Source organism: Candidatus Saccharibacteria bacterium oral taxon 488, from assembly GCA_013099195.1.
Taxonomy (GTDB): domain Bacteria; phylum Patescibacteriota; class Saccharimonadia; order Saccharimonadales; family Saccharimonadaceae; genus Nanosynbacter.
Genome location: CP039999.1, coordinates 634,388 through 689,449, shown reverse-complemented (window position 1 = coordinate 689,449; position 55,062 = coordinate 634,388). Strand labels below are relative to the sequence as shown.

General features: G+C 51.1%; 61 protein-coding genes, 8 tRNA genes and 1 pseudogene (2 of these 70 only partly in view). 50 read left to right on the top strand and 20 right to left on the bottom strand.

The window, feature by feature from the left end; all coding sequences use genetic code 11:
- Positions 1-506, bottom strand: the 5' portion of a protein-coding gene (locus FBF28_03690; GenBank protein ID QJU08637.1) for a hypothetical protein. The gene continues 34 nt to the left of window position 1, outside the view; only the first 506 of its 540 coding nucleotides appear in the window; it begins with the start codon at positions 504-506; its stop codon lies beyond the left edge, outside the window.
- Positions 507-542: 36 nt separating this feature from the next.
- Positions 543-1,484 carry a hypothetical protein gene (locus FBF28_03685; GenBank protein QJU08636.1) on the bottom strand — a complete coding sequence of 314 codons (942 nt, stop codon included), beginning with the start codon at positions 1,482-1,484 and terminating at the stop codon, positions 543-545.
- A gap of 172 nt (positions 1,485-1,656) precedes the next feature.
- Here FBF28_03685 and FBF28_03680 point away from each other — a divergent pair, with 172 nt between their 5' ends.
- From FBF28_03680 to FBF28_03660, 5 genes are all read left to right on the top strand, one after another.
- Positions 1,657-2,433: an A/G-specific adenine glycosylase gene (locus FBF28_03680; GenBank protein QJU08635.1), complete on the top strand. Its 777-nt coding sequence runs from the start codon at positions 1,657-1,659 to the stop codon at positions 2,431-2,433.
- Between the two features lie 94 nt (positions 2,434-2,527).
- On the top strand, positions 2,528-2,749 hold the full coding sequence (locus FBF28_03675; GenBank protein ID QJU08634.1) for a hypothetical protein: 222 nt from the start codon (positions 2,528-2,530) through the stop codon (positions 2,747-2,749).
- A gap of 48 nt (positions 2,750-2,797) precedes the next feature.
- Entirely contained in the window at positions 2,798-3,073 is a 276-nt protein-coding gene (locus FBF28_03670) for a hypothetical protein (protein QJU08633.1), read from the top strand.
- 43 nt (positions 3,074-3,116) lie between these two features.
- On the top strand, positions 3,117-3,659 hold the full coding sequence (locus FBF28_03665) for a hypothetical protein (GenBank protein ID QJU08632.1): 543 nt from the start codon (positions 3,117-3,119) through the stop codon (positions 3,657-3,659).
- Positions 3,652-4,068 carry a hypothetical protein gene (locus FBF28_03660; GenBank protein ID QJU08631.1) on the top strand — a complete coding sequence of 139 codons (417 nt, stop codon included), beginning with the start codon at positions 3,652-3,654 and terminating at the stop codon, positions 4,066-4,068. The genes FBF28_03665 and FBF28_03660 overlap by 8 nt, the downstream gene beginning before the upstream one ends.
- A gap of 74 nt (positions 4,069-4,142) precedes the next feature.
- Here FBF28_03660 and FBF28_03655 read toward each other — a convergent pair whose 3' ends face one another.
- Positions 4,143-5,045, bottom strand: coding sequence for a mechanosensitive ion channel family protein (locus FBF28_03655; GenBank protein QJU08630.1), 903 nt, complete (start codon positions 5,043-5,045; stop codon positions 4,143-4,145).
- 12 nt (positions 5,046-5,057) lie between these two features.
- On the opposite strand from FBF28_03655, the gene trmB reads away from it, so the two are divergent.
- Entirely contained in the window at positions 5,058-5,723 is a 666-nt protein-coding gene (gene trmB, locus FBF28_03650) for a tRNA (guanosine(46)-N7)-methyltransferase TrmB (GenBank protein ID QJU08629.1), read from the top strand.
- A gap of 27 nt (positions 5,724-5,750) precedes the next feature.
- Here trmB and FBF28_03645 read toward each other — a convergent pair whose 3' ends face one another.
- The gene (locus FBF28_03645; GenBank protein QJU08628.1) at positions 5,751-6,902 is read right to left on the bottom strand and encodes a hypothetical protein; all 1,152 of its coding nucleotides are present in this window, start codon (positions 6,900-6,902) and stop codon (positions 5,751-5,753) included.
- A 90-nt stretch (positions 6,903-6,992) separates the two neighbouring features.
- Between FBF28_03645 and FBF28_03640 the strand changes: the two genes are divergently transcribed.
- The 14 genes from FBF28_03640 (at position 6,993) to FBF28_03575 (ending at position 17,950) form a co-directional block, all read left to right on the top strand.
- Entirely contained in the window at positions 6,993-7,697 is a 705-nt protein-coding gene (locus tag FBF28_03640; GenBank protein ID QJU08627.1) for an NUDIX hydrolase, read from the top strand.
- Positions 7,687-8,028 carry a hypothetical protein gene (locus FBF28_03635; protein ID QJU08626.1) on the top strand — a complete coding sequence of 114 codons (342 nt, stop codon included), beginning with the start codon at positions 7,687-7,689 and terminating at the stop codon, positions 8,026-8,028. The genes FBF28_03640 and FBF28_03635 overlap by 11 nt, the downstream gene beginning before the upstream one ends.
- 55 nt (positions 8,029-8,083) lie before the next feature.
- Positions 8,084-9,865 (top strand): type II/IV secretion system protein, encoded by a 1,782-nt coding sequence (locus tag FBF28_03630; protein ID QJU08625.1) that lies wholly within the window; start codon positions 8,084-8,086, stop codon positions 9,863-9,865.
- Positions 9,866-11,092 (top strand): type II secretion system F family protein, encoded by a 1,227-nt coding sequence (locus FBF28_03625; GenBank protein QJU08624.1) that lies wholly within the window; start codon positions 9,866-9,868, stop codon positions 11,090-11,092.
- Between the two features lie 60 nt (positions 11,093-11,152).
- Positions 11,153-12,202 (top strand): pilus assembly protein PilM, encoded by a 1,050-nt coding sequence (locus FBF28_03620; GenBank protein ID QJU08623.1) that lies wholly within the window; start codon positions 11,153-11,155, stop codon positions 12,200-12,202.
- Entirely contained in the window at positions 12,195-12,755 is a 561-nt protein-coding gene (locus tag FBF28_03615) for a hypothetical protein (GenBank protein ID QJU08622.1), read from the top strand. Before FBF28_03620 ends, FBF28_03615 begins: the two co-directional genes overlap by 8 nt.
- Positions 12,752-13,381 carry a hypothetical protein gene (locus FBF28_03610; protein ID QJU08621.1) on the top strand — a complete coding sequence of 210 codons (630 nt, stop codon included), beginning with the start codon at positions 12,752-12,754 and terminating at the stop codon, positions 13,379-13,381. Before FBF28_03615 ends, FBF28_03610 begins: the two co-directional genes overlap by 4 nt.
- Positions 13,378-13,665, top strand: a complete 288-nt coding sequence (locus FBF28_03605) for a hypothetical protein (protein ID QJU08620.1) — start codon at positions 13,378-13,380, stop codon at positions 13,663-13,665. Before FBF28_03610 ends, FBF28_03605 begins: the two co-directional genes overlap by 4 nt.
- A 27-nt stretch (positions 13,666-13,692) precedes the next feature.
- Positions 13,693-14,277 carry a hypothetical protein gene (locus FBF28_03600; protein ID QJU08619.1) on the top strand — a complete coding sequence of 195 codons (585 nt, stop codon included), beginning with the start codon at positions 13,693-13,695 and terminating at the stop codon, positions 14,275-14,277.
- Entirely contained in the window at positions 14,274-14,750 is a 477-nt protein-coding gene (gene tsaE / locus FBF28_03595; protein QJU08618.1) for a tRNA (adenosine(37)-N6)-threonylcarbamoyltransferase complex ATPase subunit type 1 TsaE, read from the top strand. The genes FBF28_03600 and tsaE overlap by 4 nt, the downstream gene beginning before the upstream one ends.
- Positions 14,747-15,121 (top strand): hypothetical protein, encoded by a 375-nt coding sequence (locus FBF28_03590; protein QJU08617.1) that lies wholly within the window; start codon positions 14,747-14,749, stop codon positions 15,119-15,121. The genes tsaE and FBF28_03590 overlap by 4 nt, the downstream gene beginning before the upstream one ends.
- 155 nt (positions 15,122-15,276) lie before the next feature.
- Positions 15,277-16,767: a ribonuclease Y gene (rny, locus tag FBF28_03585; GenBank protein ID QJU08616.1), complete on the top strand. Its 1,491-nt coding sequence runs from the start codon at positions 15,277-15,279 to the stop codon at positions 16,765-16,767.
- Entirely contained in the window at positions 16,767-17,291 is a 525-nt protein-coding gene (locus FBF28_03580; protein QJU08615.1) for an NUDIX hydrolase, read from the top strand. Before rny ends, FBF28_03580 begins: the two co-directional genes overlap by 1 nt.
- 20 nt (positions 17,292-17,311) lie before the next feature.
- Entirely contained in the window at positions 17,312-17,950 is a 639-nt protein-coding gene (locus FBF28_03575; GenBank protein ID QJU08614.1) for a 2,3-diphosphoglycerate-dependent phosphoglycerate mutase, read from the top strand.
- Between the two features lie 73 nt (positions 17,951-18,023).
- Here the strand turns inward: FBF28_03575 and FBF28_03570 are convergent, their stop codons facing one another.
- The gene (locus FBF28_03570) at positions 18,024-18,245 is read right to left on the bottom strand and encodes a hypothetical protein (protein ID QJU08613.1); all 222 of its coding nucleotides are present in this window, start codon (positions 18,243-18,245) and stop codon (positions 18,024-18,026) included.
- Positions 18,246-18,442: 197 nt separating this feature from the next.
- Between FBF28_03570 and FBF28_03565 the strand changes: the two genes are divergently transcribed.
- Complete coding sequence (locus FBF28_03565; GenBank protein ID QJU08612.1) at positions 18,443-18,913, top strand: hypothetical protein; 471 nt, start codon at positions 18,443-18,445, stop codon at positions 18,911-18,913.
- Positions 18,914-19,044: 131 nt separating this feature from the next.
- Here FBF28_03565 and FBF28_03560 read toward each other — a convergent pair whose 3' ends face one another.
- Positions 19,045-19,311, bottom strand: a complete 267-nt coding sequence (locus FBF28_03560; protein ID QJU08611.1) for a CPBP family intramembrane metalloprotease — start codon at positions 19,309-19,311, stop codon at positions 19,045-19,047.
- A gap of 465 nt (positions 19,312-19,776) precedes the next feature.
- Between FBF28_03560 and FBF28_03555 the strand changes: the two genes are divergently transcribed.
- The 3 genes from FBF28_03555 to FBF28_03545 all read left to right on the top strand — a co-directional run bounded on the left by FBF28_03555 (position 19,777) and on the right by FBF28_03545 (position 21,848).
- Positions 19,777-19,853 (top strand) — tRNA-Pro (locus tag FBF28_03555).
- An 830-nt stretch (positions 19,854-20,683) separates the two neighbouring features.
- Positions 20,684-21,103 (top strand): hypothetical protein, encoded by a 420-nt coding sequence (locus FBF28_03550; GenBank protein ID QJU08610.1) that lies wholly within the window; start codon positions 20,684-20,686, stop codon positions 21,101-21,103.
- 292 nt (positions 21,104-21,395) lie between these two features.
- Complete coding sequence (locus FBF28_03545; GenBank protein ID QJU08609.1) at positions 21,396-21,848, top strand: hypothetical protein; 453 nt, start codon at positions 21,396-21,398, stop codon at positions 21,846-21,848.
- Positions 21,849-21,861: 13 nt separating this feature from the next.
- Here the strand turns inward: FBF28_03545 and FBF28_03540 are convergent, their stop codons facing one another.
- On the bottom strand, positions 21,862-22,581 hold the full coding sequence (locus FBF28_03540) for a glutamine amidotransferase (GenBank protein ID QJU08608.1): 720 nt from the start codon (positions 22,579-22,581) through the stop codon (positions 21,862-21,864).
- Complete coding sequence (locus FBF28_03535) at positions 22,578-23,843, bottom strand: DUF1727 domain-containing protein (GenBank protein QJU08607.1); 1,266 nt, start codon at positions 23,841-23,843, stop codon at positions 22,578-22,580. The genes FBF28_03540 and FBF28_03535 overlap by 4 nt, the downstream gene beginning before the upstream one ends.
- A gap of 44 nt (positions 23,844-23,887) precedes the next feature.
- Between FBF28_03535 and FBF28_03530 the strand changes: the two genes are divergently transcribed.
- From FBF28_03530 to FBF28_03520, 3 genes are read left to right on the top strand one after another with little or no spacing between them, the layout of a single operon-like run.
- Positions 23,888-24,268 carry a hypothetical protein gene (locus tag FBF28_03530; GenBank protein QJU08606.1) on the top strand — a complete coding sequence of 127 codons (381 nt, stop codon included), beginning with the start codon at positions 23,888-23,890 and terminating at the stop codon, positions 24,266-24,268.
- Entirely contained in the window at positions 24,244-26,733 is a 2,490-nt protein-coding gene (locus FBF28_03525) for an ATP-dependent Clp protease ATP-binding subunit (GenBank protein QJU08605.1), read from the top strand. Before FBF28_03530 ends, FBF28_03525 begins: the two co-directional genes overlap by 25 nt.
- 38 nt (positions 26,734-26,771) lie before the next feature.
- Positions 26,772-28,166 (top strand): mitochondrial large ribosomal subunit protein uL15m, encoded by a 1,395-nt coding sequence (locus FBF28_03520; protein QJU08604.1) that lies wholly within the window; start codon positions 26,772-26,774, stop codon positions 28,164-28,166.
- 5 nt (positions 28,167-28,171) lie between these two features.
- Here FBF28_03520 and FBF28_03515 read toward each other — a convergent pair.
- Positions 28,172-28,248: transfer RNA gene (locus tag FBF28_03515), tRNA-Arg, on the bottom strand.
- 50 nt (positions 28,249-28,298) lie between these two features.
- A tRNA-Arg gene (locus FBF28_03510) sits at positions 28,299-28,375 on the bottom strand.
- Between the two features lie 56 nt (positions 28,376-28,431).
- On the opposite strand from FBF28_03510, the gene murB reads away from it, so the two are divergent.
- From murB to FBF28_03485, 5 genes are all read left to right on the top strand, one after another.
- Positions 28,432-29,451 (top strand): UDP-N-acetylmuramate dehydrogenase, encoded by a 1,020-nt coding sequence (gene murB, locus FBF28_03505; GenBank protein ID QJU08603.1) that lies wholly within the window; start codon positions 28,432-28,434, stop codon positions 29,449-29,451.
- A 20-nt stretch (positions 29,452-29,471) separates the two neighbouring features.
- Positions 29,472-30,086: a prepilin-type N-terminal cleavage/methylation domain-containing protein gene (locus FBF28_03500; GenBank protein ID QJU08602.1), complete on the top strand. Its 615-nt coding sequence runs from the start codon at positions 29,472-29,474 to the stop codon at positions 30,084-30,086.
- Positions 30,056-30,469, top strand: coding sequence for a prepilin-type N-terminal cleavage/methylation domain-containing protein (locus tag FBF28_03495; protein QJU08601.1), 414 nt, complete (start codon positions 30,056-30,058; stop codon positions 30,467-30,469). The genes FBF28_03500 and FBF28_03495 overlap by 31 nt, the downstream gene beginning before the upstream one ends.
- On the top strand, positions 30,447-31,112 hold the full coding sequence (locus tag FBF28_03490; protein ID QJU08600.1) for a hypothetical protein: 666 nt from the start codon (positions 30,447-30,449) through the stop codon (positions 31,110-31,112). The genes FBF28_03495 and FBF28_03490 overlap by 23 nt, the downstream gene beginning before the upstream one ends.
- Before the next feature lie 187 nt (positions 31,113-31,299).
- The gene (locus FBF28_03485) at positions 31,300-31,737 is read left to right on the top strand and encodes a type II secretion system protein (protein ID QJU08599.1); all 438 of its coding nucleotides are present in this window, start codon (positions 31,300-31,302) and stop codon (positions 31,735-31,737) included.
- A gap of 79 nt (positions 31,738-31,816) precedes the next feature.
- Here the strand turns inward: FBF28_03485 and FBF28_03480 are convergent, their stop codons facing one another.
- Together FBF28_03480 and FBF28_03475 are read right to left on the bottom strand one after the other, a co-directional pair.
- Complete coding sequence (locus FBF28_03480) at positions 31,817-32,239, bottom strand: type II secretion system protein (protein QJU08598.1); 423 nt, start codon at positions 32,237-32,239, stop codon at positions 31,817-31,819.
- A 29-nt stretch (positions 32,240-32,268) separates the two neighbouring features.
- The gene (locus tag FBF28_03475; protein QJU08597.1) at positions 32,269-33,540 is read right to left on the bottom strand and encodes a serine hydroxymethyltransferase; all 1,272 of its coding nucleotides are present in this window, start codon (positions 33,538-33,540) and stop codon (positions 32,269-32,271) included.
- A gap of 67 nt (positions 33,541-33,607) precedes the next feature.
- Between FBF28_03475 and FBF28_03470 the strand changes: the two genes are divergently transcribed.
- Positions 33,608-35,131 (top strand): UDP-N-acetylglucosamine 1-carboxyvinyltransferase, encoded by a 1,524-nt coding sequence (locus FBF28_03470; GenBank protein QJU08596.1) that lies wholly within the window; start codon positions 33,608-33,610, stop codon positions 35,129-35,131.
- A gap of 24 nt (positions 35,132-35,155) precedes the next feature.
- Here the strand turns inward: FBF28_03470 and glgP are convergent, their stop codons facing one another.
- A complete protein-coding gene (glgP, locus tag FBF28_03465) occupies positions 35,156-36,925 on the bottom strand; it encodes an alpha-glucan family phosphorylase (GenBank protein ID QJU08595.1) in 1,770 nt (589 codons plus the stop codon).
- A gap of 34 nt (positions 36,926-36,959) precedes the next feature.
- Positions 36,960-37,034: transfer RNA gene (locus FBF28_03460), tRNA-Gly, on the bottom strand.
- A gap of 43 nt (positions 37,035-37,077) precedes the next feature.
- On the opposite strand from FBF28_03460, the gene FBF28_03455 reads away from it, so the two are divergent.
- Both FBF28_03455 and FBF28_03450 read left to right on the top strand, forming a co-directional pair.
- Positions 37,078-37,154, top strand: a tRNA-Arg gene (locus FBF28_03455).
- A gap of 22 nt (positions 37,155-37,176) precedes the next feature.
- The gene (locus tag FBF28_03450; GenBank protein QJU08594.1) at positions 37,177-37,593 is read left to right on the top strand and encodes a hypothetical protein; all 417 of its coding nucleotides are present in this window, start codon (positions 37,177-37,179) and stop codon (positions 37,591-37,593) included.
- Between the two features lie 57 nt (positions 37,594-37,650).
- On the opposite strand, the gene FBF28_03445 is transcribed toward FBF28_03450, so the two are convergent.
- Both FBF28_03445 and FBF28_03440 read right to left on the bottom strand, forming a co-directional pair.
- Positions 37,651-37,727, bottom strand: a tRNA-Lys gene (locus FBF28_03445).
- A gap of 74 nt (positions 37,728-37,801) precedes the next feature.
- Positions 37,802-37,878 (bottom strand) — tRNA-His (locus tag FBF28_03440).
- An 80-nt stretch (positions 37,879-37,958) separates the two neighbouring features.
- Here FBF28_03440 and FBF28_03435 point away from each other — a divergent pair.
- A complete protein-coding gene (locus FBF28_03435; GenBank protein QJU08593.1) occupies positions 37,959-38,768 on the top strand; it encodes a bifunctional 5,10-methylenetetrahydrofolate dehydrogenase/5,10-methenyltetrahydrofolate cyclohydrolase in 810 nt (269 codons plus the stop codon).
- Positions 38,769-38,772: 4 nt separating this feature from the next.
- Here FBF28_03435 and FBF28_03430 read toward each other — a convergent pair whose 3' ends face one another.
- A complete protein-coding gene (locus FBF28_03430; GenBank protein QJU08592.1) occupies positions 38,773-39,228 on the bottom strand; it encodes a response regulator in 456 nt (151 codons plus the stop codon).
- Between FBF28_03430 and FBF28_03425 the strand changes: the two genes are divergently transcribed.
- Positions 39,203-40,357: a class I SAM-dependent methyltransferase gene (locus FBF28_03425; GenBank protein ID QJU08591.1), complete on the top strand. Its 1,155-nt coding sequence runs from the start codon at positions 39,203-39,205 to the stop codon at positions 40,355-40,357. The two genes, FBF28_03430 and FBF28_03425, sit on opposite strands and share 26 nt — an antisense overlap.
- A 13-nt stretch (positions 40,358-40,370) precedes the next feature.
- Positions 40,371-42,542, top strand: a complete 2,172-nt coding sequence (locus FBF28_03420; protein ID QJU08590.1) for a hypothetical protein — start codon at positions 40,371-40,373, stop codon at positions 42,540-42,542.
- Positions 42,543-42,552: 10 nt separating this feature from the next.
- Here the strand turns inward: FBF28_03420 and FBF28_03415 are convergent, their stop codons facing one another.
- Together FBF28_03415 and FBF28_03410 are read right to left on the bottom strand one after the other, a co-directional pair.
- A complete protein-coding gene (locus tag FBF28_03415) occupies positions 42,553-42,768 on the bottom strand; it encodes a hypothetical protein (protein ID QJU08589.1) in 216 nt (71 codons plus the stop codon).
- 65 nt (positions 42,769-42,833) lie between these two features.
- Positions 42,834-44,168, bottom strand: coding sequence for a DUF11 domain-containing protein (locus FBF28_03410; GenBank protein QJU08588.1), 1,335 nt, complete (start codon positions 44,166-44,168; stop codon positions 42,834-42,836).
- Positions 44,169-44,204: 36 nt separating this feature from the next.
- Between FBF28_03410 and FBF28_03405 the strand changes: the two genes are divergently transcribed.
- The 11 genes and pseudogenes from FBF28_03405 (at position 44,205) to FBF28_03355 (ending at position 53,724) form a co-directional block, all read left to right on the top strand.
- Positions 44,205-44,279, top strand: a tRNA-Glu gene (locus FBF28_03405).
- A 144-nt stretch (positions 44,280-44,423) separates the two neighbouring features.
- Entirely contained in the window at positions 44,424-44,837 is a 414-nt protein-coding gene (locus tag FBF28_03400; protein ID QJU08587.1) for a hypothetical protein, read from the top strand.
- Positions 44,838-44,869: 32 nt separating this feature from the next.
- A complete protein-coding gene (locus FBF28_03395) occupies positions 44,870-45,226 on the top strand; it encodes a hypothetical protein (GenBank protein ID QJU08586.1) in 357 nt (118 codons plus the stop codon).
- Positions 45,227-45,628: 402 nt separating this feature from the next.
- Entirely contained in the window at positions 45,629-46,582 is a 954-nt protein-coding gene (locus FBF28_03390) for a LysM peptidoglycan-binding domain-containing protein (GenBank protein QJU08585.1), read from the top strand.
- Between the two features lie 64 nt (positions 46,583-46,646).
- Positions 46,647-47,963, top strand: a complete 1,317-nt coding sequence (gene obgE, locus FBF28_03385; GenBank protein ID QJU08584.1) for a GTPase ObgE — start codon at positions 46,647-46,649, stop codon at positions 47,961-47,963.
- 41 nt (positions 47,964-48,004) lie between these two features.
- A complete protein-coding gene (gene sbcB, locus FBF28_03380) occupies positions 48,005-49,420 on the top strand; it encodes an exodeoxyribonuclease I (GenBank protein ID QJU08583.1) in 1,416 nt (471 codons plus the stop codon).
- Between the two features lies 1 nt (position 49,421).
- Positions 49,422-50,366, top strand: a complete 945-nt coding sequence (locus tag FBF28_03375; GenBank protein ID QJU08582.1) for a ketopantoate reductase family protein — start codon at positions 49,422-49,424, stop codon at positions 50,364-50,366.
- 49 nt (positions 50,367-50,415) lie between these two features.
- Positions 50,416-50,888 (top strand): annotated as a pseudogene (locus tag FBF28_03370) (PadR family transcriptional regulator).
- Positions 50,869-51,585 (top strand): ABC transporter ATP-binding protein, encoded by a 717-nt coding sequence (locus FBF28_03365; protein ID QJU08581.1) that lies wholly within the window; start codon positions 50,869-50,871, stop codon positions 51,583-51,585. Before FBF28_03370 ends, FBF28_03365 begins: the two are co-directional and overlap by 20 nt.
- Positions 51,585-52,166 carry a hypothetical protein gene (locus FBF28_03360; protein QJU08580.1) on the top strand — a complete coding sequence of 194 codons (582 nt, stop codon included), beginning with the start codon at positions 51,585-51,587 and terminating at the stop codon, positions 52,164-52,166. The genes FBF28_03365 and FBF28_03360 overlap by 1 nt, the downstream gene beginning before the upstream one ends.
- Before the next feature lie 4 nt (positions 52,167-52,170).
- Entirely contained in the window at positions 52,171-53,724 is a 1,554-nt protein-coding gene (locus FBF28_03355; GenBank protein QJU08579.1) for an FtsX-like permease family protein, read from the top strand.
- A gap of 17 nt (positions 53,725-53,741) precedes the next feature.
- Here FBF28_03355 and FBF28_03350 read toward each other — a convergent pair whose 3' ends face one another.
- Positions 53,742-54,161 (bottom strand): hypothetical protein, encoded by a 420-nt coding sequence (locus tag FBF28_03350; GenBank protein ID QJU08578.1) that lies wholly within the window; start codon positions 54,159-54,161, stop codon positions 53,742-53,744.
- A gap of 145 nt (positions 54,162-54,306) precedes the next feature.
- On the opposite strand from FBF28_03350, the gene uvrA reads away from it, so the two are divergent.
- Positions 54,307-55,062, top strand: the beginning of a protein-coding gene (uvrA, locus tag FBF28_03345; GenBank protein QJU08577.1) for an excinuclease ABC subunit UvrA. Its footprint extends 2,079 nt past the window's final position; the window shows 756 of its 2,835 coding nt (coding positions 1-756); its start codon is at positions 54,307-54,309; its stop codon lies off the right edge, out of view.

Sequence of the window (55,062 nt, the reverse complement as noted above, 5' to 3'; positions counted from 1 at the left end):
TCGCCGGCAAAGTACGCCAGTCCAGCGGCGACTGCTCCAAGGAGCAGAGTGATGATTGCTTCTCGCCATGGTGACTGCTTGCCGACTTTACCCTTTGTGAAGCCAATTGCTAGGAACGTCACTGCCGTCAGTGCGGAGCTGACGTAAAACAGGGTGGTGCCTGGTACTTTTGAGCCTGCAACGACATCGACTAGGTACGGCAATACCGGTACGCCACCGACTACGACAAAAGCCAGGAAAGTGACCACACCGATGATTTTAGGGGAGGCTCGTTTTTGAGTATCGCGGGCTGACTCTTCATGTTCGGCACTGGCTGCGAGGTAGGCGCTGGAACCCATTGAAAATCCGTCAGCAATTAAATTTGCAATGCCCAAGATGAGGATAACCGCGCTGGAAATTCCTGCTCCAGCCGATGCTGCCACGACGGCAAAGGTTGTGACTGTGCCGTCAACTGCACCGTACACAAATTCTGAAATGTATCGTCTAAAAAATATTTTCATAGCCATACCAGTGTACCATACATGGTGCGATAAACAGAATAATTATTCAATATTGCGTACCTGGACATCCTGCCAGTCGCTATTATGGCGCAGTTCGGCATCGGCACCAGCAAAGACCGTCTTTGCCTTAGTATCATCTGCCAGCGTCCATAGGAACCAGGCAGTCATATATGCATCACCGTATTCCAGCACATCTTTATGACCAACTGACTTACGCCGGGCAATGACTCCTGGCTTACTCCCTTGTAATGCATCAAAATTATGCTTCAAGTCGTCGAGCGGACTGATGGCAATACTATCACTAGCGCCAGTTCCTGCCATCATGAACACTGCTGTGTTGAGGCGTGAGACGTCATAGGTCCATTGATTATTATTAGCAGTGCCACGACCCACGGCGCTAGCGGTGTAGAGCGAAGAATACTTATTGCTATTACTATACTTAGTAGCGGCATTGATTGCTCCTGCGCCGCCCTGTGAATGTCCAGCGATCCCAATTTTATTAGTGTTGATTAGACCATGTACTGGACTATCTTGGGTAGTGTTGTACTGCAGAGCGACATCAAGCATGGTCGCGGTTGATGCACCAGTACCAGCCCAGCCATCCTCATTACCGATTACGACGAAGCCCCAGCTGGCGAGGTGCTCGAGAATTGGCGTGTAGGTACTAGCTGGTGTTGCCGTGCCATTTACCATTACAACCAGTGGAAAAGTTTGGTTAGCCTTCTGGCGCTCAGGGTAGTAGAGGCGGTAGGTCTTAGAACTATCTGTATTATTTTGAATATAGTGCGCTACTTTGTAGGGTCCGGTCTTGGTGTAATGTTGTTCGAGGTTGCCACTAGGGCTAAGTTTATCAGCATAGCCAGTCGCTACACCGTCATCTCCGGTAATACTTTGGTTGAGATATTGCATGACTAACAGCATGATCACAAAGCAGATGATAAGAATGATAATGATAATTCCGAAAACCTTGAATAATTTTTTCATAAGTGCCCTTTCGCTAGGTGAATTACTTATAACAAGATTTATTATACACCAAGTGTATAGCTATAGCAAACTGACTGTACACTTAGTGTATATAAGGATAGTGATTGAGTCAGTTCGCCGCTCGGACTGATTATGTAATGATAACCGCTCAAGATCAGGTATACTGGAGAGAATGAATGATAATGATAAATGCGTCCACTTTCAAGCATTAATTCATCAAAAGAGTCGTGAGCTATATCGGCCGATGCCGTGGCGTGATCAGCCAACCTTGTACTATGTGCTGGTGAGTGAGCTAATGCTGCAGCAAACCCAGGTCGCTCGCGTTCTGGCGAAGTTTACAGAGTTTACCACAGGGTTTCCGGATATTGAGTCGCTGGCAGCGGCCGAGCTGACCGAGGTGCTCCGCGCGTGGCAGGGGCTGGGCTATAACCGCCGCGCTCAGTATCTTCACCGGGTGTCACAAGCCATTGTCGCTGGTGCCCCGGTGGCCACGCTAGATGACCTCGTTGAGTTACCAGGCATCGGCATCAATACCGCTGGCGCCATCATGAACTATGCTTATCAAGTGCCAACACCGTTCATTGAGACCAATATTCGTACCGTCTATCTCAATCATTTCTTTGCGGGCCAGACGGTAGTTGCGGATCGCGACATATTGACTGTTGTTGAGCAGACGATGGACCAGGCAAATCCGCGTCAGTGGTTTTGGGCGCTGATGGACTATGGTAGTGAGCTCAAATCTCAGGGAAAGGGCAAATTATCCGCCAGTCGCCACTACACCAAACAATCACAATTCACCGGTAGCCTCCGCCAGATGCGGGGCGAGATTTTGCGTCGATATATTGGCGGGCAGCCGCTCGCTGAAATTACCGCTGAGTTGCAGGACGATCCGCGATTTGCGGCGGCACTGGATGGGCTACGGCGAGATGGTCTCATCACCGCAGAGTGACAGGACAGAGCGCTAAGCTATTGACATTTCAAACTGCCTATGCTATCATAGCCACAGTCAATACGACAAACATAAACAGTAACAAAGGAAGGGTATGGAAGACATGCAAACAGTTATTATACTGATGACCGTAGTGATCATTATTCACTCGGTGACGATTATTGTCTTGTTCGGTGTAATAATTTCACTACTGACGAAGCTCAAGCGCCTCGTCAACCAGGCTGAAGCGGCGGTGTCTAACATCGCGCAAGCAACTGAGTGGCTGTCTCCAGTAAAGTTATTTACTGAAGTCGTGCAACTCTTTCGCAAAAAATAATTATCTGTTCCATATATCAATTTAATAAAAACAAACAAGGAGATATATATGAAAAAAGTATTAACAGTTCTCGGCGCCGCAGCGGCTGGTTTCGCGGCTGGTATTTTGACCGCACCAAAAAGCGGCAAGGAAACTCGCGCTGACATCAAGAAAAAAGCTGGTGAGCTAAAAACTGCCACTGTCAAAACTGCCAAAAAAGCCCAGGCTGCCGCCAAGGATGGTGCTGAGGCAGTCAAGGCTGGTGCCCAAAAAGTCGGCGATGTCGTTACTGGAACCGCTCGTACGGTCAAGGCCGACACCGAGAAGCATTTCAAGAAGTCGTAGCAGCAGTTTGACCTAAACGCAAAAACGCGAGATAATAAGAAAGATGAAACATCTTCGCAGTCTCGCGTTTTTTGTGTGCGGTATTAGCCTGGCCGGCGTAATGATACGGTCGGGTATTGCCGTGGCACAGACTGCACCAAGTTCGCCGCCACTCCATCTGATCCGCAGCCAGTGTCAGTCTATTCGTTCGACATTACAGCGGATTCAGCATAACGACGCCTTGCTGCGGGTTAACGCCGGCCAAGCATACAACACAATCTCGACTAATCTCATCGCCAAACTAAATAGCCGTTTGGCATTGGCGCAGGTTGACAGCTCGCGAATGGTGATGATCGCTCGCGACTACGAAGAGGCGCGCAAGGCGTTTGCTCAGCAATACAATGAGTATGAGTCCAATTTGACGGCGCTGGTCAGGACAGATTGTACCGACAAACCGGGCGAGTTTTATGCACAGCTGATCAAGACGCGCGACGCACGTCGACAGGTTAGTGAATCGGTGACGACGATGAGCAAACTGGCGGCGGATTACCGCGTGGCGGTGGAGCAGCTCAAGGTGAAGCTTTCGGGCGGAGGTGGTCGTGGATAAGCTCAAGCAACTTAGTTGCCGGTTGACCAAGCTGGCTATGCAACACAAATTACTGACGATGGTAATTAGCGTAATTGTGGTGTCGATTGTGCTCGTTGGTATCTCGATGCACTTATACTATTCGTCAGATGCCTTCCGAGTGGATTTAAGCCGACCGGATTATGTGCCGTATCGGGCGCAGATTGATAACTCCAACGATCATAATCGGGATATGTTTGAAGCACAGGGCGAAGTTACGGGCAAGGTATTGAATGATTTCCTGCAAAAATACAAGCAAGAAGAAAAAAAGGCCGACGGTGCGCGGGCATTTGCGAGTAATGTGTTGAGTGATGATCAGCTGGGTGTCAATGGTGGCGGCAATGGTGCCGGCGGCGCGACAACACAAGGTCAGGACGGCTCGTTGGAGTAATTCTTATTGCTAGTGGAAGGTTGATCACACCACCTTATCATAATTTTGTGGTTCGTTAATGGCTCGGTTCGCGATTAATTTTTATGCGTTATCGCCGTTGGGATGACAGCTAGCTCGATCTCTTGTTTTTCAAATTCTTTGAGGAGCCGGCGGCGCATCTCTGAGGTAACTGCCCATTGATCTGATGGCTGGACCTTACCAGCAACGATCAATTCGACCGAGCGGCCGGTGATATCGCCGACGGAGACAAATTTTGGCGGTTCAATAATTTTCTTGTCCCAAGATTTTTCCTTGCTCAATTGCTGGCCGGTCTCGTTGATGATATCAGCGGCGCGGCTGATGTCGGTACTTGGATCAAGCTGCAAGGTAAAGCGCGACATGCTGTACCCCATCGTTTTGTTGATGACATGCTGGATGGTGCCATTTGGTAAGTAGTGCACATTACCATCAGCATCGCGGAGCACGGTTGACCTGGTGCCGACGCGCTCGACAGTGCCGCTCGCACCCATGACATCAACGATATCGCCGACGCGATATTGATTTTCAGCGATGATAAAGATGCCGGCCAGAAAATCTTTGACAAGTGATTGTGCACCAAATCCGAGCGCTACGCCAATGATGCCGGCGCTGGCAAACAGTGGTGACAAGTCGAAGTAGAATAACTTACTGGCGACCATGGCGGCGATGTAGGCAATGATAGTGATGCGCCAAAAACTACGGATCAGCTGCGTCAGCGTATTTTCGCGCTTTTCGATATCTTTGCGGTGCCATGAGCGGTGCTTGGCGGTGGAGTGGATCGCGTAGCGAATTGCCCAAGTAATGAAGATGCGGCCAAGATAATAAACGATAACCGCGCCAATGACGATACTGACCGTTTCAACCATCCGCTCGCTTACCAGCCAGCCTAGTCCATGCTCGGTCATCCATTCATCAAAGCGCGACGAATTTAACAGTTGTTTGATAAGCGTATCCGTCATGAGTTTAGTATAATGAAAAGTATGAGTTTTGTCGATCCAAATCAATTCGTTATCACTCGGCGGCGCAAGAAGTATAAATTTGCGTTATTTAACAATTCGCCGCTTTGTTTTGAGTATGATGAGTGGATGCCGCGGCCGATTGACGTACTGGAGGTCGGTGCTGGAACGGGGCTGTTTAGCGTCGAACTAGCGGCGCGCCATCCGGAGCAGCGGTTTCTGGCGGTTGACGTCAAGGCCGATCGATTGCAAAAAGGGGCACGCGCGGCCGAGCAGCGTGGCCTCACGAACATCTGGTTTGTGCGGGCGCGGGCGGATCAGCTGGGTGAGTTATGTGAGGCTGGATCACTCAGTCAGTTGTGGGTCACTTTCCCCGATCCGTTTCCACGCCAGCGCTCCAGCGGTCGACGCTTGACGCATCAACATTTTCTAACACAGTACGCAAAGTTGCTTGATGAGAGGAGTGAGCTACTGCTCAAGCATGATGATCACAGCTTTTTCTGCTGGAGCTTGGAGCAGCTGGTGGTGGCTGGCTGGCAGCTTCGGGAGCTAACGTTTGATCTGCACGAATCGGAGCGACTTGATGAGGAGAGCGATGCCCGGATCATGACAACCTACGAGCAGCGGTGGGTTGGCGAGGGGAAGGCGATTGGGTTTGTGCGAGCAGTCCCATCGGGTTAATGAAAGCCAAAGTGAGTCCTCATCCCCTCAGGCATTGGTTGGTTGCTGTTGAGCACGATATGCTGGCTCGGCCTCACTCAATAAATAGAGTAGATTTTCCGAGGGGTCGCAAAATTGCGGGCGTTCGTTAAGGTCGCGCAGAATACGCCGACCAATACAGGTGGCGATTGGGGTTGGTATTTCGTAGACGAGGCTATTATCGGTGATAATATCAGGTGATTTGGCGTAGATCCCCTCAATGATGATTACTTCTGCTGGGCTAAGCGTACCCGCTATATAGGGCTCTGCAGTTTGCCAATTCATGTGGCGGTGGTATATCTCCTTATCATTAATAAGGTTTTGTAGGTCGATGGCCATCGTTTCGGTGTCGTATACAAACGGGTCATCCCAGTGCTGCCATTCCTGACGGTTGTTATAATAATAGAGGTAGGTCGCACCGCGGTGGTAGTCATCAGTCGACATGGTAATTGAATTAATGTTGAGCTCATCCAGCCGTTCGCGGAGCTGTCTAACGATGGTTGATTTACCGGAGCCACTACGGCCGGCGATATGGATGACGTGCGGAGAGTCTACGGTAGAGGTGAGAATATCAGAAACGATATCATTGATATCAAGCTCCGGCTGAACCGACAGCGCTTCTCGGCCTTCATGTTCCCGCCGGAAGTTGTAGTGCGCCTGCCACTCGCCGGTAGCCGTTGCTCCACCGGTTACTTCCATGAAGGTATTACCAAACTGGTCGATGAATTCTTGTAATGATCCATCATCTTCTAATTCAGCTTGCACTAGGCCGTCGTTTTCGAAAAAATCAATGACAACACCCGGCAGCGGTTCAGCACGTAGTTTGCGGATAATCGGCGTTTCGCCGCTGCAGTAGTATTCGTATAACTCGGGGCTAATCTCAGTCGTCACCTCTAGTTGACGCAAGCCATCATTGCTCTGGATACCGTTGTCTTTGAGAGTTGCTTCGTACTGTAGCTCGCCGGTATCACGATTTAAGGTTGAGCGGAGGCGTAGGCTGAATGGTTCGTCTGGGTGTGACAGATAAAACTGCTCAATCGGCTCAGCTTCTTCGCGAAGTTCGGTAAGTTTTTCTGGGAAGATAGCTATGAATTTGCGCTCAGTTTCCACGGGTAATCTCCCTTCAAATTCAGATGTGTGGATAAGTGATTCGATTGACATAGATGCCGCTCCTTATTGTATGAGTTGATGACACCAGTGATTGTAGTGTAGAATTACTTGTATGAATAGCAAGTATAATTTGACTCAACTATGATTGACCAATTTATTCCCGAACATTACATTCAAAAGCATATTCTTGGCGTATTGATGCATATGAAATATGCACGGTTTCGGGATATGCGGCCGCCAAAAGTGGATACCAATCTCTATACCTACCACTTAAATATATTGAAGAAGCGAGGATTCGTCATCAAAACGGATGATGGATATTGCCTTGGGCGGGAAGGGCTATCGTATGTCGATAGAGTGAGTATTAAATCACTCAAAATTCGTACTCAACCAAAAATTATTACTATGATTGTCATCCAAAATACCAATGGCGATGTGCTGCTCCAGCGGCGCACTAAGCAGCCGCATGTCGACACCTGGACACTGCCCTATGGCAAGCTACACATTGATGACGAGTCGGTATCGGCTGCTGCTCAGCGGGAGGCGCGCGAGAAATTGGCGGTGGATAAGCTGCTGCTAACCCATGCAGGTGATTGTTATATTCGCGTCCTGATTGAGGGGGAGATATTATCGTCGACACTGGCGCACGTATTTTATGGTGAGACCGATGAAGTCGTGGCGAGCGAAGAACTCGTGTGGGCTCGTCCGCATCGCTTGGCGGAGTATGACCTGGCGCCAGCGGTTGAGCAAATCGTAGCGCGGACATTCTTTCGGGACCCGTTCTTTTTTGAGGAATTTGTGGCAGAATTAAATGAGGTAATTGAAAGGAGAAACTATGACAATTGATGAGTATGCCAAGAAGGCTATCGCGACACTAATTGGTACGCATGAATATGGGGATGTTGATGCGCGACTGATGGCACAAGTGCTTGGACTGGTTGGTGAGTCGGGCGAAGTGGCTGAAAAGTTCAAAAAGCTGGTTCGCGATAAGCAGGGTGTGTTGACAGACGATGACCGCACAGAAATTCTCAAAGAATTAGGCGACGTGCTGTGGTATGTTAATGCGGTGGCGCACCTACTCGGTTCTAGCCTCGAGGAAGTTGCCCAGATGAATAACCAAAAGCTCGCCAGCCGCCAAGCCCGCCAACGGCTGCATGGGCAGGGTGATAATCGCTAATATTTCTCATTGAACTCCCATGCGATATGCGCTATACTCAAGCATAAGGGTAATTATGCGCATTTCTGACAGTAGTATTGAGAAGATTTTGCGCCAGGGTGAGGTAATTTCTGAGTCACGGCTGGCTGAATTGAAGATGGAGGCGGAACGCACGCACCATTCATTGCAGACGATTATCTTGGAGCGCAAGGTCTTGAGCGAGGTACAGCTCGGGCAAAAGATTGGTGAATATATCAATGTGCCATTTGTGACCATCGAGCCAAAGGATATCCCTGACGATGTCCTCAAGCGCATCCCCGAGCACATCGCTCGCCAGTATAATGTTGTGTTGTTTGCGGTTGATGATAACGGCGTCTTGAGCCTGGCGATGGAAGATCCCGACGATGTGCAGGCGCTGAACTTCATCCAGAAAGAGATTGGCTACAACATCAAGGTATTCCTGGCGACAAAAAATAACATTCTTGATTGCCTGGAAAATTATCGCGGTAATATTACCGATGAGTTAGACGAGGTGGTGTCAATTCAGAGCGGTGCTGAGTCAGATTCACAAAACGTCTCTGAGGAGGAGATTTCCGAGAATTCGCCGATCGCCCAGACGGTTAACTTGCTGCTGGAATATGCTATCAAATCGGGCGCCTCGGACATCCACATTGAGCCCCGTGAGGATTTCGTCCAGGTGCGTTACCGAATTGATGGTGTGCTCAAGGAAGTGAATAAATTGCCGCGCAATGTTCAGGGTGCGCTGGTTAGTCGTATCAAGATTTTGTCAAATTTGAAAATTGACGAACGCCGCGTGCCGCAAGACGGTCGCTTCAAGATCAAGGTTTCGGGTAAGCAGTACGCGCTGCGTGTGTCGACGCTGCCAATCGCTGATGGCGAGAAGATCGTCATGCGTATTTTGGACGAGTCCAATCAGGCGGTTGCCCTGGATAGCCTCGGCTACTGGGGGTTGTCGCTGAGTACGCTCAAGGACGCCATGGCACAACCAAATGGTATGATCTTGGTGACCGGGCCAACTGGTTCGGGAAAGTCGACTAGCTTGTTTAGTGTGCTATCAGAACTTAATACGCCAGATGTGAATATCTCAACCATTGAAGATCCGGTTGAATACAAGATCCCCGGGGTCAACCAAACCCAGACTAATTCGAAAGCCGGCATGACCTTCGCTTCAGGACTGCGCGCACTGCTCCGCCAAGACCCGAACATCATCATGGTTGGTGAGATTCGTGACGGTGAGACCGCCAACCTCGGTGTGCAGGCAGCGCTGACTGGGCACTTGGTGTTCTCAACGCTCCACACCAATAACGCCGCGACTTGTTTGCCGCGTCTATTGGACATGGGAATTGAACCGTTCTTGATCGCTTCGACGGTCAAGGCGGTGATCGGCCAGCGCTTGGTGCGGCGGCTGTGTATGCATTGTCGTCAGCAGTATGTGCCGGACGCTGGGGAGCTCGCCTACATCGTTCAGATGTTTAATCTCAAGCAGGGCTCGATGCAGCGACTGCACGCACTGGAGCAGCAGGCAGCAGCTGATAAGATCGGCGGCAATACACCGCTCGGCTCAACTGACGTGACGATTCAATATTTATGGCGACCAAGTCCCGAGGGCTGTGACGAGTGCGGCCATAATGGCTTCAAGGGGCGCGTCGGTATCTACGAGGTTCTCGGTATTTCGATTCCAATCCAAAAGATGATCACCGCCAATGCCACCAGTAATGAGATTCAGCAGCAGGCGATTACTGAAGGAATGGTAACGATGCAGACAGATGGTTTCGTTAAGTCGCTGCGTGGCGTGACAACGCTAGAGGAAGTTTTGAGAGCAACAAGGGAGCAATAAATGACAAAATTTAAATATATCGCAACCAAAAATAACAATCAGCCGATCAACGGCGAGTTAGAAGCCAGTAGCCGCGCCAGTGCTATCCAGCTCATTCAAGCTCAGGGTATGAAGTTGGTCGACCTCAAGGAGGCTGGTGACGAGAAGAAAGGGTTTCGTTTTGGGGGTGGCAAGAAGTCAGTGCCGACCGAGGAGCTGGTTAGCTTTACCAGGCAGCTTAGCACCATGGTGTCTGCCGGTGTACCAATCCTCAGGTCGCTCAACTCGATGGCGCAGCATGCCGAGAGTCTGCATTTTCGTGAGATTTTGAATGCAGTATCTAAGGAGATTGAAGGCGGTACCTCGTTCGCTGATGCGCTGAGTAAGCATCCTGAGGCGTTTAGTGATGTGTACGTGAACATGGTGCGTGCTGGTGAAACAGGTGGTATTTTGGACGATATTTTGAAGCGCCTGGCCCTGCAGCAGGAAAAGAACTCATCAATGAAAAAGAAGATCAAGAGCGCCATGACCTATCCAATGGTGCTGATCGTCATCACTATCGGGGCGTTCTTTGGTTTGATGATTTTCGTACTGCCGATGATCGGCAAGACGATTAAGGATCTGGCGGGCGAGGACGCAGAGCTGCCGGCGCTGACGCAGATACTGATGAGTATCAGCCAGTTTATGGTAAGTTTTTGGTATATTATTTTCCCGTTATTATTTGGCGGTGTGTATGCGCTGCTTCGCTACATCAAGTCGCCAAAAGGTAAAGTCAAGTTCCATCATTTCGTCCTGAAAGCGCCGATCATCAGCAAGATTATTCGCAAGGTGGCGGTGGCGCGGTTTACGCGTACCTTTTCAGCGCTGATCGGTGCGGGCGTGTCGGTACTCGAGGCACTGGAGGTGACGGCCCGGGCAGTCGGTAACACGGTGTATCAAGATTCATTGCTTGATGCCGCCAAGCGCATTAAGAATGGCGAGGTTTTGTCGCGGATTATCAATGAGCGCGAAGACCTCTATCCGCCAATCGTTGGCCAGATGCTGGCGGTCGGTGAGGAAACGGGGCAGACGGATAAGGTGCTGGTCAAGGTGGCGGATTTTTATGAAGAAGAGGTTGATGCGGCGATTAGCGGTTTGAGCTCGACGATTGAGCCGGTAATGATCGTCTTTATGGGCGGTATGGTCGGCTTGATCGCGGCGGCGGTGATGATGCCGATTACTGGATTAGCAAATCAAATTAAAGGATAGTTGGTTTTTCAAAATGCTTATGCTATACTTAACAAAAAGAAAAGATGTGGGCAAACGATAGTGGCAAATATTTTCTACAAGTCAAAGCCAATCATCGGGCTTGATATTAACAAGGCCGGCGTTCGGGTAATGTCAGTCGATATGGCGCGGATGACGGTGCACGGATACGGCGCAATTGAGCTGGATCCGGCGAAGGACGAGAGCGATGACCGGGCAGAGTATCTCTGCGGCAAGATTAATCAAATGTTTGAAAAGAATATTGTCGGGCGGCTCGGCAGTAACCGCGTGGTGCTGGGACTACCGACGACCAAGACGTATGCGCGCACCTTTGCGCTGCCGATCAAGCAGGAGAATAAGATTGAAGAGGCGGTGAATCTCGAGGTCGAGCAGTACGTGCCAATGCCGCTCGACTCGCTTTATGTTGATCATCAGATTATCAAGCGCGGCAAAGAAAATTTATCAGTCTTGATGTGCGCGGTGCCGCAAAAGATCGTTGACGAGCAGCTGGCAATTGTTGAATCGTGCGGTATTGAGGTGGCGATGATTGAGCCGAGTATCAATGCGGTGGCGCGACTGCTTGAGCGAACCAAAGAGGGGTCGCTGCCGACAGTCATCGTTGACATCGGCCCAGCGACGACTGATATCGCTATTCTTGATGCGGCAATTCGCGTGACCGGTGGTCTAAACATTGGTGGTAATACATTGACGCTTGATATCGCGAAAAAATTGAACGTACCGCTCGAGACGGCGCACCAATTCAAGGTGCTTAACGGCCTCAACACTGGCCCTCGTCAGGAAAAGATTACCGAGGCACTAAAGCCGAGCCTACAGCGGATCATCGGTGAAATCCAGAAAGTTATTCGTTACTACACCGATCGCTTCCCGGATGAATCGCGCCTTGAACAGGTGCTAATCGTTGGTAGCGGCAGTAGCGTGCCGGGGCTTGGTGAGTACTTTACGGGCGAGCTGACCTTGCCAGCGCGAGTGGCGAGTCCGTGGCAGTCGCTGAACTTTAATAATTTAGCACCGCCGGCCAAACAGCTACGACCGCGGTTTATGACAGCAGCTGGCTTATCACTGGTGCGAGCGGAGGAGATTTGGCATGATTAATCTATTACCGCCGAAAGTTAAACGTGAGATTGTCGCCGGCCGGTCAAATGTAATATTGTGGCGCTACTGCGTGGTGTCGTTAATCCTCGGCTTCTTACTCATCGTGGCGACAGTAGGTATTTATTTGATCATGGAGCATGCAAAAACGACTGCTCAACAGACGATTGAGACGGGTAACCGTCGGGCGCTGCAGTATCAAAAAGTCCAGCAGGATTATGACTCGTTTAGTGCAAACCTCAAGATTGCTAAAGCAATCCTTGATAAAGACGTGCGGTACTCAAAGGTAGCACTCAAGATCGCTCAGGCGATGCCATCGGGAACAATTTTGCAAACGTTAACACTGGATAGCAAGAAGCTCGGCACGCCGATGACTATCAACGCACGCGGTAAAACGTATGGCGATGCACTGCGGCTCAAGGACAGTTTTCAGCAGTCAAACCTCTTTAAGGATGTTAATCTCGCCTCGGCGGTGGCCGAAAAAGAAAACAAGGACGGTTACCCGATCAATATTACAATTAATGTGACGATGGTGCCGGAGGTCGCGAAGCAATGAGTGAGAGAAAACGAGAAAAAATGACACCGGCGGTGACCATGCGGATCGTCTTTGCGCTGTCGCTGGTACTGATCTTGGTCGGCATGGGAGGGATCGTTTATTTCGGCTACACCATGCTGCAGGGTACCGCTGGGGAAGTCTCTAAGATTCAGACTGAGGCAAAAGCGGTTGACGCTAAGGTGCAGAATCTAGCGCGGCTGGAAAAGGAGATGGAGAAATATAAGGATAGTGTTGCCAAGGCTCGGCAGCTAGTAGCAGAAACTCAGCAATATCAATATCAGAATCAGATCATCAATGACCTCACTACTTACGCCAATCAATCAGGCGTTGGCATTGCTGGGTTCACCTTCACATCAGGCTCGGCTGGAGCCAAGTCAAACTCGGGTTCATCAGGAACCTCGGGTACGAATAATAGCTCCGGTTCAAACAGCGCTGCCGGGCCAAAAAGCATGAAAGTGTCGGTCCGCCTCAACGAAAAAACAGATTATATGGCGCTGCTTCGATTTATGCATTTGATTGAGCAGAACTTGACGCGGATGCAGATCGCTAGTGTCAGTATGTCCAAGGCTGAGGGGGTAGGCCAAGTGAGTACGCAAACTCTGGATGTGGAGGTATATGTTCGATGAAAAATTCACCTGATATTTCACAAATTGGTACACTGGTGTCGCGGTTTTTCCATCGCTACCACGTTATCCTCTATACATTGACGGTGGTGGTTGGTGTGTCGGTGGCAATTTTCCTGCTCTACAGTCTACTCGCCTCGTCGAATCCAAAAGAAGATACCATCCAACAACAGACGACGCGATTTGACCAGAAGACGATTGACCAGATCAACAGTTTCCGCACGCGCGATACCGCCAACGCCAATTTTAGTCTGCCGGCGGGGCGGACGAACCTGTTTGCCGAATAGCGTGGATATCGCTATAATGTGAGAAGTATGCTAATTTCTGCTGAACGATTTGATAACGCACCGGTGATGAGCCTACAGACTGGCTCGGAGCTGGCACGGACATCGCGGGCGGTGATCGACCCGCGCAATTTATCGATCGTGGCGTATGAGCTAGAAGGGCCGACGCTTGATCAATCGCCGAGTTTACTGCGGATCGCCGATGTGCGGGAAATTGGGCCGCTGGGTCTGATCATTGATTCGGCGGACGAGCTGATTATGCCGAGCGACGTCCTGAAGATCAAGGAAGTATATGAGTTTCAGTTCGCACTAGTTGGTAAGCGGGTCATTGATGAAAAAAAGCATAAGGTTGGCAAGGTCATCGGCTACACGTTGGAGGCCGGTAATTTTGTCATTCAGCAGCTCCGAGTGCGGCGACCGCTACTCAAGAGTTTTGGCGATACTGAACTGCTGATTCATCGTTCGCAGATCGTTCGTGTGACTGACGAACATATCGTTGTCAAGACGCCAGAGATCCGCCACAAGGAGCCGGTTGTGCAGCCACAGGCAACGTTCGAAAATCCATTCCGAAAGGCGCATCCTGCGGCCGAAGCTGACGGCAGCGACAGCAAATGAGCCAGATTATTACCAGTATCACAGCGATGCAGCAGCTAGGTCAGGTGATTGGGCACAGCCTGAAGGGTGGTGAGGTGATTGAGCTGGTCGGGGACATCGGCGCTGGCAAGACAACGCTAACGAAAGGTGTTGCCGAGGGCCTCGACATTACCGAGCCAGTGCAGAGCCCAACATTTACTATTTCCCGCGTGTACCAGTCGCCGGGCGGCTTGACGCTGGCTCACTATGATTTTTATCGATTGGGTGAGGCGGGTATCATGGCGGAGGAAATTCGGGAGGTAACCATGCAACCACAGACCGTAACAGTGGTTGAGTGGGCGGATGCCGTCGAGCAGGCGCTGCCGGCCGATCGACTGACAGTGAGGATTCTAGCAATTGACGAACAGTCGCGGCGTGTCACGTTGAGTGCTGGCGGGCCGACGAGCCAGGCACTCCTCGCGGCAATTAGTGCGGCGGACGAGGAGTTGGCGTGATTATTCTGCTTGATACATCGACGATGACGTGCCGTTTAACGATTGTTCAGGGCGATACCCGGCGAGAGGTGACTTGGGAAGCGGGTCGTGGTTTAGCCCGAGGGTTGCTACGATTTTTGGACGAGCAGGTCGGCGGCATTCACCACATCAGTGGTATCGGTATCATGCGTGGGCCGGGCAGCTTTACGGGACTGAGGATTGGTTGTGCGGTGGCAAACACGCTGGCGGAGGGACTCGGTGTTCCGATCGTTGGCAGTAGTGGCGATCACTGGCGAGATGACTGCCTGGAGCGGCTGAAGCGCGGCGAAAACGACACGATTATTCTCCCCGAATATGGCGGCGAGGCTCACATCACGGCTCCGCGCAAATAGTGGTATTTTCATCCGCGATATCGTACAATAAAAGTAAGGCGGCTTTAGATTAGTGGCTCGGGCCGTTTTATTGCATCAGTTGAATATGGCTAGTCGTTGATACATTTCTCGGGGTGTATACCCGGGGCGACTGGTCAGAAAAGAAAGGAAATCATATGGTAGGAATAGTTATTGGCGGCTTGGTTGGCGCGGCACTTGGCGTGGGCGGTTTTTACGCCTATCAGCGAACACGGCAAGCTAATGGCAAGTCGCAAATTGAGCGTGACATTGCCGAGGCAAAAAGTAAGGCGAGTGACATTGTCCTGAAAGCTAAGGACGAAGCCTTAAAAATCGAAAATGAGCGCCGGCGCGAATGGCAAAAGACCGAGAACCGGTTGGCGGATCGCGAGCAGACGCTGGATCGGAAATTGGACGAACTAGACAAGCGGGCGGAGAAGCTGCGCACGCACGAAGATGAGGTCGACAATCTCAAGGAAGAGATTCGCACTATTCGCACGCGTCAGCAGGAGAAGCTCGAAAAGATTGCGGGCCTAAGGAAAAAGGATGCTGCCGACAAGCTCATGCAAATGACCGAGCGCGATATCAAGAACGACCTGGTTGGATTGGTGTCGAAATTACAACATGAGGCTATAGATGACGCCGAAGAGCGGGCGCAGATGATCTTGCTCACCGCGATGGAGCGGATGAGCAGCGAGGTGACGGCTGAGCGAACAGTCACGGCCGTCAAGCTGACTGATGATGAGATGAAAGGTCGAATCATCGGCAAAGAAGGCCGCAACATTCAGGCATTGCAGCGCGAGACGGGCGTCGATATTTTGGTGGATGACACGCCGGGTATGATTGTGCTCTCAAGCTTTGATCCAATTCGCCGGCAGGTGGCTCGCTTGAGCCTCGAGATGTTGATGAAAGATGGTCGTATCCATCCAGCGCGCATCGAAGAAGTCGTCGCCAAGGCAAAAAAGCAGATTGATAAAGAAGTCAAACAGGCTGGCGAGGACGCTATGCGTGAGACCGGTGTCGTCGGCATCCCGAAGGAAATGCAGCGACTGCTCGGTGAGCTGAAATTCCGAACGAGTTACGGACAGAACGTATTGAAGCATTCCACCGAGATGGCCCAGATGGCGGGGATGATCGCTGAGGAAATTGGCGCTGATGTGCGCATCACGAAAATTGCGACACTGCTGCATGACGTTGGCAAGGCGGTGACTCACAAGATCGAGGGCAAGCATCACCACATCGGTGCCGAGCTAGCGCGCAAATACGGCATGGACGAGCGGATCGTTCACGCCATCGAAGCGCATCACGATGATATTGAGGCGACGACGCCGGAGGCATTGATCGTACGAGTGTGCGACGCCGCCAGTGCTGCTCGGCCAGGAGCACGTAACATTTCGGCTGAGAACTTTGCCGAGCGGATGCGCGATCTAGAAAATGTGGCGACCAGCTTTAATGGTGTTGATAAAGCCTATGCAATTTCTGCGGGGCGCGAAGTGCGGGTGATTGTCCGGTCAGAGGATATTGATGATCTGAGCGCATTCAAACTGTCGCGCGATATCGCTACTAAAATTGAATCAACCATGCAGTACCCAGGCACTATCAAGGTTAACGTCATCCGTGAAACACGGGCGATCGAGTACGCAAAATAATGAGAAGTGGTTGGTTGCCGCATGAGGAGTGGCTAAAGACGCAGGACACTCGGATCGCCAGTGCTGCGCTGCTGATTGAAAATCCGGCGGGCGAGCTGCTCACAGTCAAGGCGTATTACAAGACGCACTGGAGTCTGCCCGGTGGTATGGTTGACGCTGGCGAAACGCCGCTACAGGCAGCACTTCGCGAAACCCAGGAAGAGGTCGGGTTAGTCGTCACCGAGGATGAAGTCTCGTTTTTTGCGGTAGCCTCACGCTCCAGCGACAAAGGACTGGCGCATCAATATATCTTTCGGGCGGTGCTGGATGATGCGCGACTTAGGCAGATCGTCTTGCAACAGTCGGAAATTGACGCCTATCAGTTCCTGAGCCGCGACGCAGTGCTGGCAAGCAATGAAGGATTCGCGTGGTCAATACCACATTGGGCTCATCATCGGCCAGGCGGCTATGTCGAAACGCTAATCGTTGACGGCAATGACGAACGTCAAGAGGCGGTTACGCAATTCGTGGGATTTGGTTCGTAGGAAAAATAAACGGAGGAGGAATGATGGGAATATTAGTTATCAGTCGACACGGCGAGAGCGAATGGAATCTGCTCGGCAAGTGGACGGGCTGGACGGACGTGGGGCTTACGGAAAAAGGGCGGGCCGACACAGTGCGGCTGGGTGCGCTACTCAAAGACATCAGGTTTGATGAGGCGTATACGTCGGCGCTCAAGCGGACGCACCAAACGCTGGACGCATTGCTTGAGGGGCGCGGTAAGGGCAGTTTACCGACGACACAGGCGGCCGAGCTGAACGAGCGTGACTATGGCGATCTGACCGGTAAAAATAAGTGGGAAGTCAAGGCTGAGATTGGCGAGGAAGCGTTCAATGGCATCCGACGCGGTTGGGATTATCCGGTGCCGGGCGGTGAAACGCTCAAGGATGTTTATGCGCGGGTCGTGCCATATTTTGAGCAGGAGATACTACCGAAATTACAGGCGGGTGAGAACATTCTATTAGTGGCGCATGGTAATTCTATCCGCGCGCTGATGAAACATCTCGACCACGTGCCAGAAGCAGACATGACCCATGTGGAAATGCCGTTTGGTCAGCTACTGGTTTACACCTTTGAGCCGACGTCTGATCTACCGACGAATAAAGACGTATTGTCGGTAGAGATTGAGGCGGTGAACGCGTAGCTCTCTAGGACTCAATGATGTGCACTTAACTGAGCCAGCGATTGGCTTCTGGTGCGGTATCGGCTTCATCGAGTCACATGTCACCGAGCCATTCTGGTTCGGTATGAAAACAGGTATAGTCAGCGTGCGCGATCGTTGAGCGAGCGATATCTTTTTCGATCATTGTCACGAGCTTGCTGTCAGTGGCGCCGCACACGAGGAAATGGCCGAAGGCGAATTTGGCGATTACGCCCTGATCGAGCACATCATTGATGATGATCACCATGTGACCATTCACTTCAGCTATCTGAGACATGAGCTTGCTGGTAGATGGCATCGTTCCACGTGGCGAAGCAACATGTCCAGTATAAGCTGATAACAATTTGGCTAAGGGTATGGCTCATGATACTCGGGTTGGCGGCTTATTTGCTGATGTCGGCGAACGGGGCTATTGGAACGAGGTTGAAAATCAAGTAGTAAGTATGCGACAATAGTTAGGAAGTGAAAAGAAGTATGAGCCCCGAGGGCAATTCGACGAGTTTGGGCATTCCCGCACGACCACTGGGAATGGCATATGTTTCAGAAAACCCGCCGACGACGGGTGTCCCCGTAGGCTATAGCCTCAAGAAGAAGACGCGCTACAATGGACGCCTTGATAGCCTCGACACTAACCACCAAACCGTAGAGTCGTCTGGCACAGATTCCGAGAGATACCAAAGGCTACTTGTAGCAACAGAATCATTGGCTACACAGGTTCGCCAACTACCCCTAAGGCATCCAAGGAAAGGGCGATATGTAAACGCGCTTCAAGCCCTAATGAACGGCGAATCAGGCGACGTGGGAAGGGTGGCCTTCCTCATCACTAGTCCCGTAGAAGAGGCAAGAGAACAGCTTCACCCATTGGCAGAAACGGGAGTTGCCTCGGCCGAGGTTGGTGCTGCTGCCATGACTCTTTATTCACTTGCCAAGCCCTCGACGGAATAGTGATCATACCCATACTTACTATGTATTATCGCACACCACTCCCCTTAGTAAAAGCCTCTTCCCAGGAGACCCTGTTCCATCCCTCTCATCTTGTTTACCATTAAACAAAATGGGGGGGTAACTTGTCAATGTTAATCAATAATCCCTAGGGCAATCGTCATCACGCCAAGTACCACGTGGCTTATCGTTACGCCAATGAGGTTCAGTGACTGCTGATACACCCGATACCAGAAAAAGCCGACGATGCTCATGACAACAACAGTGAGCATATCGCCGTAGATGATATGTGCGTAACCGAAAAGGGCGGCTGCTACGCCAAGCTCTAGCACTCGGTGTAGCCGTAGTTCTTGTAGTATGCGGCTGAGATGCCGCGGAATAACAGTTCTTGCGCCGGGCATGAGATGAGAATGTAAAATACATAAAATCCTATTCCTTCGGTTGGTGAGAATCGAGGTTTTTCGAGGAGTAGAAACAGCCCAGCCGCGATAATGAGGGCTATGGTTATCGGCAGCACAGTTTTTAGCGAATAGATGGTACGCTGCCGCGTAATACCGATGTCGCTATGCGTATGGCCGAGTATTCGCATTAATATATACATCATCACTGCACTGACTATAAGTGCCACGAATTTCATATTCCAAGGGATAATGCCGATACAAATGAGAATGGGCAACATAAGATACACGCAGACAATGGCGCAGAGATATATCATTTGTCGGCGGTGAGCTGTGAGGGTGATGTGATTAGTGCTGGCCATAATTATGAGAGTATGTCTATATATTAACTCAAATCACTAATTATTGCTGTATTTAATGTGTCAAGTGTGGTAGAATGGAGCGGAGTGAGTATCGAGATCAGCTTCTCGGGGTGTGGCGCAGTTGGCTAGCGCGCGCGGTTTGGGACCGTGAGGTCGAAGGTTCGAGTCCTTTCACCCCGACCACAACACTCATCTTGTTCGAACACACGCCCTCGGAGTTCCGCTCCGGGGGCGTTTTCGTCGATGTAGCAGGGGTGAGATAAATCGTCTTAATGAAATCCTTAAAGACAGGATTCTTGCTAAAGGAGAGGGCGTGTCGCCCCTTTGTCATCAGATTTCTGAGGGGTCGATGAGCATACTACGTGGCGGGGGTGGCGCCTGTCTTGATATATAGTTCTCCGCGATGTATTCGGCAGTAGTAACGCCGACTGGAGTATGCCGCTCAGGTGTAGTCTTAGAGACTTTTGCGGCCCCGCGTGCTCTCACGCGTTTAGAGGGCTTAGTCATACCGCTCCTCTTGGAGAAATGTCGACGTTTCACGGAAACTTCCATAATAATTCTCCTGACCTCTTCCGCTATCTGTTTCTGTAAAAGGGAACGTCGCCCGGGCGACAGAGACTTCAGGGCCTGTTCACTCATGGCAATATCGCCTAATTCTCGTACCCGCGGGCGCCTTTCGCAAGCCTCCAACCGTGGAGTTTCTTCTTCCGGTGGTTGTGGTGATGAACGCCATCGGTCTTTCATACTGCTTTTTAATATAGCACAGGCGTTCGAAAATTGGTAGACGTGGACTCGTCTCCTAGCGGTGCAGTCGGCGGGAGCGGAATCCATGCTTGCCTCCTGGTCGGCTCAAGCAGTCAGGAAAGCTCGGGCGATGGGACGAAGTCCAGTGTTCGGGGTGACCAGGGGCGAAGTGAGCGGAGAGAGGGAGCGGGGTGGGTGGGATAGTCTGTAAGGCTGCCCCTTGTTTGCTAATAGCAACCATGGTTAAATAGATGCAAGAGGGATATTGCATGGAAGAAATAATCACAAAAATTGATTCGCTAGCAAAACAAATGAATGAACGGTTTGAAACCGTCGATAAGCGCCTGGACAAAATGGATGGCCACTTAGGCAAGATGGGTGAGCGATTTGATGCCGTAGAGACCCGTCTTGGCAACCTCGAGCAGGGTCAGGCTGCCATCCGTAAAGACATCAAGAACAGCGACGACATCTTCCAGCTGTTTGAACTGAAGACCGATCATAATTTCAAGAAGGTCATGGCCATCCAAAGTGACCTCAAGGCTGAACTGGCTTCGCTACGCACCCGCTTATTCCTTGAGGAAGGTTCTCGCGAGCACGCCGACACAGTTGGCTGGGACACCCAGGACAAGAAATGGCGAGCGCTGGACAAGCGGCTGCACGCGGTTGAGGCTCACCTGGGGCTTGGGTAGGTAGCTTAGGGACTCTGCGGGGCCTGGTTCATAGGTAGCGTGTCAGCCAGCTAAACCTCCGATTAGAGCGCGGTTAAGGATGAATGCGGGTAAGCTTCCACGTCCCATCATGGCACCATGACTTTGCCCTCGGAGAAAATATGTGAGGTACAGGCCCACCTACGCGGAGACTGCATCCGATTCTTGTTGAGGACTTGAGCCCATGCAGCGACGGGTGTATTATAGCGTTTTACACTTTCATCTAGCCTCTGATACAATCAAATCTATAAAACCATAAGAAAGGGGGTGTGAGATGAATGATGCCAGTAAACAAGGCACCGAAGAGTTTAAATCAAGATGGGTCGTTCCGACAGAGGAGTCACGTGCGGAACTTGCCGAGTGGGGTCTCCGCACACGAGAAGAACAAAACGAGCTTTACCACGTCATGGACGAGCGCTTTGAACGTGTCTATCGTGCTAGGTTAAAAATGGTTGAGATGAGTCGTAAGGCGGCAGAGGAAGCTTTAGGCGAGGTCGCAGTTGGGGAATCAAAAAATACTGTATGTAAACACAGAGAGCGCCAAGCGACTGTTCGAGAAATATTACAGACTAACGGTGGAAGCATGTATTGGTCAGATCTTATAGGCGTAATGACTAAACCTCCCCACAGCTTTTTTGAAGGAGAAGCTGTTATGGCGCTCATTGATAGTCCTAAAGGTTTTCAGGTTGATCATTTTAACCTCATCGTCTCCATTAGCGACCGCTAGATCGCACCGAGATTTACCGCCCTCGCTCCATTGCCACCCACTGCGCATGTTCTGCGGTGCGGTCGATTGGTAGAGCGCTGAGCTTATCGGTATAGCCTTTTCGTGTGAGTGCTGCGGTGATCAAAAAATCAGCAAGCCGTGGATTCTTTGGCAAGATTGGCCCGTGCAGGTACGTCGCTATGATATTGTATAGCCTCGCACCCTCAACTTGGCCAGTCTCATCATTACCAGCGCCCCGCACCACGTGCCCCAGCGGTGATACTCCGTCATCGAGCAGCGTCTGGCCGCTATGATTTTCATAGCCAACGATCTGCCCGAACTCCTCGCTCTCGAGTGTAATGTTGCCGATCAGTCGTTCTGCCTTGGCGTATGTCTCTAGCGGTAAAATCCCCGCACCACGAATCACGTGCCCATCATGTGTGGTGAACGCCCGGCCAAATAATTGATACATACCACAGATCATCAGCATTGGCACGTCGCTCTCTGCTAAGCGCCGTAGCTCATCCGCTCGCGCCAGCAAATCGTCTTGGATAATTTCTTGCCCGGCATCCTGGCCGCCACCGCCGATGAAAATATCTCCCGCCATAAAATCAGTCGTATCACTCGGATTATGATCAATAATGCGTACCGTAAAGCCGCGCCATTCCAGCCGCTTTTTCAGCGCCAGTGTATTGCCCCAGTCGCCATAGAGATTCATATCGCGCGGATACAATTGAATAATCGTGATCGTCATCGGATGGCCTCCACATCGGTTTTGATTGATAATAATTTGCGCAGTCGCATCATCGCTGTGTAGGTACAGTAAATATGCTTTGGCTTGCGTGGATGATGGGCTAGTAATTTCTCCAGCGCCGCCGCCAAATCTGGCTCAATTACTTCTGGCGTAATATCATCATACCCCAGTCGCAGTGCCATATCGTGAGCGCGCACGCCGCTGACCACCGCTACCCGTTCGAGGCGCGAAACATCCACATCCCACAGCCAACTAACGTCGCGCCCGTCGGCGTAGTTATCATTGATGGCGATCATCGTATCCGCTGTCCCGTCGGCAAATGACAGCAGGCTGAGTCGAAAGCCGCTCGGGTTTTTCACGAGAATTAGCTCAATCGGCGTGCCGTCAATCACAATGGTCTCGCCTCGACCGAATGCCGGCGCTACGTCTGACAGGGCGCCTAGTAGTGTCGTTAGCTCGGCTTTCTCTCCCATAATTTGTCGTACCAAACTCAGCGCCGCCGCTGCGTTCAACAAATTATACACGCCATTCAGCCGCATTCGCACTGCGTGCTTGGCATTGCCAATCTGAAAGGTTGCCGTTTGCTTATCAATGTCAGCGAGCAGCACGTCGGCTGGTGCCAGGTGATTTGCCTGAGCCTGGCCGGTCTTGAGCGCATCGTCAGTCGGCATCAGTTCCAGCAGCTGGTTGGTCGTGCCAAAAAACGCTACGTTGGCCGCCGTCTGCTGGTGCAGGCGATAGATGCGCGGGTCGTCGCGATTGAGTACCACGGTATCAGTGGTTGCCTGGGCGATTTTTGCCAAGAAACCAGCTGCCGTGTCGATCTCGCCAAACCGATCTAGTTGATCACGCATGACGTTGAGTAGCAGGCTGTAGCGCGGTGGTACTAGCTGGACAAACTTGACTGCCCAGGCTTCGTCAAGCTCCAGCACCCCGATGTCGGCATCCAGCCGCCCGCGCATGTCCACTTCGCCGAGCAGTGCTGCCGCCACGCCGCGCGAGAAATTACTGCCCGTGCGATTGGTAAAAACCTTGAGGCCGGCCGCCTCGAGCAGTTCAACGACGATTTTAGTGGTAGTGGTCTTGCCGTTCGTGCCACTGATAACTACCACGCCGTGCGGTATTTGCGCCAGGGTGCGAGCGATAAAGCCCGGATCAATCTTTTCGATGACCAGCCCCGGGAGCGCCGAGCCGCCACCGCGCAGGCGAGCAGCTTGTTTGACGGTTTTGCCGATGAGTGTACTGAGAATCTGTCGTGACATATTTCGTATTATACCGCGCCCAAGCAGTGTGCTACAATAGAACTATGTTTTTGGTGGGTATTTTCCAGTGGTGGTATGGTGCAGGCTGGCGGCGGCATATCAAGCGAGTTGGTCTTGGCGTGCTGCGGACAGCTGATGTTTTCTCAATCGGCCTGTTGGTGCGGACGCTGTTCGATCCATTTCGCCAAATTTCTGCAGGGCAAATTCGTGCTCAAGCACCACTTACCGTGAAAATGCAAGCCTTTTTCGACCGGCTGTTCTCGCGAGCAGTTGGTGCGGTAGTGCGGCTTTTGGTACTGTTTGCGGGACTGGTGGTTATCAGCCTGCGGGCGGTGTGGGCGGTCGGCAGCATCGTGGTGTGGGCGCTGTTACCCGTAACGCCGGTGATAGGAATTATCTTGTGGCAGATGAGGGTATTGGCATGAACGAGGTGCGGCCGGAGTTTCGCTATCACAGCTTGCGGGCACAAAAGGCGCGGTTTACAGCGCGGTTTGGTACGGTCTGGCATGTCTTGGTAGTACTCATCGCTGTTGCATTGGGTCTGGGTGGCGTTTGGCTATTGATCAAACACGGGTCGATTGGCTGGTTGATGGTTGGTCTGGTGGGGCCGCTGGCGATGCTCAGTGTGTGGTGGCAGGGCGATCTCAAGACGATGGCGGTGAGCGCGCGGGCGGAGACGATTGATGATGTGATGGCAGCAGATATACTGGGCCGCCTGAGCCAGCGGCCGTCACCGAAAGAAATCGCCCTGGCGGTTGGTCAGTCGCGGGCCGGGCAATTCCTCGGAGTACGGTTGGGTCTCACGCCGAACTTTTTGGCGAATATTGCTTCGGATGATCCTAATAACACGCCAGCTGTATGGCAATCAGCGCTGCGAATTTGGCGTGACACCAATAGCCCGAAGGTAACAGGTGCGGTGTTGGCGGCGGCGATTGTTGAGCAATTTCCGAATCATGACGCTCTGCTAGCAAATCTAAAAATTGATTTTCGTGATGTATTGGGTGGTATTATGTGGTATGAGCGCCTCAAGTCATTGATCGAGCAGTTCAAGCAAAAGCCGCTCCACACCGGCGGTATCGCCCGTGATTGGTCATTTGGTTATACGCCGCTTTTGAGCCGGTTCGCCCAGAACCTCAGCCTGCAGGTATCGGGCGGGACGATGATCTCGCAGCTGGACGCTCATCAGGCGGCGCTGGAGCAGCTGATGACAATTTTTGGCTCGAATGGCCGGCAGAATGCAGCGCTGGTCGGGCTCAATGGGGCCGGCAAGAGTACGGTCGTGGCGGCGTTCGCTGAGATGCTCATTGACGGACATAAAACCGTGCCGTCATCGCTGCTCTATCGGCAGATTTTCCTCTTGGACGCCTCGTCGCTGATCTCGGCAGCAGCCGGTCGGGGCGAGCTGGAAGCGCTGGTGACGCAGATTCTCAACGAAGCATTTTTATCAAAGAATGTCATTTTGTGTCTCGATAATGCTCAGCTGTTTTTTGAAGAAGGTGTTGGCTCGGTTGATTTAAGTAATTTGCTACTGCCAATTTTGGAGGCGGGTCGGCTGCGGATTATCCTCACTATGGATAGTCAGCGCTACTTGCAGATTTCTCAGCGCAACGCCCAGCTGGCGACGGCGCTCAATACCATCGTTATCGAGCCATCATCGCCCGAGGAGACGGTGCGAATTATGCGCGATCAGCTGCTTGGTCTTGAACATCGCCACAAAGTGACCTACATGTATCAAGCCATCGCTGAAGCCTACCGCGTCGGCGAGCGGTACGTCCAAGACGTGGCGATGCCGGGTCGGGCACTCAAGGTGCTGGAGGCGGCAGCTCATTATGCGTCGTCCGGTCTGGTGACAGCTCAGTCGGTCGATGACGCGGTCGAAAAAACCATGGGCATCAAGATCGCGACTGCCTCGACTGATGATGAACGAGAGAAGCTCTTGAACCTCGAAGACCTGATTCATCAGCGCATGATCAATCAAACGCGTGCCGTCAGCGTCATCTCTGATGCCATCCGGCGAGCACGGGCTGGTGTACGCAACCCCGATCGGCCGATTGGTACGTTTCTGTTTCTCGGCCCAACTGGTGTTGGTAAAACTGAGCTGTCCAAAGCGCTAGCGGATATCTACTTTGGCGGCGAGGGTAATCTAATTCGGCTGGACCTTAATGAGTTTGTGCGGGCCGAGGACGTGGCGCGGCTGATCGCTGATGGAGCGAATGATCCGATGAGCCTGACCGCCCAGGTGCAAAAGCGACCATTCTCGGTGGTGTTGCTCGATGAAATTGAAAAGGCCCATCCGCAGGTGCTCACGACGCTTCTGCAGTTACTGGACGAGGGAATTTTACGCGACGAAAAGAACCGCGACATTAGTTTTCGTGACGCCATCGTCATCGCCACATCGAATGCTGGGGCCGAGAGAATTCGCGAATATATCGAGCGTGGCTACCAACTGGAGCAGTTTGAGCAAACATTTATCAACGAGCTGATTAATGCCAATCTGTTTCGTCCGGAGTTTCTCAACCGGTTTGATGAAATCGTGCTATTTCGTCCTTTGGGTAAAGGAGAGCTGCTGCAGGTCGTTGATCTCATTTTGGCTGGTATCAATCGAACGCTGGCGCCACAAAAAATCCAAGTTGCTGTCGAAGAGGCGGGCAAAAAATTATTGGTCGATGCTGGCTACGACCCGCGCCTCGGCGCTCGTCCGATGCGCCGCGTGGTGCAGCGAGCTGTCGAGAATACCGTCGCCAAGCAGCTGCTCGCTGGCTCTGTCGCGCCGGGCTCAACGACGATTATCACGGCGGAGCAGATACGAGCGGTGGTCGGCGAAGCGGCCGACGGCAGCAGTATGGTGTCCCCGGGCCCGGCCGTGCCGCCGATGTCACTCGGGCAGTAGAGTTGTAAATATATTTATAATATGTTATAATTAAAGCAATGGTTCAGAGTAATATGGAATTTTCCAGTCACGGAAATGAAGTTGAAGAGCGATCACTAAACCTCAGCTCGATTGAAGGACTCGTGGCGAGTGGTTTTATTGATGAAGGTGGGCAACTGACCGAGCGGACACGTCGCGCCATGCCGCGAGGAGGTGTAGAGATATTAACACCTATTAAGGTGCTAGAGGATGGAGAATTGGTTGACCCGAAGCTTTCAAGAGAGGTGCAGGATTCCTGTTTTGTTATTGCGGACGGGGTAATTGTAGGGGGGTGTTTTCTTGATCTCCCCGGGTCTGAGATGGTTGAATATAACGGCCGCATCTCCAACCATGGCTTTGTTACCATATGCCAAGATCCTATGCTCGTGAATATTGTCGAGCAACTTGAAGATATAGCTCGGGAAGATCAACATACTAGGCTAACACTACGGGATATGGGTGCTCTCGGATTTGGCGGCTTTGTCGCTGGTGGAGGTATGTCATGGCTAGGTTCTGGCGAGCCATTTCTGACGACAGCTGGGACTGTTGTGGGTGGTGCGGTTGGGTCGATTGGCTTTCGACTGACTGAAAGAAAATGGCTTGAGGGGCAGGTAGAACAACTTAGTCGGGTAATACATGAATGCCCCGACAACATTACCATTAACCTCGACCTTATTGACAAGGCGCGAGCGAGCAAGCCGTCACCGGTGGTATCTAGTCTGCAGTGGTTTTGGGAGACGAGCAGAGTCGACCCTAACTTTAGATTTGATGCACAGATAATAACTATCAATAATATTATTCGGTTTATATTTAGAGATCCGCGATATAACTCGGACGCCCTTATGTTTGCCAAGAAGTGCCAAGAGTGCCAACAAGAGTATGACGCAATACAGCGTGAGCGAGCCGCACTGGAAGTTCGTACTAGCATGGGCATAAAAACTAACGATGGTCAATTGGACGCGCGTGAGAGTCATACTGATGAATATTTGGCGGACTGTTTCTTGCAGCTGTTCGATGGTGTGAAAGAGACACACGACCGACTAGAGCGGGAAGAACAGCAACGACAATCGCGGCGCGAGTTTGATGCCACGATAGAGCGCCTCACGACCGTTACCGAAGAAGAAATTAAGTGTCAATCAGCGAAAGTATTTCATGATGAGTTGATGCGGTCTCTGAGCGGAGAAACGCTGATAGGTTTTAGTGGAGGCGAACAAGGCGTCTATACACCAGCAATAATATGGGCAATGGACTTCATCCATAAATTACCGCGGATGATAACCCCCAGCCTGTCGGTATATAAGGCGTATGATCATTTTCAAAGTAAAATCAAAGTCATGACAGACGGCAAGTTGACATTGCCAACAACTGATGAATTCCAACAAAAATACCCCGTTATCGACCAGGGTATCGTCTAGTATAGTGGTACCCCGCACAGGAATCGAACCTGCAACCTTTGGTACCGGAAACCAACGCTCTATCCAGTTGAGCTAACGGGGCATAACTAACGCGCTGATAGGAAAAGGTCCGGTAGGAAAGCGCGAAAATCATGGTACACCCGGCAAGATTCGAACTTGCGACCCCTTGGTTCGAAGCCAAGTACTCTAATCCACTGAGCTACGGGTGCACACGAGGGTATTATACCACGCGCTGCGCCTAAATAGAAATGATATAATGTATCATATGGAGATACGAACAGAGATTCCGTTGCAACAATATACGACGATGCGCCTCGGCGGCACAGCACGCTTTATGGCATCGGCGACGTCGGTGAATGAGGTTAGGGAGCTATATAAAAGTGCCAAGGTGCAGGGCATACCGATCTTTGTCCTCGGCGGCGGCAGTAATGTCATCGCTCGCGATGAAGGGTTTGAGGGGGCGGTGTTGCTCAATCGGATCAAGGGATTTGCAGTGCTGACTGATGATGGCCAGACAGCAACGATCAAGGTTGGTGCGGGTGAAATATGGGACGAGGTGGTTAAGCGCACAGTTGCCATGGGCCTAAGCGGCATTGAGGCGATGTCGGCCATCCCTGGTACAGCCGGCGCCGCGCCGGTGCAGAATGTCGGGGCGTATGGCCAGGAAGTTGCTGATGTGCTCACCGAGCTAGAGGCGTACGATTCGCTGACCGACCGAGTGGTAACCCTAGGCGCGGCGGAGTGCGGGTTTTCATATCGGCACAGTATTTTTCGCGGTGAAGCGAGCGGCCGCTACTGCATTCTCTCGATTACCATCAAGCTCCATCACGCAGCGCCAAAACCGCCGTTCTATGCCGGCTTACAGCGGTATTTGACCAACATGAACATCACGACCTTTACGCCGCAGGTGATCCGTGACGCGGTGATGGCGATTCGGTTTGATAAGCTACCCAATCCGACCAAGCGACCCAATGCTGGTTCATTCTTCAAGAACGCGCTGATCGAGTCATGGCAGCTCGATGAACTTCGTGAACAGTATCCAGATGTCCCGTGCTATGACATGCCGGACGGCCGACACAAGGTGCCAACGGGCTGGTTGATCGAGCAGGCTGGGCTCAAGGGGGCATTGCTTCACGGCATGCGGGTGCACGACAAGAACGCGCTGGTATTGATCAATGAGTCGGCGACTAGCTACCACGACCTGGCGGCGGCACGTGACACCATCATCCAGTCAGTCTACGATAAGTTCCACATCCAGATCCAGCAAGAACCGTTGGAAATTTGAGCGCCAAAACGCTTGCGCTTATGCATATTTCCGAGTATGATGGGGGTATGAAGGGACGGGGGTTTACGCTAGTCGAGCTGATCATTGCTATTGCCGTCATGGCGATTTTGCTGGTGCTTGCGACATTAAGTTTTCGTAATTATCAGGCGGCGGCACGCGATAAGGAGCGTGAGGCCGATGTGCTAGCCTTGCAGAACTATCTCGAGAGCGTCTATCCACGGGAAATTCGTGACAGTGCCGGTAACGTCATCAAGCCTGCCGGCGGCTATCCGGCGTACGTTTCTGGTGCTAGTGGCGCTGGCAAGATGACTGCGGCGCAGTTTGCGGCAGCATTTGACGAACTGGGTGGTGCCGCCAAGACCGGCCCACTGGATCGAGAACGCCTCATTTCGGCGATTAACGGTACATTCGGGGTCAATCCAATAACTAATATTAGTCAACTGCTTGCCAAAAAAGACGATTACGAAAACACCAAGATCACTAACTATCCAAATGGTGCGTACATTTACGTTGCCGGCGCTAAGGATGGTGTATGTGATGAGGCGGGCGCAGCCTGTCGGCGCTATACGATTTTTTATCATTTAGAAACGAAGGAGCCGGGTAAATGGCAAGTACTCAACAGCAAACGTCTCTAAAGCATGCGGGCGGTTTCACCGTTGTCGAACTGATGATCACCTTGATTATCGCCGGGATCTTTATAATGAGCGGCTACCAACTGTATGGGGCGGTGTTGGCGCGCAATACTGAGGCTCGCCGTACGTCGGAGGCCGCCAGTATCGGATATAGCATTCTGCGTGAACGCGGCCTGTACAAAACGGTGTCTGAAGTTTGTGGCAGCGGTGCGGTCAAGACTGAACACGTGACACCACCGACCACGCCAACATTGCCGGATCCAGTACGTGCTCGAGTCGAATATTGTAAAGTGCCAAACAGCGTCGCAGTGATTCGCGTCGCAGTGATTATTACTTATGGAACGCCAGCGCAGGAGGTGGTGCATGCGACGTACATTTCGGGCTAATTCTAACCGGCGACAACACAGCCAAGGTTTTACGCTGATTGAGATCTTGGCGATTGCGCCAGTCATTATCTTGGTACTGGCGGGTATCATCGGCCTAATTATCAACCTTACTGGCTCATCAATGATCACTAGTGCCAGGTCACAACTACAGAGCGATGTGCTAACGGCACTTGATCGGATTGAGGCGGACGTGCGGCTCAGTACTACGCTTGAGGGAACAACCTCATCATATGTACGCATGCATAGTCTCGCCACTAGCGACAACCCCTACAGCCCGACGCGGCGTCTGATCCAAAAAAGCGATTGCGGTGTGGCGTGGGGAGCGGTTGCCATTGCCGATGCCAAGACCTATACCACTGAATATTTCCAGAGTGGCTCGGAGCTCAAGCGCAAGACGATGTACGACGGCTCATGCCCGAGTGCCAGTGATCGTATCTGGCAGCTGAACGGGGCGGTCGAGACAATCATCGACACCAGTACGGTGCTTAATTTCAATGTTTGCAAGATTAACGACGGTACGCTCAAGGTCAGCCTCGGGGTGACTAAAACCGTTGCTGGTGAAAACATCCAGTACTCCAGCCAGCGCCTCATCAAGTCAATCAATGTTCCTGCAAACGGCACTGCCGGCGCCTCGTGTCCATAGCGGGTTCGGGTGGGTCGTGTGGATAACGCCCGTTTCGAGCAGGAAGTGCTTTGAGGTACTACCTCTGTTTTTATGGCCAACGTGAGTCGAATCGGGGAATTATTCATAAAATGCTTGCGCTTTTATAATCGCTTTGCTACAATCAAGTTACAATAATAACTAACTAAAAATAGGGGGCAAATCAGAAATGATTTCTTCAAACAAAACTAAAGGTTTCACATTGGTTGAGCTCTTGATCGTTATCGTGGTCATCGCTATCTTGGCTGCTATTTCGATTGTGGCGTACAATGGTGTGACACAAAAAGCACGTGACGATGAGCGCCAATCAAACGCGCGCAACCTTGTCAATGCAGCTGCATCATATAACTCTGAGAAAGACAAGTGGCCAACTGTCACTGAGGTTAGTACATTTAATACCATCAAGGTTCCAAAAACCGTAACTGACAATACCGATGCTACCGCTCCAGATGATGGTCACAAGAATCATTATGGATATGAATTCTGCAAGGATGGCGCTACTACGACCAATCAGGATGAGGCAACTGGTGTTCGGGTTAAGTACTGGAAAGATGTTGACTACGGCACAGACCACGTGAAGAGCTTCACGAGCGGTAAGTGTTCATAATATCCCTATACTAGGAAATAGGAAGGACATAAATAAACCCCGGCTAGTTCCGGGGTTTATTCTGTGTCATGTTACTTTCTTAACATCCGCTACCACTACTTACTGTTTTCTCGTGAGTCTCGTGTCCATCAGTCACCTCTTTCCAGTAGGTAACTTTTGCGCCAGTAAAGCCCGGCGCAGTTCCACATAGCTCGTACTTATACTTACTCCTGTCGCTTGGGATTGGTGTGGTGGTTCCGAGGCGATTTTTTATTTGGTCGGATAGCTTGATCGTATTAAATGATCCTAGTTCTGCTATCGTCGGCCAATGACCCTTTTCTGAGTTATACACGGCAGCGGCGTTGATAATGTCGCGTGCACTGGCTAGTCTTTCACCGTCTCGAGCTTTGTTGGATACACCATTGTATGCTGCTATCGAAATAGCAGCCAAGATAGCGATGACCACGATAACGATCAAGAGCTCAACCAATGTGAAACCTTTAGTTTTGTTTGAAGAAATCATTTCTGATTTGCCCCCCAAGTTATTTAGTATTAGTTATATGGTAGCGGAAAACGCGCCGCAAGGCTAGTAGTTTGTTGCTTAATTTTTGCGTATTCTGCCGAGTCCTCTGCGGTTATCGCTGTAATAATCCACTCGGCAATTTGCTTAATTTCCGCTTCCATCATACCACGCGTAGTGAGTGCTGGCGTGCCTAGACGCAGTCCGCTGGGACGGAATGGTGGTAGGGTGTCGTTCGGTATAGCATTGGCGTTGGCGGTGATGCCACTGGCCTCTAGCCGTTCCTGAGCAGTTTTACCATCAATACCAAAGCTGCCGTAAACATCCGCCAGCACCAAGTGGTTACTGGTGCCACCGGTTACTAATTTCAAGCCGCCGCGTTTCAGCTCATCTGCCAGCACGGCCGCATTCTTTACGATTTGCTGGGCGTATGCTGCAAACTCTGGGCGTAACGCCTCACCAAAGGCCACTGCCTTGGCAGTGATGGTGTGTATGTGTGGGCCGCCTTGAGTGCCAGGGAAGACCGCCCGGTCGATCAGCGTTGGCAAGTTTTCCAAGGTTTTTTCTGGCCGCTTCAAAGGGTTGCCGACTATTCCCCTCGATAAAATCAAGCCGCCGCGCGGGCCGCGCAAGGTTTTGTGCGTGGTAGTGGTGATAACATGAAAGCCGTAGTCAAACGGATTTTTAGCCACACCGCCGACAATTAATCCAGCGATGTGGCTCATATCCGCCATCAGCATCGCACCGACTTCGTTGCCAATCTCGGCAAACTTAGCATAATCTAGCTCGCGCGGATAGGCCGAGAAGCCTGCTAGGATAATCTTTGGCTTATGTTCCAGCGCCAAACGGCGGATTTCCTCATAGTCAATTTCACCAGTCTCGACGTTCTTTATGCCGTAGCGGACGAATTTATATTCGCGGGCCGAGCGGGTGACTGGTGCGCCGTGGGTCAGGTGTCCGCCGTGCGCCAAATCCATCGCCAGAATGGTATCGCCGGGCTGGCACCACGCATAATACACCGCCTCGTTGGCCTGGGCGCCAGAGTGCGGCTGGACATTGGCGTGATCAGCACCGAATAGTTGTTTGGCGCGGTCAATCGCCAGTTGCTCAATTTGGTCGGTATTATCCTGCCCGCCATAGTAGCGTCGGCCAGGGTAGCCCTCAGAATATTTGTTGGTAAAGACGCTGCCCAGCGCCTTGAGTACACTAGTTGAAACGTAATTTTCGCTTGGGATCATTTCGATCCCCAGCTGCTGCCGTTTTATTTCTGCCGCAATTAAGTCGGCTATCTGTGTATCCTGCATAACACTCCCTCCTTTTCCTCTATTATAGCACTTTACATCATATATCATGTGTGATATATTGTGCGTTATGAGCATGAATAACTATCTCCAAAAAATCGGCGTTATTATCAATGAGAATCGTAATCGCAAAGGCCTCACCCAGACACAACTAGCTGAGGCCATCGGTACATCACAAAGTGCCATCAATCGTATCGAGAACGGCGGTCAAAATATTAGTGTCGAGATGCTAATGAGGATTAGTGATGTGCTCAACTGTAACATAGTTACGCTCAATCACTCAGGCAAGATGAACTTTCGGGTGCATGGTGGTAAAAAACTTTCTGGTGATATATCGGTCAAAACGAGCAAGAATGCGGCCGTGGGGCTGCTCTGCGCCAGCCTGCTCAACAAGGGAAAAACGACGCTGCGTCATGTAGCACGTATCGAGGAGGTTAACCGGATCATTGAGGTGCTCAACTCGATTGGTGTTAAAACCCGTTGGCTGCGAAAGAACGACCTGGAGATTATACCACCTGCGCGGCTGAGGCTGGAGGATATGGATATCGCTGCCGCTAAACGCACGCGTACCGTGATCATGTTCCTTGGCCCGCTGCTTCATCAATATCATGATTTTCGGCTGCCATTTGCTGGTGGCTGTAACCTCGGTAAGCGCACGGTGGAGCCACACTTGTCGGGGCTGAAGCATTTTGGGATGCAGGTAGAGGCCGAGGGTGGGTACTATCATGCGCGCGTCGAGCCGACAACGGGCGATCGGATAATTTTATTGACTGAGCGCGGTGATACGGTGACGGAAAACGTTATCATGGCGGCGGCTCTGTCGCCAGACACCACCATCATCCGCAACGCTAGTCCGAACTACATGGTGCAGGATGTGTGTTTCTTCTTGCAGAAATTGGGCGTGACCATCGAAGGAATTGGTACAACGACGTTGAAAATCACGGGCCGGTCGCATATCAATACGGTGGTTGATTACTACCCGTCTGAAGACCCGATCGAGGCCATGAGCTTTATCGCAGCGGCCGTGGTGACTGATTCAGAAATCACGGTGCGTCGGGCGCCAATTGAGTTTCTGGAAATTGAGCTAGCAACATTGGCTGAGATGGGTTTGCAATATGAGTTAAGCGAGGAATACGCAGCCAACAACGGTCGTACTCGCTTGGTGGATATCACGCTGAAACACTCTAGGTTGGTTGCACCAAAAGACAAGATTCACGCGCTGCCGTTTCCGGGGATTAATATGGACAACCTGCCGTTCTTGGGGCTGATTGCGACCGTCGCTAAAGGTCGGACATTGGTGCACGACTGGAGTTACGAGAATCGAGCGATTTATTTCACCGAGCTGAGTAAATTGAATGCGCAGATTGAGCTGGTTGATCCGCATCGGGTGTATATCACTGGCCCGACCAGGTGGAAGCCCGCTGATGTTGTGGCGCCGCCAGCGCTGCGGCCGTCGGTTGTGGTACTGCTCGCCATGTTAGCGGCGCCGGGCGTGTCAATCTTGCGTGATGTGTATTCAATTAATCGCGGCTACGAGGAACTAGCGCAGCGGCTTAATTCACTGGGTGCAGAGATTGAAGTTATCACCGAGTAGCTACGGAGTGTTCTGCTATCGGCTCTATTTGGTTGTATGACGGGCAGGAAACAGAAACTTGAGATAATCCTTGAGCATTCGTGCACCCGATATGATCGGTAGATAGGCTGTGAGCTGGCGATGAATGTGCTGTGTCAGTAGCTCGTCGTTAGCGATAATTTGTGCCGCCCGCCGCATATTAGCGTAGAGCGAGGTGGTCTCATCCTCTAGACTCACGCCGCTCACCTCGAGGCAGGCGATTGGCTTGATATCGGCAACGCCACCGTCACTGGTGGAGATAAGCAGCTTGAGATTGGCAATGTCTTTTTCCCATGATGTACCGCAGGCCTCGAGGCCAATGATCGGCACGTTGATAGCAACGTCTGAGCCAATCGCCAGCGCTCGTCCCAGGGTCTCGTCGTAATCTTGAATGTAGTGGACGCGCTCACGCAGGACAGGGTCGCTATCGACGAGCTTGAGGATGGTCAGGAGCTGCTGATACATATCATGATCGCCCTGATGAACCTTACCGGCGAGAATGTAGTGAGCGTTGCTATCGAGCAAAATCTGCCTGAGTGTCTCTGGGCGCTCAAATGGTAGATGCGGTCGCTTGTAATTGGCGAACCGCCGTTTGAAGTCAAATACCAGCGCGTCTTCGGGCAGGTGAACTGGGTTGTTGTATTGATCCTTGCGCCCCATAAGGACTCGGTTTAGCTCCAGCCGGCCCACGCGTTTGAGCGAGCGAATGGTGCTAGCGGGTAGCGTGGCGATTGCCTCTTGATACTGCTCTGTTGGCAAGCCAAATTTATCAATAATAGTATGCTCACGATAAGTCTGCAGGATCTCCGGCAGCACCCATGTTTCCAGGTCAATGCCGTTGGTGATGGCGTGGAATTTGACTTTGTCGTTGTTGCGGTCGCGGAAATTTGCCACGCGGGCGTGCAGTTTACTGACGCCATTTTTGGCTTCGGTCAACTCAATTGCCAGCAAATTAGGTCGCAAACGGTCGTTACGAAATTGCTCCATCAGCCAGCAGCGCACGGCGTTGCTTTTGAGGTTTGGCAGTACTAATTTTTCAAATTGCGAGCGGTGAAACTCTGGTTCAGCGGCCTGGAGTAGGGTGTGGTTGGTGTAGAGTGTGTGTTTGCGGACGTAAACGATTGCTTCGTACAAGTTCATACCGTTGGCGCATAGCTCGTCCAGCCGAGCCAGTGCCGCAAAAATTGTTGCGGTTTCATTGAGCTGAATGACGGCTGGTTTGATGCCGAGTAGTTTCAGGGCCTTATAGCCGCCAAACCCAAGGGCTACCTCCTGGTACAGCCGGTGATCACCCGAGCCTTCGCCTTCGTACAATTGCCCAAAGTTTGGCTCTGAAATGGTGACAAATTGCGTTGAGCCGAGCGTCTTGCGAAAGACGCTGAGGCTAGCATCGGGAAAGCCGGCGGAGCTGACTGAAACTTCATCAATATAATGAAAGCCATACTCCTGGGGCGAGACTTTTTCGACGTATTCAGTTTGTGCGAGGTCGGTAATTTTTTGATGTGATTCGCTGCGGTAAAATGGCGTCACCACCACAAATGGCACTTCCAGCTTTTCGGCTACCCGCCGCGTGTCTGCCGCCAATACGCCCAGGCCGCCACCACCTTTGATGCCGTTGGCCTTGTCATAAATTTCCATTGTCCAGTAGATGTACGGCCGTGACTTAGACAGTTGATGCGTCAGGCTGCTACGCTCAATTACGTCATAAAATTCGGAGGCGTCTTCGATGTCCTGTGGCTGATATGGTGACGTGTTTGTGTATGAATATGAATCCATGATGCCCTTTTCGCGGATTGAAATTATCTGACATTGGTGCGGGTGGGGAGAATCGAACTCCCATCTCAAGTTTGGAAAACTTGCATACTAGCCGCTGTACTACACCCGCGAGCTTGCACTATTGTACCAGAAAGATGCTATAATGTGAACATGCCCTGATAGCTCAGCTGGATAGAGCAGAGGACTTCTAAGCCTAAGGTCGTAGGTTCGAATCCTACTCGGGGCGCCAGGAATGATCGAAGGAGGGTCACATGGATGCTAGTGGTAAACCTCGAATGTCGCGTCGGTTAGTTCAGCGGTTAATGGCGCATCGGCCACGGACGCAGCCGGCGTTTGGTAATACCGGTCGAAGTCGTCGAGTGAGCGACCGCAACTGTGATCGTCAGCGGATCGGGAATTATCAGTCATCAGCGCTGGGTGCGCGTGGTTATATGCCGCCAACGAGCGCTGACGATACACTGGAAGACCATGACACGACTAGTGATGTTCCGCTCTCTAATCGTACCTTTGCGGGTAATTCGCTGCGCCAGGCAGAGCCATCGTCCCCGTCACAAAATATCCCAGGCAGTGTGCCACCGGGCGGTCCTGCTGATAATATTACTCGTCCGTCGCTACCATCGCCTCGATTTCAAGAGCCGCCTTCACGTGGCCACGATCCATTTTCGTAAGCAGTACGATTTATTATGCATACTAAAACCCCAGAAAACTGGGGTTTAATAATTCCTTGGAGGGCCAGGAGGGGCTCGAACCCTCGACACCCTGCTTAAGAGGCAGGTGCTCTAACCAGCTGAGCTACTGGCCCAATCAGTCCAGATTATAGCATAATGAACGGTAAAGGCAAAGTATAACGTCGCACTTTTTGCTATGGACAATGCTTGGGGCGAATGATGGGGCTCGAACCCACGGCCTCCGGAGCCACAATCCAGCGCTCTAACCAACTGAGCTACATCCGCCAAGCTTCCCGATTATACCACAGGCAGCTACCATCCTCAAGGCGCTCGACGTGCTCATCCTGATTTGCTACAATCAAACAATGAAATCTCTCAATGGTGCAGAACTCGCGTCGTTTATCAAGCAGCGTCAGGCCAAGCAGGTGCGCATGCTCCGTCAAGCACATCACATCCAGCCACGCCTCGCCATCGTTACCGATTCGGACAATCCGGTCATCGCCACCTACATGCGCCTCAAGCAGTGCTACGGTGCGGATATTTTGATTGAGGTAGAAATTTGTCGGGTGGCGACTCAGCAGCTGCCGGAGACAATCGCGACGCTAAACCAACGCGATGACGTCCAGGGAATCATCGTCCAACTGCCGCTCGCTGAGCCAGAGCAGACCGATCAAATTGTGCGGCTGGTGGCACCGGAAAAAGACGTCGATGGCCTTAATTCTGAGCGAACGCTGTTTGACCCGGCGACACCGATGGCCATCAATTGGCTGTTAGCGGGCTATAGTGTGGAGCTGGCTGGTAAAAGGTTGGCTATTGTTGGGCGTGGGCGGCTGGTCGGTGCGCCGCTCGAGCGGATGTGGCGAGCGTCGGGGCTGGACGTAACGGTATTTAGTCGGGGTGATGATTTATCGCGACTACACGAATATGATGTCATCGTCACGGCAACTGGTGTGGCGGGACTGATTCAGCCGAACATGATCCGACCTGGTGCGGTGGTAGTCGATGCAGGCACCGCCTCGGAGGATGGTAAGATTGTTGGTGACGTGGCACCAGCAAACCGGACGCGCACCGATATTCACTTGACACCAGAAAAAGGCGGCGTCGGCCCGCTGACGGTGAGCGCATTGTTTGATAATGTGATTACCGCGTGCCTGCGCCGGGTCAATATCCGGTAGAAACTCACGGCTTTGTAATGACTGATTTGACCTGGGCGACGACTTGGCGCGGGGTGAGGTTGGCCTTAATGATGTAGCCTTGGATGCCGAGTGAGCGCATCTCGCGCGGAGCTTCTTCTTCGCCGAGGTTGGTCAGCACGATAACCGGTATGGTCTTGCCCCATGCGTGTGAGCGAATACGTCGCAAGGCCTCGGCTCCATCCATCTCTGGCATCTGGATATCAAGCAAAATAACATCTGGACGAAACGATTCGACGAGCGCCACGCCAATTGTACCATTACTCGCTAGCCGCACGTCAAACCCGTCCGCCTCGAACTTCATTCGGTACATCTGACTGATCGTCGCGTCATCTTCAATGATAGCAATTTTAACCATAATTGTATTATAGCAGGCAGTGGTGTATTGTAAAACTAGCACAAAAGAGGTGGGCAAAGTGACAATAAAGCAGCGTGAAAGCATAACTATTCAGCCAGATCGTTATGGCTGGGTTGAGTTGTCAGAGTGCGCGGCGAAACTTGAGATGGATCAGTGGCGGATTCATCCAGTGCCAACGTGTGACCAATACCAGACGTCATCCTACGAGAGGATAACAGCGGAGCTAGAAGAGTTGGCTGGCATGGGCTTTCATGGTGATTGTGATCTCAACGCAGCGATTGGGCGCCAGCGAACGAGGATTGATGATACGAATCCAGCGACACGCGAGTTGATCGCTCGGGTTCCTGGCGTTGAGAATTGGCTGGAACTGATACCGACGGCGTCAGCACTGGCCTTGTTGTATGATCCGAACACCAAGCAATTAGCGAATGGCAAGCCGGTCTCGCCAGTGGTGCGCGACTGGGCCTGTAATATTTTGGATGCGCACGGTATTCGCAGTCGCGGTGAAATTGTTCAGGATATTCTTGCCAGGCACGTTATTGATCAAGCGTCTCTGGGCGCCGCAGAGCAGCAATGGGTTAGCTTAGCTTGCGGCGCTGCTCAGCCAGTTTGTCATGCGCTCCGGCACATCAAAGAGAGCGGCAACCCTACGCCGCGCGTCACACTGGTTGATCTTGACCGGTCGGCGCTCAAGGCCGCGCAAACGTATGCCCAGACAATGGAAGTCAGGCAGTTTACCAACGTTCGCTGTATGAATATTCTGCGCCCTCAGGGTGTAGTCTCGCCTGCGGTAGATGCACAAACCAACGTGGCAGCTCGAGCACTGCGGCGGCAGGTTGGTCTTGAGGCGGCTACGTACGATGCAGTCGATGCCGTTGGAATTTTGGAGTATGTGCCTGAGGTGCTTTTAGGTAAAGGCTCGACGGTGCTGCAGGTCGATGCGGCAACTTTTCTAGCCAATGCTGCCCAACTGGTGAAACCCGGCGGACTGCTGCTGGTTGGTAATATGCGTGATACGCATCCGCAGCTAGGCTTTACGCTCAATGTTGTGCAGTGGCCACATATCCAGCCCCGGTCAATCGAAACAATACAGCGGATCGCGGCGGCGGCGGGTCTGGGTGATTGGCAGGTTGATGTGTATTGTCCTGATGATGGCGTCTATGCACTATATGCTATGCATAGACCGAAGATTGGTGATACACTAGAAATATGACAAGGGAGTGGGCATGGAGATAGCGGGGCTAATCATTGCCGGGGTGATGTCGCTGATGTTTGGCCTTATGGTTGTGGCTCATCAACCACGCCAGCTGGCAACCCGGTTCTTTTTTGTGCTGACGGTTGGCATTGCGCTGTGGGCATTGGGTATCGCGGCGTTTTTAGCGACTAATGTGCTGGCGGCGGCACTGATATACCTGAGGATATATTACATCGGAGCAGCACTGATCGCGGCAGCCATGATCTCAGTGGCGACTCACATCGGTGCGCGGCGAACAACAAAATACGTGCCAGTCACTGCCTGGGTGTTATTTGGCATTGTTGCTACGGTGATTGTGGTGCGAGTTGATTGGCTGATAGCGCAGGTGGCGCTGAATGACCATACGGTCGTGATTCATCCGATCGGCTATTTCTTCTATATGGTGTATTTCATACTGCTATTTTTGGCGGCACTCATCATCCTCGCGCATCAGGCTCGTCGCCGCAGTGCGCTCTTGGTGCGCTCTCAGCTACGACTCATTTCCTATGCCTATGGCATTGCTGGCAGCGTAGGTATGATATTTAATTTACTGCTGCCGGCTGTTGGTCGCTATGACCTCATCTGGATTGGGCCGCTGAGCACTTTTATTTTTATACCGCTGGCATACCTGACGATTGTCAAACATCGTCTCTTCGGTTTGAAAGATGCGGCGGTGCGAACAATTGCGTACGCCATGCTGCTAAGCTTATTAACAATCGTATACTACACGGCAACCTATAGTATCTCGGCGATTGTCAGTGCGTTCAGTGGTCATGATATCGGCGGGATGCCAGGATTCTGGGGTGTGCTAGCGGCATTATTGTTAGGGTTTTTGTTTCAACCGACCAAGCAGTTTTTTGATCGCCTGACTGACAAGCTATTTTATCGACAGGGCTATACCATTGAAAGCTTTATCAACGAGATTGGGCAAATTTTGCTACATACGATGGGGCTGCGACTACTGACGACTCGGTTAGCGGTGTGCCTAACACGGCTTATCAAGGCGCGTCAGGTTATTTTTGCCGTGTATGATAATGGTCGCTTTCGGATATTTGGCTCACGTGGACACACTCGTCCGCCGCAGGTAGATCTAGCGGAGCTGGTAATGCAACACCAGCTTGAGCAGCTCGATGACGTGGCGGTGGTCGAATCACTGCCGGAGCAGTTACGGCGGACGATGAAACTACAAAAGCTGGCTATCGTCATGACATTGTCGCTACAGGAGGATATCGTTGGTTTTGTGCTGATCGGCGAAAGTCAGAAAAATAACTATGTCGAACGCGATCTCTCGATGCTTCGGGCGGTGCGTGGTGAGCTGGCGATTGCCATTAAAAATGCTCAGTCGATGGAGGAGGTGAATGAGCTGAATGCCGAGCTGCAGCAGCGTGTCGAGGCGGCGACGCAGGAGCTGCGGACGAGCAACCAGCAGCTACAGCGACTAGACGAAGCGAAGAATGAGTTTATTTCTATGGCGTCGCATCAACTGCGAACGCCACTAACCAGTATCAAGGGTTATCTCGACATGCTGCTCCAGGGTGATCTCGGTCCGGTTCGTTCGACCCAGAAAGCTGTTCTACGCGAGGCCTTTTCCTCGAGTGAGCGCATGGTACAACTGATCAATGACTTTCTTAGCATCTCTCGCTTGCAGACCGGGACATTCACTATGAACCGCCAGCTGGCCAACCTCGGTGATATTGTACAAAGTGAAATGGCTCTGCTGAAGATTGTGGCCAAGCAGCATAACATCACTCTTTCGGTACATATTGACGACGATGTTCCGACGTTGCCGATTGACGCCGAAAAACTCCGCCAAGTCATCATGAACATGATTGATAACGCAATCTTTTATTCTAAAGAACAAACAACTGTCAAGGTGTCGCTTTGCTGTGACGCGCAGGAAGTGGTGTTTACGGTCGAAGATCAAGGTATCGGTGTGCCAAAAGCTGAGCAGTCTGGCGTGTTTGGTAAATTCTTTCGCGCTTCAAATGCTCGCAAGCGTCGTCCTGACGGTACGGGCGTTGGCTTGTTTTTGGCGCGTAAAGTTGTGTTAGAGCACGGCGGATCAATGATCTTTACGTCAAAAGAAGACAAGGGCAGTATGTTTGGTTTTCGTCTGCCGCTTGATAGGCCGGCCGCGAACAAGAAAAAGGTGACAAGTCGCTAAGAAATATTGATTATCGGAACAGACTAATAATACCCGTGATAATCACAATAACGACGATGACTATTACTACGCCGATGCCGACACCACGCAGTAATTTTTTGCGTTCATATAGCCACTGACCGGCCGACGACCGGCTGACCGCCTGGATGCGCGTGACACTGGGTCGAGTTGTTGCGGCGTCAACACCAGAGTATTTCTTGGAGCGCTTTTTCTTCTGCTTTGCCATAATATTATTGTACCATGAAATGCCCCTCGGGGTGCGAGGGGTATCCACGTTAACCAGATTTATTATTACACATGACGTCGGCTGATGAGGTAGGCGACTCCAGCAGTGAGGAGGGCGCCAAGACCCAGTCCACCAACGAGCATGTCAGTGGCGTTACCGGTCCGTGGCAGTTCGCCAACGGTCGTCGGTGTGGCAGGTGGGTTCGTGGTTTGTGTGCCGCTCGAGGCTGAAGGTGACTGCTGATTATCATTGGTCGATGGCTGCTTCGACTGGTCTGGCGTTTTTGGTTCAGGCACCGGTGTAGCCGGCCGAGTTGGATTTACTGGTTGGGTCGGTGTCGGCTGTTTCGGATCGGTCGGCGCTGGTTTTGGTTGCGGCGTTGGCTGTGGTTTTGGCTGCGGAGCTGGGGCCTGCGGCTTGGCCACCTCTATAGTAGCACCACTGCAGTTGTTATGGCCCTCGAGCGAAATTTGATCACTCTTGATGCAGGTTGTACTAGTCAGTGTGCCCGCGACATATTGCTTGACAATAGCGTCGACAGTAAATGTTTTCGATTCATTTGGCTTGAGCTCACCAATCAGCGTCTGCCAGGTATTATTTTGAATCGTACCAGCGGATGCCTTTAGGTAGGCTACCCCTTGTGGTGCGGTATTGGTAACATACGTGTCATGTATAGTGGCGGTCCCTGTGTTAGTAACGGTTACTCGGTAGGTAAAGGCCTTGTTGACGGTGACTTTTTTGTGTTGTGCGCCATCAACAGTAGTTTTGACGGCAAACCCCAGTGTAATTTTTGGTGGTTTATCTGGGATTGGTTCGGGTTTCGGGTCAACTGGTTTCGGAATTGGCGTTGGCTTTGGTTTTGGATCTGGTGTTTTGCCGGGGACTGTGGCCTGCTTAGTGCAGGCATCGCTGGTCACCATTTCTTCTTTACCATTCACATCAACGACGATAAAGGCTTTGACCGTGTATGTGCCCGGTGTGAAGCCCTTGAATTCGTTACCAGTTTGATACACCTCTTTACCCTTGGCATCGTAGACTTTGTAAATTGTTGTCTTATAGATCGCGCCGCCATGAGCGGAATATTTGACTGAAAACTTGAAATTAGTAGTTGAAAACTGATCAACGCTGAGTGCATTACAGCTATAAACTGGCGTAGGTTTTGTATTCGTCGGTGTTTGCGCATTGGTATTAGCCGAATGATTGGAATCTAGTGCCCATAATGTGGTTGGCACCACTGTCGCTACCGCAACCATCGCTAGAACTGCATAATGGCGCAGCGACAATGAACGGAATAGTGATGACAAGTTTCGCATGACTTCCTCCTTTATCCTCATAACTCTACGTAGAATACACCAAAATGATGAAAAAGTCAATTTTCGCATGACTGGATAGCTAGACATAATATTATCAATCTGCTACAATACGACCTGTTTAATGGCCTCATCGTCTAACGGTTAGGACACCAGGTTTTCATCCTGGCAATCGGAGTTCGATTCTCCGTGGGGTCACCATTTTTATGAGATGCTTATCTCGTTCGTATTTGCAGTAGCTCGCTCAGCTTTGATAGCGAGCTATTTTTGTTGACGTCAAAACGTAAAAATACTCTGGTATAATAGACAGTAGGACACTTCAAAAAGAAAGGAGAAAATCCTCGAATGACAAAGACGACAGCCACGACTACAAAGAATAAACCTAAGAAACAGGCTGCATCTTCACCAGAGCGTAATATTCGATGTGAGGCAGTCATTGTCATTGAGGCGGCAATACTTGTTTGTTCAACGGGGGTATTCATAGGTCAACTACCGCTATTCTTTCAGAACCTTCAGGATATGCCGTTAGTACTGGCTGTCATTGGCGTAGCTATCGCATCACTCCTCGTTCAGGGTCTCATTGTCTTGAAGCAGTCCCGTCGAACTGACCAGTACCGGCAACGCATCGCTGCGCTTGCCATGGCTGTGGTGTATCCGGTGGTGCAATTCGTGGTATTGGCGCTGTTCTATATCTCTCAGGTTGGCCCATTTAGTTCAGCGCTTCGAGAGGTACCCGTGCGATATTTAGTGCTACACTAGCCTTTAATAACTCGCTCCCGGCTATATTGTTTATGGTGGCGTGTACGACTATTGGTTCACTGTGGCTATGGAAGATTATCGCGATGCCTAAGGGGGCGTCATATTGGCAGCCACGTCCAGCCGACCAACTATCTGAGGCGGAGAGAATCAAGCAGAGGCGGGGCCTGCGTTATCGCAATATTGGTCTAACCTTGATGGTGCGAGTGCCGTTCGCACTCATATGTGCGTTCATACTTGTCGTGACACTGTTGTATATTACTCCCGCAACTATTCTCTTTGTGATGATGATGGCGATGTCTGCGGTGGTGCCACATGCAGTCATTTTGAGCTTTGTTGTTGGGCTGGTGTATATGCTAAAGGGTGAGGTGTATTACAGGGTAAAGCATTGACAAATTATGAGAGGATCGCGTATAATGGAAATAAGCTTGCGTTCATACAGGGCATACGCCGTGTAAGCGCGCGGGCCTACCAGAACGGTCGCACGGATGCGGAAAACTAATCGTTTAGCAATATCAACTAATTATTAGGTCGACAATGCATCCTGTTCTTGTGCGAGAAGAAAGACTCAGTACGGTAGTCAGCGTTGATGGAGACATTGACACGGGAGAAGCGTTATTCGTAACCAAGCATCTGCCCATCGGGGCAAAAAACTCAAGCTAAGCGCAATATCGGCGTATGGCGGAATCTTTCTATTAGTTATTTCATTTCTGGCACTAAGTTATCAGACAGGTGGCGTCGCTATTCAGCAGGGCTCAGTCTCGGCCTCTCAGCCAGTCGCACCGTCTACTGGTGTGACACATGAGACAAATAAGGTTTCAGTAGATCAACTGGCGGCTGCTAATGCGGTAACCGATCTGGCTGAGACGGTCAATCTGCCAACTGCCGGTGATTTACGTGAAGCGACGGCAACGCTGTCAATCAAAAAAGAGTTGGCTCAGGGTGATACGGAGGTTATTTCTAAGCCACAGATTATCCAGCCTGAGAAATCAGCTCAGCGCGGCATCAAGACTTATGTTACTAAGCAGGGCGATACAATTGACTCGATTGCTAAGAAGTTTAATGTGACGGCCCAGACGGTGCGCTGGGCGAACAATACGACATCTGATGCGGTTGAAGCTGGCAAAACATTGATTATCCCGATGGTTGACGGCGTGGTCTACACTGTTAAGGACGGCGACACCATCGAAAAATTGGCAGAAAAGTATAAAGCAAATCCTGAACGAGTGGCATTGTATAACGACTTGGCAAATGGGGCGGCGCTAGCCAAAGATACACGAATTGTTCTGCCGGGTGGCGTATTGCCAGAAAATGAGCAGCCAGGTTACGTGGCGTCCCGCTCTGGCCGTCGGGGCTATGCAGGGCGGACAACGGGCGGCGCAGTCAGTGGTATCAGCTATGGTTACGCTCGAGCATCAGTTGGCAACCGATACGCTCTTGGCAACTGTACGTGGTATGTGTACGAGCGGCGGGCAGCACTTGGTCGACCAATTGGTAGCTTCTGGGGCAACGCGACGTCGTGGGCAGCAAGTGCTCGGGCGGCAGGCTTTGTCGTTAATCATACACCAGCACCAGGGGCAATCTTCCAGACAACATGGGGCGGCGGCGGTCTTGGCCACGTCGGTATGGTCGAGCGGGTTGAAGGTGGCACGATCTACGTTAGTGATATGAATTATGCGGGGTATAACGTCGTGACGCATCGAACGATCCCGATGTCTGAAGTTGGTCGGTATAACTTTATTCACTAGGATGCTCTAAGGCAATAAAGCGCCTCCGCTATCTCTCGGGAGCGCTTTTTGATATACTAAAATTATGTTTGTAGATACAGCGAAAGTGTTAGTGCGAGCTGGCAAGGGCGGCAACGGCGCAGTCAGTTTTCGGCATGAGAAATATGTTGATAAGGGTGGTCCTGATGGTGGCGACGGCGGACGTGGTGGTGATGTGGTGTTTTTGGCAACCAAAGACCTGAATACACTGCTGAATTTTCGCTACAGGCCAGAACTAAAAGCAGAGAATGGCGGTGACGGCAGTAAGCGTAATAAGCGTGGCAAAAGTGGCTCGCCGCTGGTTATCAAAGTACCAATGGGTACATTGGTCAAGCGCGACGGCAAGGTAGTTGCAGATTTGACGGCAGACCAGCAACAAGCAGTTGTTGCCCGGGGCGGTGACGGTGGCTTTGGTAACGCGCACTTTACGTCCAGTACGCGCCAAGCACCAAAGATGGCTGAGCTTGGCGAGGCGGGTGAAGAATTTGAGGCTGAGCTGGAATTGAAATTATTGGCCGACGTTGGCTTGGTTGGCTTTCCGAATGCTGGTAAATCGACATTCTTGAGCGTGGTTTCTAATGCTCGGCCGGAAATTGCCAATTATGAATTTACGACCTTGACGCCAAATTTGGGCGTAGCGGATGTTGATGATGGTTCAGTGTTGATTGCTGACATCCCGGGGTTGATTGAAGGCGCTTCGGAAGGTAAGGGTTTGGGCGATCAGTTCCTGCGCCACGTTGAGCGGACGGCCGTGTTGCTCCACATGATTGATGCGTATAGTGACGACCCAGCGGAAAAATACCAGACTATTCGCCGTGAGCTGGAAAAATATTCCGAGGAATTGGCGACGCGCCCAGAGATTATCGCTTTGACGAAATGTGAAGGATTGGATGATGAAATCATTGCCATGCAGTCGACAGCGTTACACAATGTAGCCAATGGTTCGCCAGTGGTGGCGATTTCCTCTCAGACACATGCTGGCGTGACGGAATTGCTACGCCTACTGCGTCGGGAAGTCACGAATTATCGAGTACGGGAAGCTGAGCTGACCGAAGAAGAGGACAGCGATTTGCCGGTTATTGCATTGGATGCACAAGCAGCGTCTGACGCCTGGACGGTAGAACGGGTGGTTGGCGCGGAGCCTGAAAATGCGGACGATGAAGATGCGGTCAGTTTCATTATCCACGGTGTTAAAATTGAAAAGTTTGCTCGTCGTACTAACTTTGATCAATTTGAATCGGTCAATCGCCTGCGCGACATCATGCGAAAAATGGGTATCACTCACGAGCTAATCCGTCAGGGTGCAGTCGGCGAGACCGTGGTGCAGATTGGCGAATCGAAGCCGTTTACGTTGGTTGAGTAGTAGGTTTGGGTGTCATCTCGTAGCTTTGCTATACTATAGGTATGGCGCAAACATTTTTCTTCTACGACCTCGAGACGAGTGGATTAAATCCACGGCAAGACCGCATCATGCAGTTTGCTGGGCAGCGGACGGACATGAATCTCGAGCCGATTGGTGAGCCGTATAATCTATTGGTGACGCTGAATGATGATACGTTGCCGAGTCCTGATGCACTAATGGTGACTGGTATCACACCGCAAAAAACGGTTGAAGAAGGTTACACCGAGGCGCAGTTTGCCCGGATGTTGAGCGAGGAGATTTTTACGCCGGACACCATCGCGGTTGGCTTCAATAATATTCGGTTTGACGACGAATTTATCCGCCATTTGTTGTGGCGCAATTTTCATGATCCGTACGAGTGGAGCTGGAAAGACGGTCGCTCGCGTTGGGATTTGCTGGATGTAGTGCGATTGACGCGAGCGCTCAGGCCGGAAGGAATCAATTGGCCGCTTGACGACAAAGGTGAGCCAAGTAACCGCTTGGAATTGATCACTAGCGCCAACGGTATTGCGCATGAAAATGCCCATGATGCCTTGGCGGACGTGACAGCGCTGATTGCCGTGACGAAATTGATTAAGCAAAAGCAGCCGCAGCTGTATGATTACTTGCTAAAAATGCGTGACAAAAAAGCAGTCCAACAGCTGGTTAATGTTGACGATAAAAAACCGTTTGTCTATGCCAGCGGTCGCTACGACAAAGAATTTGCTAAAACTACGGTGACCTTTCCGCTGACGACCAGTCGAAACGGCGGCGTGGTTGTCTATGACTTGCGGTATGATCCGATACCGTTTGTTGGGCTGAGTGCGGAGGAATTAACAAAGAAAATCTTTGCGTCGTGGGAGGAGCGGCAGGCTGAGGATTTCGTCAAATTGCCAGTCAAAGAATTGCAGTACAATCGCTGTCCAGCAGTGGCGCCGCTGGGTGTGCTGGAACAGGGCGATGGCTGGCAGAAGATTTCGCTTAGCACAGAAATTGTCCAACAGCATCAAAATATTTTGCTGAATCACCCAGATTTTGCCGAAAAATTGCGCAGTATTTTTGAAAACAAGCCAGCCTTCAAAAAATTGCCCGATCCAGAAGCACAACTGTACGATGGCTTTTTGCATGACCGCGATCGTATCCGTGTCGAAGCGGTGCGCAATGCCGATGAGCGCGAGCTGGCTGATTTTCATCCAGAGTTCCAAGATGAGCGTTTGGCGCCGCTGCTACTACACTACAAAGCGCGCAACTTTCCGCGCTCGCTCAGCGAAGATGATTTAGTGCAATGGGAAACATGGCGGGCGCAGCACTTGCAGGCGCAACTACCACAATTTATGGCGTCTCTGCAGCGTCTAGCGCCGACGGCGACTGACGAACAGCAGTTTATCTTGCAGGAATTACAGCTATGGGCGGAGGCGATACTGCCCACTGAGGACTAAGATGCGGTACTTAATTTATGGTGCGGGAACAATCGGTCTGACGTATGCACATTTATTAGCGGTACACCATGATGTGGATGTGCTCGTATTGCCTGAGCGGTATGAAGAGGTGTCGCAAGGCGTGCCACTTGCTATAAAGGATTTGCGTCAGCGTGACAATACGTATCAGTCGACGGTATTTTACCCACAGTGTGTCACATCGCCAGTAGGTTATTACGACGTTATATTAGTAACGGTTAATCGCTGTCAACTTCAATCGGTACTGCCGATACTAGCAAAGTATCAGCCTAAGGCTAGGTGGATTGGATTTATGCAAAATAATTGGAATCTGGCCAGTGAGGTTGATCAATATATATCGCCTGATGATTATTTTATTGCCTTCCCTTCCAGTATTGGCGGTGGGCGAGATAATAATGGCGTGAAGGTTATTATATTTCCAACACCGACGCGGGTTGGTGGTGCAAGGGCGGGAGCAAAGTTATTCATGCAGCATTTAAAAGAAGCTGGGGTAGCGAGCAGCTATGATGCTCGTCTGCTTGATTGGATGAAAGTTCATTATCTCCAGCAATCAGCAACTGCTGGCGCCATAGCTAGTAGTGGCAGTTTTTCGGCATTAACGCATGATCCAGGGGCGATTCGTCAGCTAATTATGGCACTTCGTGACGGTATGTCTCTATGTCGTCACCAAGGTGTTGCGGTGTGGCGAGTTTTCCCTTTCAATGTACTATCAATGATGCCGCTAAGGGTAGCTACTGCAATAATGCGGCATGCACTTCAACAGCCCGATGTAGTCGATATGGTAACGGGTCATATGAAGCACGGATTTAACGAATGGCTAGCTGGGTATGATGAAGTATTGGCTGACGGCAGGCGGTTAGGGGTTTTGATGCCGGTATGGCAGGCATATAATCCGGCTGTTCAGCGCTATAAGGCAACTATACACTAAGTTTATAATAACCCTTGCGATAGCTAGTCACGTGGTGCATAGTAAGAGTATGAATGCACAGTACACACTTCTTGGGCTTTTAGCGCAAGGATCAAACTATGGATATGAGTTAAAGAAGAAGTACGATGACTACTTTGGTAAAGATAAGCCAATTCTAGCCGGGCAGGTATATTCAACATTGGCGCGGTTAAAACGTGATGAAAAGGACATTATGAGCTACAAGAATGGTTGGAGACTCCCGAAGCGCCATCACCCCAACTACAGGCAACGATGTATATTAAGTCGGTACTCGCCATTCTCAAGGAGGGAGACGCCGCACCATACCTCGATAATCAGCGCACCGCACATATCCAACGCATGCGTGAGTTAACCACTCAGCGGCGTGATAGCGACTTGTCAAATATGCTACTGATTGATCATGCGTTGTTTCATTTGGAGGCAGATTTACGATGGATTGAACTAACTATCTCACGCTTAACAAAGTTAAAGGAGGAATTATTACATGGGCAAGCCAATTATTAGTGCGAGGAATATCAAGAAATCATTTGGACAGGCGCAAGCGCTGCGTGGTGTATCGCTTGATGTTATGGCCGGCGAGGTGCTAGCGATTATGGGGCCAAGTGGTTCGGGCAAATCAACATTATTGCACAGTCTAGCAGCGATTATCGGTGTTGATAGTGGTGAGATTCATTTTGATGGTCACCGTATTGATGTAATGAATGATGATAAACGTAGTATCTTGCGGCGGACTCGCTTTGGTTTCGTTTTTCAGTTTGGACAACTCGTGCCAGAATTGACCAGTCTCGATAATGTAGCCCTGCCTCTGCTGCTCAATGGTGCTAAGCGACAGGAGGCTTACAAGCAAGCTGAGCACTGGCTCAAAGCGGTCGGACTCAGCGACAAGGCTGGCAGCATGCTTGGTGAATTATCGGGTGGTCAGATGCAACGTGTAGCGATTGCTCGTGCTATGGTGACCAATCCAACCGTACTGTTTGCCGACGAGCCAACCGGATCGTTGGATAGCCTTAACTCGGAGAAGATTATGGAGTTATTTATTGCAACCGCTAAAGAGCATGGAACAACGGTTATCATGGTGACCCATGAACCGACGATTGCTGCGTATGCAGATCGTGAGATCATTGTTCGTGATGGTCAAATTGCAAGCGCTGGACATGTACAATCAGTGAGCTCTGATGTTCATAGCAGGAGGGCTATATAATGAGCGTTAGTTGGATGCTTCTTCGTAAATCTGGTCGCCAATCAATGGCCCGCCTCGTGCTGACATCGGCAGCTATCGCACTTGGTATAGTGTTGGTTTGTTATTTTGTAGCCGGTGTAAACGGTCTACTGAAACGGACCGACCGTGCGATTATTAATACGGCTATACTTCAAGCAAAGAATGCTGCACCGCAGCAGCGACAACGAGACACCACCGTCAAGCCGCTAAAGGCGTCAAACGTACAGCTAGGTAATTTGACAAAATGGCGCGATAAAAAAATTGATGTACTATCACTCCATGGCGCAGAAGGGTCGGTCCAGTTTGCTCAATTACCAACACCAGCATCTGGTGAATATTATATGTCAAAAGCCCTGGCCGAGAAGGTCGCCCAACATCCCGAGGATAAGATTATTGATAGATTTGGCAAGCATACAAAGTATCTTGGTACGATCCCTGATGCATACCTACAAAGTCCAGACGCACTGATGCTTATTCGAGGGGTGAGTACTGAGGAAGTTGCCGCCACGGATAAGGCCGCTCAGTCTCGTGGGCAATCATCATACTTTACCGATATATACTAAACTGATGCAACGGCTGGTCATCGCCAAACAATTAGGTGGCGTACAGCGTGAGAAACGCTATGCGGCATTGCGGTTGATTGGCGCCACAAAAAAGCAAGTGACACGAGTGATTCTCCTCGAGTCACTTATAGCTTCGATTGTCGGAGTTGTTATTGGTCTCGTAGCGTTTTGGCTGTTTCAGGCACCGCTACAGAATTTTGAGATGGGTGGTGCACGATTCTGGCCGGCTGATTTGCAGCTAAACTGGCTACAGTATCTGTTAATCATTGCATTGACACTGGCGTTAACTATTGGTGTGAGCTGGCGGCGGATGCGGCGAGCACAGATTTCACCACTTGGCGTAGCCCGGACGCAAGAAAAAGTAAAGAAGTTGCGTATTTGGCGAGTACTACCACTAGCAATAGGTCTTGGTATCTTTGCCTGGGCCTCGACTCCTGCGGGACATCAGTGGCTTCATGGGCAAGCAGATAGTTCATTAGGAGCAATGATGGTGCTCGCGGCGGGAGTGATGCTTGTTATGTTTGGCCTGGTATTGGCCGGTGGCTGGCTGACGAATTGTATCGCACGATGGTGCGCTCGGTGGGCGCGTAGCGGTCTGGTGCTGATCGCAAGTAAGCGTATCGCGGTACATTCGCGAGCTGTATTCCGCAGTGTCAGTGGTGTCGTCTTGGCACTATTTGCAGGGAGTTTTTATCTGACGGCAGTTAGTGGCATTGAAATGCTGAGTGCATCATCAGTTAATAATAATGGCTACTCACAGCGTAAGGGTAACTCTGCGATAATTATTGGTGATTCACTGCCGCAGTCAATGCAGCAAACTTTTAATAGGCAGCAATATATTGTAAATAGTGCAGCAATATATCCTCTCGAAAAAGGCCATGCTATGCGTTGTAGCGATCTAGCATCATACACTGAGCATACGTGCCCAAGCGGTGCTCGTCCGGATCAATTTGCACTCATCAATTTTGATGCGCCAGTTACGCAGTCGGTGACATTGATGGATACTGTTGAAACAAAGGGCAACGTTAATTATCTCGTGACTCTACAAAATGCAGTTGATGTTGATCAATTGCGAGGCCTAGTTGGTGAGCGACTACAATCAGCCAATCCAATGTGGGTCGTTGGTGGTGCTGATTCTAAGCGGCCAGCCATTAATCCAGTCATCAAAAACTTCGCCGATCTTGCCTATGTTGGTATGGGTGTGACATTGTTTGTCGCCGTAGCAAGTTTAATTGTATCGACGATTGGTGGACTCTTGGAGCGACGGAGATCACTGTTTACGTTACGGCTCGGTGGGATGAAGCTCAGTCAGCTAAAGCGCCTCGTTGGCTTTGAATCGCTAGTGCCGTTAGTGAGTGTCTCCCTACTCTCGTGTGCTATCGGTGTGTGGACAGGATTGGTATTTATCAGCATCCTTCCAACCTCCCTAAAGCCAGTTATTACACCACTATATTGCTTGATTGTTGGTGCTGGACTGGCAATGGCTATTGTTGGTATCTATATCATATTGCCAATGATCAAGAAGCTGACGTCACCAGAAGCAAATCAGACCGAGTAAGCGGGGCGGGGATATCTTTAGTTTGTTGCAACGGCCAATCGTGCTGTAGATTGGTCGTCAACCTTGGGAGTGGCATCAGCTTGTGCTAGATGACGTTGCGTCATTACGAGCCACGCTGCAACCATAGCTAGACTGACGTGCTGTGCTGTTGCGTGACGAGAATTTGCCACTAGACGGAGTTGTCGATTAATGCGACGCTGATCAAACTCTCCGATAATCTCGACACTACTCCAAAATGCAGTACTAATCGATTTTGCCCAGATAATACATACCGGCACAATGATCATCCAGAAGCCCATCATCACAGCTGCTGGCAGAATGATACCAGTGAATGGAAGTCTACCGATAACCATGAATGAAAACCACTCTTCGCGGGTCAGGTAAAATAAGGTTGCGACGGCAACGGCAATTCCACAGATGATCACAAACCTCTTCATGTATTTTACTATAACAGCTGATCATTATATTTGCAATCATAAGCATAATATGTTGCTATAAATACATCAAAATGTGATATTGAGGAGATTGTTCCGCCCGCTGCAACTGGAAAAATGAACGTCTATTCGGTATAATAGACCAGATATGCCAGAGGTAATTTGCGTCAAGGGCGCCCGTGAACACAATCTGAAAAATATTGACGTGGAGATCCCGCGCGATAAATTAGTGGTGATCACTGGTCTCAGTGGTAGTGGTAAGTCGTCGCTAGCGTTTGATACGATTTACGCCGAGGGGCAGCGTCGCTATGTCGAGAGTCTGTCGAGTTATGCGCGGCAATTTTTGGGCATTATGGATAAGCCGGATGTTGATAGTATCGAGGGCCTGAGTCCGGCGATTTCAATTGACCAGAAATCAACCAGCCGTAACCCGCGTTCAACCGTGGCGACGGTGACCGAGATTTATGATTATTTGCGACTCTTGTTCGCGCGGATTGGCACGCCGCATTGTCCGGCCCTCAAGCCAGACGGCACACGCTGCCATAAGCCAGTGTCACGCCGCACAGCCGAGGCGATTATCCAGGAGATTATCAAGCAATATGATGGCAAGCGATTGTTGCTACTCGCGCCAATTGTTAAAAATAAGAAGGGCGAGTTTGCACACATTCCAGAGCAGTATCAACGGTTAGGTTACGCCCGGGTGCGTGTGGATGGGGTGGTGTATGCGCTGGATGAGTTTCCGCAATTACAGAAAAGTTACAAGCATAGCATTGAGCTGGTGGTTGATCGCCTAGTGGTGAACAATGACCTAACTAGCCGGTTGAGCCAGAGCGTCGAGCAGGCGCTGGAGCTTGGCCAGGGTGTGGTTGAGGTGCTGGATGCTGATACGGATGAACTGAAGACG

What these genes read in the sequence shown, in the direction of transcription:
- FBF28_03685 (QJU08636.1), bottom strand. Translation starts at nt 1,484, where the DNA reads ATGAAAAAATTATTCAAGGTTTTCGGAATTATCATTATCATTCTTATC.
- FBF28_03680 (QJU08635.1), top strand. Translation starts at nt 1,657, where the DNA reads ATGAATGATAATGATAAATGCGTCCACTTTCAAGCATTAATTCATCAA.
- FBF28_03675 (QJU08634.1), top strand. Translation starts at nt 2,528, where the DNA reads ATGGAAGACATGCAAACAGTTATTATACTGATGACCGTAGTGATCATT.
- FBF28_03670 (QJU08633.1), top strand. Translation starts at nt 2,798, where the DNA reads ATGAAAAAAGTATTAACAGTTCTCGGCGCCGCAGCGGCTGGTTTCGCG.
- FBF28_03665 (QJU08632.1), top strand. Translation starts at nt 3,117, where the DNA reads ATGAAACATCTTCGCAGTCTCGCGTTTTTTGTGTGCGGTATTAGCCTG.
- FBF28_03655 (QJU08630.1), bottom strand. Translation starts at nt 5,045, where the DNA reads ATGACGGATACGCTTATCAAACAACTGTTAAATTCGTCGCGCTTTGAT.
- trmB (QJU08629.1), top strand. Translation starts at nt 5,058, where the DNA reads ATGAAAAGTATGAGTTTTGTCGATCCAAATCAATTCGTTATCACTCGG.
- FBF28_03645 (QJU08628.1), bottom strand. Translation starts at nt 6,902, where the DNA reads ATGTCAATCGAATCACTTATCCACACATCTGAATTTGAAGGGAGATTA.
- FBF28_03640 (QJU08627.1), top strand. Translation starts at nt 6,993, where the DNA reads ATGATTGACCAATTTATTCCCGAACATTACATTCAAAAGCATATTCTT.
- FBF28_03635 (QJU08626.1), top strand. Translation starts at nt 7,687, where the DNA reads ATGACAATTGATGAGTATGCCAAGAAGGCTATCGCGACACTAATTGGT.
- FBF28_03630 (QJU08625.1), top strand. Translation starts at nt 8,084, where the DNA reads ATGCGCATTTCTGACAGTAGTATTGAGAAGATTTTGCGCCAGGGTGAG.
- FBF28_03625 (QJU08624.1), top strand. Translation starts at nt 9,866, where the DNA reads ATGACAAAATTTAAATATATCGCAACCAAAAATAACAATCAGCCGATC.
- FBF28_03615 (QJU08622.1), top strand. Translation starts at nt 12,195, where the DNA reads ATGATTAATCTATTACCGCCGAAAGTTAAACGTGAGATTGTCGCCGGC.
- FBF28_03610 (QJU08621.1), top strand. Translation starts at nt 12,752, where the DNA reads ATGAGTGAGAGAAAACGAGAAAAAATGACACCGGCGGTGACCATGCGG.
- FBF28_03605 (QJU08620.1), top strand. Translation starts at nt 13,378, where the DNA reads ATGAAAAATTCACCTGATATTTCACAAATTGGTACACTGGTGTCGCGG.
- FBF28_03600 (QJU08619.1), top strand. Translation starts at nt 13,693, where the DNA reads ATGCTAATTTCTGCTGAACGATTTGATAACGCACCGGTGATGAGCCTA.
- tsaE (QJU08618.1), top strand. Translation starts at nt 14,274, where the DNA reads ATGAGCCAGATTATTACCAGTATCACAGCGATGCAGCAGCTAGGTCAG.
- rny (QJU08616.1), top strand. Translation starts at nt 15,277, where the DNA reads ATGGTAGGAATAGTTATTGGCGGCTTGGTTGGCGCGGCACTTGGCGTG.
- FBF28_03580 (QJU08615.1), top strand. Translation starts at nt 16,767, where the DNA reads ATGAGAAGTGGTTGGTTGCCGCATGAGGAGTGGCTAAAGACGCAGGAC.
- FBF28_03575 (QJU08614.1), top strand. Translation starts at nt 17,312, where the DNA reads ATGATGGGAATATTAGTTATCAGTCGACACGGCGAGAGCGAATGGAAT.
- FBF28_03570 (QJU08613.1), bottom strand. Translation starts at nt 18,245, where the DNA reads ATGTCTCAGATAGCTGAAGTGAATGGTCACATGGTGATCATCATCAAT.
- FBF28_03565 (QJU08612.1), top strand. Translation starts at nt 18,443, where the DNA reads ATGAGCCCCGAGGGCAATTCGACGAGTTTGGGCATTCCCGCACGACCA.
- FBF28_03560 (QJU08611.1), bottom strand. Translation starts at nt 19,311, where the DNA reads ATGCCCGGCGCAAGAACTGTTATTCCGCGGCATCTCAGCCGCATACTA.
- FBF28_03550 (QJU08610.1), top strand. Translation starts at nt 20,684, where the DNA reads ATGGAAGAAATAATCACAAAAATTGATTCGCTAGCAAAACAAATGAAT.
- FBF28_03545 (QJU08609.1), top strand. Translation starts at nt 21,396, where the DNA reads ATGAATGATGCCAGTAAACAAGGCACCGAAGAGTTTAAATCAAGATGG.
- FBF28_03540 (QJU08608.1), bottom strand. Translation starts at nt 22,581, where the DNA reads ATGACGATCACGATTATTCAATTGTATCCGCGCGATATGAATCTCTAT.
- FBF28_03535 (QJU08607.1), bottom strand. Translation starts at nt 23,843, where the DNA reads ATGTCACGACAGATTCTCAGTACACTCATCGGCAAAACCGTCAAACAA.
- FBF28_03530 (QJU08606.1), top strand. Translation starts at nt 23,888, where the DNA reads ATGTTTTTGGTGGGTATTTTCCAGTGGTGGTATGGTGCAGGCTGGCGG.
- FBF28_03520 (QJU08604.1), top strand. Translation starts at nt 26,772, where the DNA reads ATGGTTCAGAGTAATATGGAATTTTCCAGTCACGGAAATGAAGTTGAA.
- murB (QJU08603.1), top strand. Translation starts at nt 28,432, where the DNA reads ATGGAGATACGAACAGAGATTCCGTTGCAACAATATACGACGATGCGC.
- FBF28_03500 (QJU08602.1), top strand. Translation starts at nt 29,472, where the DNA reads ATGCATATTTCCGAGTATGATGGGGGTATGAAGGGACGGGGGTTTACG.
- FBF28_03495 (QJU08601.1), top strand. Translation starts at nt 30,056, where the DNA reads ATGGCAAGTACTCAACAGCAAACGTCTCTAAAGCATGCGGGCGGTTTC.
- FBF28_03490 (QJU08600.1), top strand. Translation starts at nt 30,447, where the DNA reads ATGCGACGTACATTTCGGGCTAATTCTAACCGGCGACAACACAGCCAA.
- FBF28_03485 (QJU08599.1), top strand. Translation starts at nt 31,300, where the DNA reads ATGATTTCTTCAAACAAAACTAAAGGTTTCACATTGGTTGAGCTCTTG.
- FBF28_03480 (QJU08598.1), bottom strand. Translation starts at nt 32,239, where the DNA reads ATGATTTCTTCAAACAAAACTAAAGGTTTCACATTGGTTGAGCTCTTG.
- FBF28_03475 (QJU08597.1), bottom strand. Translation starts at nt 33,540, where the DNA reads ATGCAGGATACACAGATAGCCGACTTAATTGCGGCAGAAATAAAACGG.
- FBF28_03470 (QJU08596.1), top strand. Translation starts at nt 33,608, where the DNA reads ATGAGCATGAATAACTATCTCCAAAAAATCGGCGTTATTATCAATGAG.
- glgP (QJU08595.1), bottom strand. Translation starts at nt 36,925, where the DNA reads ATGGATTCATATTCATACACAAACACGTCACCATATCAGCCACAGGAC.
- FBF28_03450 (QJU08594.1), top strand. Translation starts at nt 37,177, where the DNA reads ATGGATGCTAGTGGTAAACCTCGAATGTCGCGTCGGTTAGTTCAGCGG.
- FBF28_03435 (QJU08593.1), top strand. Translation starts at nt 37,959, where the DNA reads ATGAAATCTCTCAATGGTGCAGAACTCGCGTCGTTTATCAAGCAGCGT.
- FBF28_03430 (QJU08592.1), bottom strand. Translation starts at nt 39,228, where the DNA reads ATGCTTTCACGCTGCTTTATTGTCACTTTGCCCACCTCTTTTGTGCTA.
- FBF28_03420 (QJU08590.1), top strand. Translation starts at nt 40,371, where the DNA reads ATGGAGATAGCGGGGCTAATCATTGCCGGGGTGATGTCGCTGATGTTT.
- FBF28_03415 (QJU08589.1), bottom strand. Translation starts at nt 42,768, where the DNA reads ATGGCAAAGCAGAAGAAAAAGCGCTCCAAGAAATACTCTGGTGTTGAC.
- FBF28_03410 (QJU08588.1), bottom strand. Translation starts at nt 44,168, where the DNA reads ATGTCTAGCTATCCAGTCATGCGAAAATTGACTTTTTCATCATTTTGG.
- FBF28_03400 (QJU08587.1), top strand. Translation starts at nt 44,424, where the DNA reads ATGACAAAGACGACAGCCACGACTACAAAGAATAAACCTAAGAAACAG.
- FBF28_03395 (QJU08586.1), top strand. Translation starts at nt 44,870, where the DNA reads ATGGTGGCGTGTACGACTATTGGTTCACTGTGGCTATGGAAGATTATC.
- obgE (QJU08584.1), top strand. Translation starts at nt 46,647, where the DNA reads ATGTTTGTAGATACAGCGAAAGTGTTAGTGCGAGCTGGCAAGGGCGGC.
- sbcB (QJU08583.1), top strand. Translation starts at nt 48,005, where the DNA reads ATGGCGCAAACATTTTTCTTCTACGACCTCGAGACGAGTGGATTAAAT.
- FBF28_03375 (QJU08582.1), top strand. Translation starts at nt 49,422, where the DNA reads ATGCGGTACTTAATTTATGGTGCGGGAACAATCGGTCTGACGTATGCA.
- FBF28_03365 (QJU08581.1), top strand. Translation starts at nt 50,869, where the DNA reads ATGGGCAAGCCAATTATTAGTGCGAGGAATATCAAGAAATCATTTGGA.
- FBF28_03360 (QJU08580.1), top strand. Translation starts at nt 51,585, where the DNA reads ATGAGCGTTAGTTGGATGCTTCTTCGTAAATCTGGTCGCCAATCAATG.
- FBF28_03355 (QJU08579.1), top strand. Translation starts at nt 52,171, where the DNA reads ATGCAACGGCTGGTCATCGCCAAACAATTAGGTGGCGTACAGCGTGAG.
- FBF28_03350 (QJU08578.1), bottom strand. Translation starts at nt 54,161, where the DNA reads ATGAAGAGGTTTGTGATCATCTGTGGAATTGCCGTTGCCGTCGCAACC.